Raw genomic sequence first — 57,671 nt, 5'->3', positions numbered from 1 at the left:
CTATTCTTCGTTCATAATTATCGAATAATATGCCAATGGTGATAACTTTGGGTCATATTTTTCTGTGATTACATATAAAATACTCATCAAAGGAGTATTCCCATGTCGCTTGCAGATTTTCGTAGTTCTCTAAAATCCGATAACCTTGTTCGCAACTTGCGCGAAGGCGTAATTGGCGACGGGGCAAGCATCCCGGGCCTGTTTGGCGAGGTATCACTCGTTTACGCAGATTATGTTGCCTCCGGACGGGCTCTTGCTCAGGTTGAGGACTATATCCGAGAATCCGTGCTGCCCTATTATGCCAACAGCCATACCGAAGCATCGTTCTGCGGTTCCTTTATGACCCGTCTGCGCGCCGAAGCCCGGGCTGAAATCTCGCGTCTTACTAATGCCGCAGGGTGCAGCACGATATTTACTGGTTCTGGTGCCACTTCGGGCCTTAACCGGCTTGTCGCGCTATTTGGTATCAACGACGCTGCCAAGGCTGTTGTTTTTATTGGTCCTTACGAGCACCATTCCAATCTGCTGCCTTGGCGTGAATCAAAAGCTGAAGTAGTGGAAATCCCCGAGGCCGCAGAAGGTGGCCCTGATCTGGCGCTGCTTGAAGCAGCATTGAAGGATCATGCTAACGCTGACGTCAAAATCGGCAGCTTTTCGGCAGCGTCCAATGTCACGGGTATTGTCACTCCGACCGATGAGGTCACGCGCTTGCTCAAGTCCCATGGTGCATTGTCGGTCTGGGACTACGCAGGAGCTGGTCCTTATTTGCCGATTGATATGAACCCCGCCGATGATTGCCAAAAAGACGCAGTCGTTGTTTCACCACACAAGTTTCCGGGGGGGCCTGGAGGCAGCGGGGTATTGATAGTGCGCGATGACACTGTTTGTCTGGATATCCCATCGTGGCCAGGAGGTGGGACAGTAACCTTCGTGTCCCCGTGGGATCATCGGTACTCGTCCGATATCGCAGCCCGCGAAGAGGCAGGCACTCCCAATGTTATTGGTGATATTCGCGCCGCGATGGCCTTTATAGTCAAAGACGAAATTGGTCAGGCCTTCATCTCTGCACGCGAAGCAGAGATGAACGAAATGGCATTGAAGGCCTGGTCCAAAAACCCGCAACTGACCCTGTTGGGCGTTGATCATCCGCATCGATTGCCAATCTTTTCATTTAGGGTGAACCGTACTGATGGATCGCGTTTCCACCACCAGCTTTTTACCCGCATGCTAAGCGACGTTTATGGTGTACAGGTACGAGGTGGATGTGCCTGCGCAGGTCCGTATGCGCATCGGCTTCTGGAAATAGGACAACCTGAATCCGAACAGCTATTCAGTGATCTGCGGGATGGAAAAGAGTTGCTTAAACCGGGTTGGGTACGTCTGAATTTCAGTTACCTGATGGATGACGCGAAAGTTCAGTACATCATCGATTGTGTGAACGAACTGACCGGTCGTCTCGACGAGTTGGAAGTGCGTTACATGTCCGATCCAGCAACCGCTCGTTTCGCCATCAATTCCGACGCGCTTGAAGTGGCGTAGTTGGCGATATCGAGAACTTATGGCGGTCGGACCTCCCTCCGTGGGTCTGGCCAATTTTCTTACTGTCTGATTGTGACAACAGTCGGGAACGGGTCGTTTTGCAACGATTGAAATATCGAAGTTCAGTTTCTATCACACACGGGGACTTGAACATTGAACCTGGGATTAGTGCGACTGATTTTCATTTGTACCGTGACTGGGTAGAAGTCGTTGGCCCTTCGAATTCTAAGGCGCGGGTTCGTTCAATGTGAATTGATTACGCTGCTACCAGTTTGTGTGCGATCATTCACCGAGAAAGAGGCCATTTGGCACGGCGCGTCAAATGGTCAGGCTATTTAGTGGTCAATCTGGGTAGATTGGCCATGTCGGGCCGGGGCATGAGGAATCATATGGTCGAATCGCGCAGTGAAATTGCATTTTCCCGACGATGTATCGTGTTGGAGCAGACATGCGCATCAGTGTAGGGATCGCGGTGACTCTGCTGGTTGCGTTGTCGATTGGCGTGTCAACTTTTCTGGTGCATTCGCTTTGGTGGACGACTGCACGCGAGAACAGCCGAATGCTGGCGGCTGAGATCAATAGTCAGATCGCAAATACTGTTCGGATCGAAGTTGGCCTGACCCTGAGATCTGCGGAGGCAGCCTGGGCAGCCGTGCGAACCATCTTTGTTCAGGACGTCATCGCCACGCGACAGGCCGACAAACGCGAGTTTGTCTTTCTGTCGCAACTGCAGGCGCAACCAAACATTTCGTGGATCATGTTTGGTTGGCCGGACGGGAATTACTTTGCCGCTCATCGCTTGGGGGATGGTGGGCTTGAGATGATCGAGATCGACAGCGAAATCCGAGATGGAATGCTGCGGACCGACCGATACATTTTTATTCCGGGTGATATTCAGTTCGAAGAACGGGCTTTCTCGGCGACAACCTTTGATCCGCGTGATCACGCTTGGTATCGGAATTTCATTGGCCGGGGCACTGCCGACTGGATCGAAGCCCGCGATCTGCCCGGTGGTCATAAGACGGTTTATGCGTTTGCAGGCCCCGTCGACGTAAATCGCAAGCGTCAGGGTGTTCTGGCTGTTGTCATCGAAACTGACAGGCTGTCGCGTTTTCTGGGCACACTGCGACCTGGTGAATTTGGCGCTGCATTTATTCTTGACGCTGACGGGAAAGTGATCGCAGTTCCTGATCCCGAGGCGGATGAGATCACACCTGCCCGGATGGGTGAAGGTCAGCTTTACGAAGTTGCCAAGAAGTCCGGGCAGCAACTGCTGGGGAATTCGATTTCGCGCGCGTCCATGAACTCTACAACTAGGATTGTGAACGATGGTGTGCCCTATGCAGTGGCTCTGACACCGTTGGGGTTTTATGGGTGGCGCGTGGCGACGGTTATTCCCGAGTCTGCTTTCTTGTCCGGAATCAATCAGACACTGGTGAACTTGCTCTATATTCTGGTCGGAGTTGTCGTCGTTGCAACGGCACTGGCAATTTGGCTTGTCCGAACGGTTGTCGCAAATCCTTTGGCACGCATCGTCGAAGACCTGAGCCGCGTTGAAAGATTTGATACTGAAAAGATCACCCGCAGACCCTCAAAGCTTCGCGAACTTTCGAATCTTTCAGCGGCAACCGCGAATATGGCGGCAGGCCTATCGGCCTTTCGCAAATATGTACCAACTGATCTTGTTCGGATGTTGGTTGCAGAGGGAATCAAAACGCAGCCGGGCGGAGACCTAAAGCGAATTTCAGTTCTGTTTTGTGATGTGGCTGGTTTTACAGGGCTTTCGGAAAAGCTGGGCCCCGAAATTGTTAAGTTAATGGCGCCGTTCTTCAGCGCTGCATCTTCCGCTATCGCCCGACATGATGGGACGATTGATAAGTTTATGGGTGATGCTGTCATGGCCTTCTGGGGTGCCCCGCGTGCCGACGCCGATCACGCCGAACATGCCTGCAGGGCGTCTTTGGATCTTGTCGAATCCGTTGCCGCAACAGGTATAAAAGATGATGAGGGGCGCCCCCTGAGCATACGTGTGGGACTAAATACAGGCGATGCGCTGGTCGGGAATATCGGTTCAGAAGAGCGATTGAATTATACAGCGATAGGCGACGCTGTTAATATTGCCAGCCGTCTGGAAGGTGCCAACAAGATTTATGGAACTTCGGTTCTGATCGGCCCGGAAACGCGCCGTGCTGCAGGTGATTCAATTGTGGTACGCGAGCTCGACACATTGGCAGTTTATGGTCGAACAGGTGGCCTGGTGATCTATGAGTTAATCGAAATGGCCGACAGTTCTGCGGGATCGCATTCATGGATAAAAGCTTACGAAGAAGGACTTGAGCACTACCGAAACCTCCGCTTCGAAGCGGCGATCCGGGCTTTCGAAGCTGCAGAACGAGGCCGGGGCGGAGATCAGGCTTCAACTATTATGATAGAGCGCTCAAACACCTATCTGGTGTCGCCACCACCGGTGGACTGGAACGGGGTTGCTATAGCGGACTCCAAGTGAATTGACCGGCTCGGGCGATCATCAAGAAATGGTGCTTACACCGCAGTCTCCAGCGCCGCCGAACTATACACCACGGTGCTGACCCCAAGGTTTCAGATGTAACAGATATCCAGCTTGCAAAATGCGACACGAAAGAGATCGTCTCCCGATGTTTCATTTTCAGGTAGGTGAGGGAGAGACGCATTGGCGGAGACCATTCAGACAGACCCTTCAAGTGTCTTGAAAGGGTCGCTAGCCTGTCAAAACTGAATGCCAGTTGCCTGATTTAGGATTCAATCGCCTGAAGGATGGTCACAGCGATAATCTGTGTCACATCCTCGGCACTACAGCCCCGCGAGAGGTCATTGGCTGGTTTGGCTAGGCCCTGAAGAACCGGTCCAATTGCCAGATAACCGCCTAACCGCTGGGTCATCTTATAGCCAATATTCCCGGCATCCAGATTTGGGAAAATCTTGATGTTCGCCTGTCCGGCAACTGTCGATCCGGGTGATTTGCGTTCGCCGATCGATGGAACAAATGCGGCGTCAAATTGCAGTTCTCCATCAACGTTCAATTCCGGGTGTTTCGCGCGGAGTATTTCTGTTGCGTTGACTACTTTGTCGACCGACGGGTGGCGTGCGCTGCCCTTGGTTGAAAAGCTCAGCATCGCGATTTTTGGTTCTTCCCGCAGCAAGGCACGCGCGGAAACCGCCGACGCAGCAGCAATACTCGCCAATTCTTCCGAATTCGGGTCTATTACTAATCCGCAGTCAGAATACAGCATCGCACGTGCACCGGGTTGTGCGTTTTCGGGCGGGTACATCAGAAAAAAGGATGACACCATTCCAGCGCCAGGTTTCATGCCAATGACCTGAATTGCAGTTCTGACAACATCGCCAGTTGTATGTACCGCTCCTCCCACTGTGCCTGATGCGTGTCCGAGTCTCACCAGCATCGCCGCATAGACCAATGGCGTTTCCGCCGCCTGCCGCGCTTTGGCTTCGTCAACACCCTTGTGTTTTCGCAGGTTATAATACTCGGCTGCAAAAGCCTCAGTCAGGGAAGATTGGGCCGGGTCGTGTATCGAGATACCGTCGCCTGCTGATGCGCCCTCGGCGTGCAATGCGGCTTCAACCTCTGTTTTTGGTCCGACCAGAATGATATCGGCGACACCCGCACTATGTGCCGCCAGCGCCCCTGCTACTATCCGCGGGTCTGCTCCTTCGCTCAGCGCTACAACAGGGCGGGTTGTCGGCGCATTCGCCTTCAGCAGCTCGATTGGCGTCAAGGTCATCGGTACCCGTCCTTCTCCACTAGAATTGGCAGCAACGCTCGGTTGAGGACATTGGAGTACACCAATTGGCTTGCCCGTAGTTGCACTGCGCCGGTTCGTCTCACAAACAATGGTTTTGTTCAATGCGTCAAACGGCGCGACGCTGCCAGTAAGCGACCAGAAGTGGGCAAGTTGTTGACTCGTCGCTGTCAAATCTGCGTGAACGGATCAGGAAGAACTCTGATCCCAGATCGGCGTGCAGTCTTCGCGGAAGGCGAAGCGTAAGAGGTGTTGTTCAATAATCTGTTTCCAATGCTCCAGATCACCGCGCGCGCCCGTTGTAGCGACAATCGACAGATAGTCTTGGGTCGCCGACATCTCGACAGATTTGCCATCCGAGAAGTTGATCCGGCCGTGCGTCTCGCTGAATTCAACCTCGGCCTTGTGCGACCAGTGCTTGCAGAGTTGTTGCAGATATTTGCTGCTGTTGGCCGAGGTCATCCGTCCCGATGCTGTCTGGTCAGGAAGCAGGCTCAACGCTTGTTGCGCGCTCGTGCGAATAGCACTAGCAAACCGGGTTACATCAATGTCGGTGGCTACAAAGGTTGCACCCAGATCAAGACATTGGCGTTGCATCTCGGGGTCCGTGGTCAGAATGCCTGCCGCCTTGCCAGCGGCCACTGTGCGTTTTATGGCATCAAGCACGGCGGCTTTGACCTCTGGGTGTCCTGCCTGGCCGATATGGCCCATATCAGCAGCCAGATCTGCTGGTCCAATAAAGACCCCGTCAACCTCGGTCTCCAGTATTCCGTCAAGTGCCGCCATGCCGGCACGGTTTTCAACCTGAACGATCAGACATATCTGGTCATCTGCAGTGGTGAGATAGTCGTCGATTGCGGCGAACATCGACGCCCTAGCTAAAGACGAACCGACACCGCGTGACCCAATAGGCGGATACCGAACCGCCCGAACCAGTTCTTCTGCCTGATCCTTAGTTTCAACCATTGGTACAAGGAGACTTTGAATACCCGCATCCAGATATTGCTTGATCAACCATGTTTCGCCGATTGGTAAGCGGGCGAGTGGTATGCTGTCGGAGGCTTCAATCACGCGCACCTGTTCCAGTATCGAGCGCAGATCATTCGGGGCATGTTCGCCATCTACTAGCAGCCAATCAAATCCGGCGGTTGCCGAGATTTCGGCGGCGTATGGACTTGCCAAGCCAATCCAGCAGCCCAATTGGGGGCGTTTTTCTTTTAGCGCGATCTTAAAGCGGTTTGTTGGGGCAGGCATGGCGAACTCTCTTTTAAGCGAAGCGAATGTCAACGGACCCAAACGCGCCGAAATCAGCATGGATTTCGGTCCCGGAAGGGCATTCGACCGGTCGGATAAAACTACCGGACAGGATAATCTGGCCGGGCTCAATGCTTTGGCCATACGTGGCCATGCGGCGCGCCAGCCAAACAACGCTTTCGATTGGGTCGTTCAGCACACCCGCTCCCAGTCCGGTTTCTTCGATTTCACCGTTGCGAAATGTCAGAGCTCCGACCCATCGCAGATCGGCAGCATCGATCTTATGACGCGCAGCACCCAACACAATGCCAGCATTGGCCGCATTGTCACTGATGGTATCGAACACGGTTCGGGTCTTGCCGGTCTCGGGGTCTACACGCTGGATCCGCGTATCGAGAATTTCGATGGCAGGTGCGACATAGTCAGTGGCGGCAATCACATCTTCTCGGCTCACGTTGGCTCCACCCAACGGAGATTTGGTGACAAAGGCGATCTCAGCTTCGATGCGGGGCTGAATGAATCGGTCGGCAGGCACGGTTGCGCCATTGTCAAAGATCATGTCGTCAAACAGAATACCGCTGTCAGGGATATCGATGTTTAGCGCGTATTGCATCGCTTTCGAGGTTAGGCCGATTTTCCAACCAACCACGCTGCGACCCTCGGCCAACTTGGCGCGGTAGATGGCGTTTTGAACCTCATAGGCATCATCCATCCCCATCTCAGGATGACGCAAAGACAGAAGGCCGATCTGATTGCCGCTGCGTTCGGCGTCAAGCAAGTCTGCAGCGGCTTTTGCATGCTCGGCGGGCGTCATACAATTTCATCCTCGATGCCATTGCGCAAAGTCCCAATGCCTTCGACTTCGATTTCGACCACGTCGCCGGGCTTGAGGTATTTAGGCGGATCAAACCGCGCACCCGCGCCTGTGGGCGTGCCGGTAACGATTATATCCCCAGGCTGCAGGGTCATGAAGGTCGAGATATATTCGATCTCGCGTCGGATCGGAAACATCATGCGGTTCAGCGTATCGTCCTGACGTACCTCTCCGTTGACGCGGGTGACGATACGGGCGTCATCCAGCTGAGAGGCGTTGGTAAATGGCACCAGCCACGGCCCGATGGACCCAGAACGATCCCAGTTCTTGCCTTGCGTGACGTTAAATTTCGCGTGCCGGACCCAATCGCGGATCGTGCCTTCGTTGCACAGTGTCAGCGCTGCAATATGGTCATAGGCCTGATCCTGAGGGATACGTCGCCCCGTTTTGCCGATGACAATCGCAACCTCGCCTTCGTAGTCCAATGTGTGGTTTTCGGGAGGACGAACGAGGTTTTGTTCATGGCCCGTAAATCCACTGGCGAAACGTGGAAACAGCGACATGTATTTCGGTTGCGCGCTGCCATCTTTGTACTCGGCATTCCGATCAGGGAAATTTACTCCAACGCACAGGATGCGCCGCGCATTGGGCATGACCATTTCATACGTGAACTCGGTGTGTGTCACAGATTTTCTGTTGGCAACCGACTCTAGCTGGTCCAATGCACCTGCAGCTATAACATCATACAGAGATGGCCAGTGGGGAAAATCCGGCGAAAGGGCGATCATGCCCTCATCGGTAACAGCCCCGTAGAATAGTTCTTCATTGGCTGTGTAAGTTGCATAGCGCATTGATTTTTGTCCTCGTCAGCGGGGTCCGGTCTCATGCTGAAATTCAACTATTAGCCGCCACACTCAGGTTCTGATTCAGCAATTCGAGGGTTCAAACAGGGAAGATGACATTGGTCTGTCCGGTACCCGAGCTGGGGAAGTACTCAGTCACGACCTCGCACTTCTTGTCATAGGCATCCCATCCAAGTGCGCCATACAGCATCGCCGTATCGTGCATCGAACCTTCACCACAGCAGAAATTGGCATAGTCGCCCAGCATCTTGAGGAATGTGGTGTGGTCGCCGTTCTTCCACATTTCAAGAACGTGCAAGTCCATCTGGCGGTTGAATTCCGAGCTGATGGTAAATGTGCCGTTATTGGCAGCGTAATCCTTGTTGGCCCAGATCTTGTGCGACAGGGAACCGGACGCGACCAGCAGCACCTTCTCATCGCTGGCCTCGACCGCCTCGCGAATGGCTTCACCGATGATCCGACTTTCGTCGTGATCGTGAACCGTGGCCCAAGCAGCGACGGAGACGACCTTCATGTCATGCTCGCGGCTCATGAACCGCATTGGGACCAAAGTGCCATATTCCAGTTCAAGACTGTCCAGATGATGCGCAAGCGTATAGGCGCCCTTATCCGATGCGATTTTGGCAATCGCATCCCCCATTTCCGGGTTGCCCCGATACGAATAAGGCAGGTTTTGAATGAACTGAGGGAATTCGTTTGAGGTGAACAGCCCCTCGAACTTCTCGTTCGCGTTGATGTGGAACCCGGCATTGATCACCCAATGGGTGTCACAAATAACCACTGTGGTTGCACCCAGCTCTTTCGCGCGACGTGCGATTTCGCGGTGACCATCAATGGCTGGCTGACGTTTGCCTTTTATCGGCCCTTCCTGCTCGGACATAAGCAGCGTGGGTACGTGGGTCATCTTTGCAGCAAGAACGATTTCGCCCATGATCTCCTCCTGAATTTTCAGTCTTTCGAGCGGGTTGGCCTATTATAGCTTACCCAATTGTATGATTTTGTGTTGCCCTGTGGCAAACCCGATATGCTTTTGTTCCATATAGAACTCAAAGCTCCAATCGCCGCCATCGCGACCTATGCCGGATGCCTTTACCCCGCCAAACGGTGTGGGTAGGTGTCGAACGTTCTCCGAGTTTACCCATATCATCCCAGCCTCGAGCTTGTCGGTAAAGCGCAGGGCGCGGGTCAGATCGTTGGTCCAGACATAGCCGGTCAGGCCATAGTCGGTGTCGTTCGCCATAGTCAGCGCCTCGTCCTCGGTCGAGAAGGGGATTGAGGTCAGAACGGGCCCAAATATTTCCTCGCGCGCAATCCGCATCTGGTTATTGGCGTTAGTGAACAGGGTGGGGCGGACAAAATAGCCTTCGTCGCCGACCTTTTCGCCACCTGCAGCGATTGTGGCACCGTCAGCCTTGGCGATGTCAAAGTAGCTGGTGACTTTGTTGTAGTGTTCTTCGGTTACAATCGGGCCAATCTCGTTTGCTGGGTCCAGCGGATGCCCGACCTTGATGTTGTTGACACGTTCAATTAAGCGGGCTTCGAATTCCTCTTTGATCGTATCTTGTACCAGCAAACGCGACGATGAAGTACAGCGCTCACCGTTGATCGAATAAATCATGAAGATTACCGCATCCAGCGCACGATCCAGATCGGCGTCATCAAACACGATCACTGGATTTTTTCCGCCTAGTTCAAGATGCATCCGCTTCAGTGTATCTGCCCCTTGCTTGGTGATGATACTTCCGGTGCGGCTTTCACCCACAAAAGCAATTGCTTTGATCGCAGGATGCTCAGTCAAACGTTTACCCACATCATGACCAAAACCGTTTACTGTGTTCAGAACACCTGGCGGAAGCCCGGCCTCTTCAGCAATTTCTACCAGCAGTCTCGCGGTTAGCGGGCTATCTTCGGCCGGTTTGTGAACCACGGTGCAGCCCGCAGCCAACGCAGGAGCAATCTTCCATGTGCTCAGCATGAACGGCGTGTTCCATGGCGTGATCACACCTACAGGGCCGATCGGTACGCGGGTGGTAACATTCATCAAGGTTGGTGATTTCAACTGCTGGCCATCGCGGGCCTGCACCACCTGATCAGCAAAATAGCGAAAGTTCTCGGCCCCGCGCAAAGCTGCCTTGGACATGAACCGCCATGTCTGTCCCGTGTCCCAGCATTCGCATAGGGCAATCTCTTCGGCGCGCGCCTCGATTGCGTCAGCAATGTTGATCAGAATTTTCTTTCGTTCCGTTGCGGGCATGTCCCGCCACGCTGGAAAAGCGTCCTTTGCGGCTTGGGCCGCCGCATCTACATCAGCCTCGGTGCTGCGGGCAACATCACAGATGGTGCTTTTGTCAACTGGTGTCGTGGATTGAAACACACCACCAGAGCCATCGTGGTCTTTCCCATTGATCCGGTTTCTGATTCCAGTTTCCTTGAAACGGGTCAGATAGCCAGCCAGTTTTTCGATATTGCTGTCCAGTGCGCTCATGTATCAGGTCTCCTGACGGGCCGCGCCCATATGGTCGCGGATCGTGCCGGTTTTTGGGGAAAGCTCAGGGTCTATGTCACGCATTTCCAGCGACAATGCGATTGAATGGCGGGCCATAGCCGGGGCCAGATAAGTATTGGCTGCCTCAAAGATGCGCCGGGTGGCGTCTTGTTTCACATCTTCACTGCGACCTGCGCGCAGGCGGATCGAGATATCGATAAACCCGTGGGCCGGGTTTCCATCGGCGATGGCATAGTGATCGACCCGCACCGCGCGAATGCGAATTCCGGGCGTTGGGAAGGTATCAATATCCGCGGCTGTTGCGCGGAGGCATTCGCACAGACCGCTCATGTCCACGATATTTTCGAGGTTTCCCGAGTAGTCGACGTGAAAATGCGGCATAGCCCCTCTCTCTGCGATTATTTGATAAACATGTTAAGTAATATGCCCGCTGAGGTCAAGCGCTTTCCTTAACATATTAACCGTAGGGAAGGTGATATGGGTTTCCTAAATGAAGTGTTTAGTGGCAGTTCCTATGTTCTGGGACTTTACAGGTACTCAGGCGGGGTTAGTCCGGCATGAAACCAGTTTATGAAAGACACGATGGAAAAGACGGGCAGGCCTGTCGCTTTTTGAATATCCGGCGCGTAGGGGCACATATTGGTGCATTCCAACACGATGGCGCCAAGGTCAGGGTTGTCGGACTGAAGGGCAAGCGCTGCTTTGACATTGTCGGTGCGGGCTTTGTCCACATCCAATGTCAGTTTGTTTTCAAGGATTGCCGAGGTAAATTCGATGCCTCCTTCGGTTGTGCCGATAGGTGTGCCCTCGGGAACACGAGCTTTTCTTAGGTGTTCTTTGCTCAGCGTCGATGCGGATATGGTCAGTACTCCGGCGTGTTTTCCGGCAGGCAAAACGCGATTGACCATCTCAACCTGCATCAAAGAGGAGGTTGCTACAGGGACAGATACCGCGTCGGCCAGTTCTTCCTGAAACAGCGAGAGAAAGCCGCAATTGGTGGTGATCCCGTCCACCCCATCTTTGACAAGGTCCCTTGCGGCGTCGATGAACGCGTCCAGCAGCCCTTCTGCCCGTTGCCGGACCACAAGATCAGGTGAAGCGTTGCGAACAATGCGATACAACACCGGGAACGACCATGTCTGCGCATTCCCCATATCGCCGGGAACCCGCGGAAACTGGGCGTCCAGCATGAGAATCCCGACGGATGCACCATAGATAGATTTGCCGCCCTTCGCGATCATGACTGCGCCTCCTGAATGATGCGGGTTGAGATATCTTTGGACCCTTCCATGTAGATACTGGATATCCCATGGCGCACCGCATCCTGCACCTGATCCATCCGCTTGTTGATGTGGGTGCCCAAAACCCGTGCAGCTTCATCGGCATCTCGGTCCATCAGTGCCTGCATGACACGTTTATGCTCGTCTTTCGATCGCTGAACCCGGTCAAGGCTCATGGAAATCCAGCGAATATAGCGAATGCGCTCGTTGATCCGTGTCAGCGTCTGCAGCAACTCTTTGTTTCCGGATAGTTTGGCTATTCCTAGATGGAATGCTTCGTCCCGGGTCACCGCTTCTTCGACCGTCAATCCGGTGATATCGATACCGGTTGCATACAGCTCATCATGGAGCGCCTGCAATTGTTCTGAAGAGGCTTTAGTACACGCCGCTCGAACTGCGGCGGTTTCGATGATTTGGCGCAACTCGAACAAGTCAAAAATGCTTTGGGCATCCAGAGGGCGGCAAAAGAAACCCTGTCCTGGGCGAAAGTCGAACAATCTCTCTGCGACCAACCGGTTCAAAGCCTCACGCAATGGGGTCCGGCTGACACCCAATTCTTTCGATAGTGCGACTTCGTTCAATCGATCGCCGGGACGCAGGCGGAATGAGACCGCCATCGCCTTCACCTGATCGTAGATGTCATCAACGCGTGGACCCGCCATAAGCATTTCTCCTTGATCTACAGGTGCCACACGCCGTTCTTGAAATCAATATACAAAACTGTATACAGTACTGTGTGCAGGAAGAATCGAAAGGGTATCTACCATGACGGGAACGAATTATCTGACCGGAGCCGAAGCAATGGTTCGTATGCTGGAAGCGCATGGTGTTAAGCACATGTTTGGCTTGTGTGGTGATACAACCCTGCCGTTCTATGACGCGCTGGCCCGCATGGATCATGGTATTCAGCACATTCTGACCCGGGACGAGCGTCATGCAGCCTATATGGCAGATGGTTACGCACGGGTGACTGGTAAGCCAGGTGTATGCGAAGGCCCTTCTGGGGGTGGGGCGACCTACATTCTACCCGGTGTGGTCGAGGCCAATGAAAGCTCGGTCCCTATATTGGCAATTACTTCAGATGTGGCAACGACCAGTCGGGGGAAGTATCCGCTCACCGAATTGGACCAGCCCGCGTTGTTCAAACCGCTGGCTAAGTGGAACGCATCACTGGATGATGCCACGCGACTGCCAGCCATGGTGCGTGCTGCTTTTCGAGCGATGACAACTGGAACTCCCGGGGCCACACATCTTGCTCTGCCCTTTGACACTCAGAAAGCGCCGGTCGATGAGGCCGAAATCTGGGCGGATGCCCGGCATCGCAGTTATCCAGCCGAGCGCGCAGGGCCTGATCCGGACGCGATCGAGGCGGCTGCAGAAATACTCGCGGAATCGAAATCCGCAGTGGCGGTCTGCGGGGGAGGACCTGTTTTGTCCGGAGCCACAGACGCCCTGCGCCGTGTCGCGGCGCTGTTGGATATGCCCGTTGCCACGACAGTATCCGGGCAGGGTTCCATCGCCGAAACAGATACTCTTGCCTTGGGTGTCGTCGGGTCGAATGGCGGGGTACCTGCCACCCGTGCAGTGGTGGACGCAGCCGATGTCGTTCTTCTCATCGGCTGTCGTGCAGGATCAGTTACGACTGAACGCTGGAGAAGCCCCGCGCGCAATGCCACTATCATTCATATCGACAGTGATCCGATGGTGATCGGGGCCAATTATCCGACCGAGGTTGCAATTTGTGCCGACGCCCGATTGGCACTTGAGGCTTTGGCCCAAGCGCTGGAAGAACGGAGTGATCTGCCAAAGCTTGGTGGTGCTGCCAAAGCCAGCGCCGCATGGGCGGCCAAGATGGCGGCCTTCAACTCACTCGCTGCTAGCCACAAAACACCGATCCGTCCCGAAGCGGTTATGGCTTCGCTGATGGATATTTTGGATGACGATGCGATTGTGGTCGCTGATCCAGGCACGCCATGTCCTTATTTCAGTGCACATTACCGCTGGCGGAAACCCGGTCGGCATTTCATTACCAATCGGGCCCATGGGGCGCTGGGGTATTCTTTGGGTGCTGCTATGGGCGCACATATCGGGCGGCCTTCGGTCAAAACGCTCTCCGTGATGGGGGACGGCTCTTTTGGATTTACCTGTGGTGAGTTCGAAACCATGGTGCGGCACAACATGCCGATCACATCGATCGTGTTCTCGAATTCAGTCTTTGGCTGGATCAAAGCGGGACAGAACGCGGGGTTTGGCCAGCGCTACTACAACGTCGATTTCAACCGCACCGACCACGCCGCCGTCGCAAGCGCCTTCGGTGTGAAATCCTGGACAGTCAAAGACCCTGAGGATCTACCGAAAGTTCTGAAACAGGCGATTGAGCATGATGGACCGACACTGGTCGACATCCATTCCCAACAGCTTCACGAAGCGGCAGCACCCGTCTCAGAGTGGGTCGCGTAGGAGGCGATCGAAGGGGTTAGTTGGGCCATAAAATCCTGAGCAATCGTTGAAAGAGGGCGTCCTTTGGCGGTGATGATTGCCAGATCCAGCATCACGGCGGGTCGGAAAGGGCGGGTTTGATACCCGCTCTCGCCATCAAAAGTAACGGTAAAGGGGTCGATCATCGCAACCCCCATACCTTGCTTAACGAAGCTCAGCAGATTTTCGGACAGATGGGTGTGGATCTGAGTCCGCCAGGTGCGCCCCGCGGATTGGAAGATGTCCCTGGTCCGCCTGTGTGTTTGATGTTCAGGACCCATCACGATGAACGGTTCGTTTTCGAGTATCTCGGGTGTGAGCACATCATGGGCAGCCAATGGGCTTCCTTCTGGGAAGGTTGCCAGTGTTTCAAACTGAAAGACTTGGTAGTTTAGCGTGTCATGCAGAATGGGCATCTCGACAATGCCGATCTCAAACAAGCCAGAGATTACCCACTCTTGAATCTTCGAGGAATATTGCGATTGAAAACTTACCGATAGGTTCGGGCGGCTTTTGGCGAAGCGAGCAATCTCACGCGGCATGAAGCCGAAGGATAAAAGATGTGGTGCGGCGATCTGCAATTGGCCGGGGTGCTTGTTCTGCAGATCCGTGACGGCCTGCGCCACGTGGTCCAGGCCTCGAACAACCGTGTCAACCTCGCGATACAGCAATTCAGCTTCTGGCGTAGGCAGAAGGCGCCCTTTGTTACGCTCAAATAGAGGTAGCCGCGCTTCTCGTTCGAGTTGGGCCAGAAGGTTACTGATACCCGGCTGTGAAATTCCAAGCACCGAAGCCGCGCCTGTCACGGTTCCGGTCTCCATTATTGCATGAAAGGCTTGCAGCTGACGAAAACGCAGGGACATGTTTTACAGTATCATTTTTTCTTATGATCTCTAGATAATATAGTATTTGAAATGATAGCTCGGTCAAGGCAGGCTCTCGCCATAGGCTGGGGGCGCAATGGGCAATCTGTCACAGAAAATCATAGGCTATGATCTTTGGCACCTTGAGTTGCCGGTTACCTCGCGCCGAGATCACGGTATTGGGTCCGTTGAAGGCGTCTGCGAAGTCGTTGTTCTGCGTCTCAAGTCCGAAGACGGCAACGAAGGGTTTGGTGAAGCGTCCCCTTGGTCCGTTTTCACAGGCACCCCCGAAGCCACCTACGCAGCCCTGGATCGTTATCTGCGCCCACTCGTGGTCGGAGAGGTGGTCGCTAATCGGTCAGCGATCATGGCGCGGGCGGCTTACGCGGTCGCACATTGCACCGAAGCGAAGGCCGCATTGGAGACTGCGTTGCTTGATCTTGCAGGCAGGATCAGCGGAGTTCCGGTTTGGTCCCTTCTGGGTGGGCGGTGTCGTGAGACCATCCCGCTCAGTTGCTCTATCGCGAATCCAGATTTTGTGCAGGATATTGACCTCTTGGCTCGGTTGCAGGCGGATGGTGTTCGCCTTGTGAAGCTCAAAACCGGGTTCAAGGATCACGCCTTTGATATCATGCGACTAGAGTATCTCGCTCAGAATTATCCGGAGCTTTCGGTTCGAGTGGATTATAATCAGGGGCTCAGTATTGAGGATGCTCCCGCTCAGGTACGTGATGTTGCGCAATTCGCTCCGGATTTCATCGAGCAACCCGTCCGGGCCCACCATTTCGGTATGATGGGCAAGCTACGACAAATGATCGACGTACCGCTGCTGGCCGATGAGAGTGTCTTTGGCCCTGAAGATATGGAACGTGCCGCGCGCGAGGGCATTTGTGATGGGGTATCTGTGAAAATCATGAAATCCGGTGGTCTGACCCGGGGGCAGTCTGTGGCCCGCGTTGCTGCAGCACATGGTCTGACAGCCTATGGCGGCGATATGTTCGAGGCTGGACTGGCACATCTGGCAGGAACGCACATGATTGCGGCAACCCCTGAGATCACGTTGGGCTGCGAGTTCTACCAAGCTTCCTATTTCCTGAAAGAAGACATTCTGGAAAGCCCCTTCCAAGTCAGCGGCGGCGAGGTGGTCGTCCCTGACGCTCCTGGTCTCGGCAATAGGCCAGATATAGCCAAACTTGACCATTTTGCAGTGGCAAAGGCGGTGGCGGCGTGAGCGAGAAGAAGACCATAGCGATCATCGGTGCCGGGATCGTCGGCGTGTCTGCAGCGGTATGGCTGCAGAGGGAAGGGCATAAGGTAATCCTGATCGACAAGGCGGGACCGGGGGAGGGGACCTCCCACGGCAATGGGGGCGTGCTGGCGTCCTGCTCGATTGTGCCAGTGACTGTTCCGGGGCTTCTCAGAAAAGCGCCCAAAATGCTGCTCAGCCCGTCGCAGCCATTGTTTTTGAAATGGGGGTACCTGCCAAAGCTGGTCCCTTGGATGACCCGCTATCTGAGTCATGCGAATGCATCAGATGTGGAACACATCGCTGCAGCTCTGACACCAATTGTTGGCGATAGCCTGAACGACCATAAAGCGCTGGCCGAGGGCACTGGCGCTGAAAAGTGGATCGTGCCATCCGACTACCTGTTCCTCTACAAAGACCGGACGCATTACAAGGAAGACGCATTTGGGTGGGACATTCGTCGTCGGAACGGTTTCATATGGGACGAGTTGGAAGGCCCAGCCTTCCACGCCTATGACCCGGTCTATAGTGAAGACATCGGTTTTGCTGCGAAGCTCTCGGACCACGGCCATATCACTGACCCGGGTCGCTATGTCAAAGATCTGGCGGCGTATGTGGAAGCAAATGGAGGGACGATCCTTCGTGCCGCGGTTGATGATGTGGTTCAGGAAAATGGAAAGGTAACCGGCGTTCGTACGGGTGGGGAAACCATCCCGTGCGACACTGCGATCGTAACCGCAGGCGTTTGGTCAGGACCTCTAGCCAAGCGTCTGGGCATTTCTGTTCCCCTTGAGAGCGAACGCGGCTATCATCTTGAATTGGTGGAGCCTTCTGCCATGCCGCGCAGTCCGGTCATGGTGGTTTCTGGCAAATTTGTTGCCACACCGATGGATGGCCGCATTCGTTTGGCTGGCATTGTGGAGTTTGGCGGGCTTGATGCGCCACCCTCGCGCGCGCCGTTTGAATTGATGCGCAAGAATGCCCGGATGGCCTTTCCGGGTTTGACATGGAAGGAGGAAGTGGAATGGATGGGGCACCGCCCAGCACCAACTGACTCGATCCCAATTATTGGTGAGGCTCCGGGGATCAGCGGTGCGTATATGGGCTTTGGGCACCATCACATAGGCCTGACAGGCGGGCCGAAAACGGGGCGACTTTTGGCCCAGATGATTGCGGGCAGAACCCCGAACACAGACATGAGCGTCTATGCACCCTCGCGTTTCGCAATATAGAAATGACTGGCGAAGAACGCCGGCGCGTCAAAACTTAACAGGGAGAAACATGATGAAAAAACTGACAAGCCTTCTGGCGGCAACCGCTCTGACAGCTGCCGCAGCCGCACCTGCAATGGCCGAGAAATGGGATATGCCGATGGCCTATTCGGCATCAAACTTCCACTCGGCCACGGGCGCGGAGTTTGCCAAATGCGTCACCACCGGCACAGGTGGCGAGATTGAGATTGTCACGCACCCTTCTGGCTCGCTGTTTAAAGGTGCCGACATCAAGCGTGCGATCCAGACCGGGCAAGCCCCAATTGGTGAGCGTCTGCTGTCTGGTCACCAGAACGAAAACGCGCTGTTTGGCTTTGACTCGATCCCGTTCCTGGCAACGTCATTTGATGACAGCGCCAAGCTTTGGGACGCTGCTAAACCTTCGATTGAAAAGCTGCTGGCCGAGCAGAACCTGACCCTGCTTTATGCCGTGCCATGGCCACCGCAAGGTCTGTACTTCAAGAACGAAGTGAACTCGGTTGCGGATATGGAAGGGATCAAGTTCCGGTCCTACAACAATGCCACTTCGCGGCTGGCCGAGTTGACCGGGATGCTGCCAGTCACTATCGAGGCGGCTGAGATCAGCCAGGCCTTTGCAACCGGTGTGGCGGATTCCATGGTGTCGTCCGGCTCAACTGGATATGACCGCAAGGTCTGGGAAAGCCTGAACTACTTCTATGAGGTGGATGCCTGGCTGCCGCGCAACTATGTGATGGTCAACTCAGAGGTGTGGTCTGGTGTTTCGGACGCCAATAAGAATGTGATCAAAGGCTGTGCGGAACTGGCCGAGTATGCCGGTAACTGGCGCGCCAAGGAATATACCGGCTTTACGCTTCAGGGTCTGCGCGATGGCGGTATGACCGTTGGTCCTGCGTCCGAGCAGATGACAAATGAGCTGAAAGAAATCGGCGTCACCATGACGAACGAGTGGCTTGAGGCCGCTGGTGACGAAGGCAAAGCCATCGTCGACGCGTTCAACTCTCAGTAACCACTCCAATGCGGGCGGCGGTCCAACCTGCCGCCTGCTCCCAATCTACAAAACACAGCGGGGACAGCATGGCGGCAATGCGAGGGCTCAGGTCCGTACTGGATTTCATCTATCTGGCAGCAGGGGTTCTGGCGGCGCTCAGCCTGATTGCCATTCTGGTGTTGATTGTGGTGCAAATGCTGGCCCGTTGGACCGGCGAAGTTTTTCCCGGCGCGCCGGATTATGCAGGATACGCGATGGCTGCTGCGTCGTTTCTGGCCTTCGCCAACGCCCTAAACCGGGGCAGCCATATTCGGGTTTCCATCCTTTTGAATGCGGTTCCCGATGGCTTTCGCAGAATTCTCGAAATCTGGTGCTTTGCCATCGGCTCTGCCGTCATGTGGTATTTCTGCTGGTACGCCTATCGATTTGTTTACTGGAGTTGGAAGTTCAACGACATAAGCCAGGGGCAGGACAAAACCGCCCTTTGGATACCTCAATCAACCATGCTGATCGGAGCCGTCATTCTCGCCATCGCGCTCACCGATCACCTGTTCCACGTCCTGTTCAAGGGTGATCACCGCATCACCCGTGATCTGGCCGATCAGAGCCACGGAGAGTAAGAGCATGGAGAATATATCCGTCATTATCCTCTTCCTCTTTGTCCTCTTCACCTTGCTGGGCACCGGTGTTTGGGTCGGTCTGGCCCTTATGGGCGTAGCATGGGTCGGGATGGAACTATTCACAACACGCCCTGTGGGCGATGTGATGATCACGACTATCTGGTCGGCGTCGTCATCCTGGACGCTGACCGCCTTGCCGATGTTCATCTGGATGGGCGAAATCCTCTACCGCACGCGACTATCCGAAGACATGTTCAAAGGGCTCTCACCGTGGATGGCACCATTGCCTGGCGGGTTAGTGCATACGAATATCGTAGGCTGTACTGTGTTTGCTGCGGTCTCGGGGTCTTCTGCGGCCACGCTGACTACGGTTGGCAAGATGTCAATCCCGGAACTGCGAAAGCGCAACTACCCCGAACGCATGGTCATCGGCACACTAACCGGAGCGGCAACGCTTGGGCTAATGATCCCACCGTCGCTGACGTTGATCGTCTATGGGGTGACAATCAATGAATCGATTACCAAGCTGTTCTTTGCGGGTATTCTGCCTGGCCTTGTGCTGGCTGCGATGTTCATGGGCTACGTCGCCATCTATTCCAAAGTTGGCAAAGACTGGAACCCCAACGACGAGGGCAAGTTGACCTTTTCTGAAAAGGTCAAGAACTCTCGTTTCCTATTACCGGTGATCTTGCTGATTATGGTGGTAATCGGGTCCATGTATCTGGGATATGCCACCGCGACAGAGGCGGCCGCATTTGGCGTGATCGGAGGTCTGTTGTTGGCCGCAGGGCAGGGGTCTCTGAATTGGAAGACCTTCGCTGAAAGCCTGATGGGCGCGACCCGCACCAGCGCAATGATTGCCCTGATCCTTGCGGGCGCTGCATTCCTGTCTCTGTCGATGGGCTTTACCGGCCTACCGCGTGGGCTGGCGGACCTAATCGCGGGGTGGGAGTTGACACGGTTCGAACTGCTGATGGTCCTGCTGGTATTCTATGTCATTTTGGGTTGTTTTCTCGATGGGATTTCTTCGGTCGTGCTGACCATGGCCGTTGTCGAACCGATGATCCGTGACGCCGGGATTGATCTCATCTGGTTCGGGATTTTCATCGTGGTCGTCGTCGAGATGGCGCAGATCACACCGCCCATCGGGTTCAACCTGTTTGTGATGCAAGGGATGACCAACCACGAGATGAGCTATATCGCGCGTGCTGCTATCCCTATGTTCCTGATCATGGTGCTCATGGTTTTTGTTCTGATCTGGTTCCCTGAACTGGCCACCTGGTTGCCTGAAAACCTGCGCCAAAGTCCGGGCGGGTAGAACGCCTTGAACCCGCTTCACCTCGCGGCACGTCACGGCCCATATGTCTTGGTGTCGGGGCTTGTCGCAGGTCTTTTGGTGCCGGGGCTGGCCGAACCAATGCGGCCGTTCCTTCCACCCTTGGTCATGGTGTTGCTTTTTCTAACGCTGCTGCGGATGAAACCAGGTGCCATTTTGGGTTCGCTGGTTGATCTGAAGCAGGTTGCCGTAACAATCGTTGCCTTTCAGCTGGCCATGCCTCTGTTGGTGGCGGGAGTAGGTATTGTTGGTGGCTGGACTGATACTCCGGTCTTTCTGTCGTTGCTAATCATGGCAGCGGCTCCATCTATTTCGGGCAGCCCCAATATGTGCCTGATGATGGGATATCCCGCAGAATACGCGATGCGGCTGGTCGTGGCGGGGACTGCTGTGCTGCCAATTACCGCCTTACCAATTTTTTGGCTGATGCCTGAATTGGGTGATATGCAGGCTGTGTTAATGACCACCCTTCGTTTGTTTCTTACCATCGTGGTCGCTATCCTCTCTGCCATTGTGTTGCGGAGGACGGTTCTTCGCGAGCCTTCAAACGCCACGCTTCTGAATATGGAAGGCGCGGCAACGATCACGCTTGCCGTATTTGTGGTCGGCCTGATGCCATCATTGAGTGCGGTGGCCATAGTTAACCCAGGTGTGGCGATATTTTGGATTGTGTTTGCTTGTGCTATCAATTTTGGTGCTCAAGTGGTCTCGTTCCGATTGACGCGCACTAGTCTCCCTCCTGCAAAGGCAACAGCGGTTTCCTTGATAGCTGGAAACCGAAACATTGCTATCTTCTTCGTCGCGCTTCCCCCCGAAGTGACTGTGCCCATCATGGTATTTATCGGCGCTTATCAGATCCCGATGTATCTTACGCCGCTGATCATGGGTCGGTTGTATCGGCAGGCAGATTCAGTGGCTTGACTTTCTAAGTTACGGATGCGGCCAGCAAACTCGTCAGAACGCTTATTCAACAATCAAATAAACGAATGTCTAATTCCAACTAAGAAATGTCGCCCATATAGCGACCAGATTTCAACGCATGCCTGATGTGCGCGGTACTTCGAGTGAAGAAGCAAATCGGAAATTTAAGTCGGACAATTTTGGAGCCGATTATTAGGGGTTGTTGCTGGCTTGATCGTTGGACCAATCGATGCGTTCGTGATTTTCTGACAGCCCGTTTAGATAGATCACTGCGCTGCTGACACCGACCTGGTGGATTGGCCCTGAATAACCCAGCTTTCAACAAACTTGAATGGCCTCCAATTGAGCCAGGTGGATTTCAAATATCCTCTTTTGTGCCGATGCTCATCGCTCTGATTTCTTAGGCAGGCTCTCTGGGGAATGGCTCTGTGACCTCAGGCGGCCATTGCAACGGGCTTTCCGTTCGCGATTGTTCTGGCGCTGACTTGCGTGTCGATCTTCATCGGCCTGGCGAATAAACGACGCCGTCGCTAGGGTGTTATAAAAAATTGCCCGGCTAAATGCCGGGCAATTTTCATTGTTAGGTATAAAATTACATCTCGTGGCTGGTCACATCTGTGTGTGATCGCCAACTCCGACGCCGACATAGGTCTCAAACCCTGAGCCTAACACCAACGCGGAAGAGTAGATGTTGCGCAGATCAACCATGCGGGCCGATTTCATAGTTTCTGCCAGGTCATTCAGATTCAAGGCACGGAATTCGTTCCACTCTGTCAGCAAAACAACAACATCAGCTTCTGCGGCCGCAGCATAAGGATCATCCAACCATTCGACACCCGGCAGCAGCGCCTCGCCTTCGGCACGACCTTGCGGATCAACCACGCGCACACGGGCACCGCCACCAATTAGGGCCGGAACGATCGTCAGAGACGGTGCATCGCGCATGTCGTCAGTGTTGGGTTTGAAGGTCACACCCAGCACCGCAACCGTTTTGCCGTTGAAGTTGTCGTCGCAGGCTTCCCGGATCTTTTCGATCATCCGCTTCTTGACCTCGTCATTGACGCGGATGACGGTTTCGGTGATCTGCATTGGATGCGCGTGATCCTGCCCGATCCGTGCAAGTGCAGCGGTATCTTTCGGGAAACAAGAGCCACCATAGCCGGGTCCGGCGTGCAGGAATTTGTTGCCAATCCGTCCATCAAGACCGATGCCACGTGCGACCTCCTTAACATCGCCACCGGCACGTTCACACAGCCCCGCAATTTCGTTGATGAAGGTGATTTTTGTCGCCAGAAATGCGTTTGCGGCGTATTTGATCATCTCGGCACTTTCCAGATCGGTGGTCAGGATCGGGAAATCCCGCAGATAGAGTGGGCGATATATTTCCGCCATAACCTCTGCCGCGCGTTCGCTTTCGACGCCTACAACAACACGGTCAGGGCGCATAAAATCATCGATTGCTGCACCTTCGCGCAAGAATTCTGGGTTCGAAGCTACATCGAAACTCGCCTTGGGATTGGCAGCTGATACGACTGCATGAACCTTGCGATTGGTACCAACCGGGACGGTCGATTTGGTGACTACGACCGTATATTCAGTTATAGCTTGCGCGATCTCTTCGGCGGCAGCCATCACATAAGTCAGGTCAGCATGTCCATCGCCGCGTCGAGTTGGCGTTCCGACTGCGATGAACACAGCGTCTGCTCCATCGACCGCTGACGCTAAGTCAGTGGTGAATGTCAGACGACCCGCAGCCACATTCTTGGCCATAAGTACATCGAGGCCTGGTTCATAAATCGGCACCTCACCGGCCTGAAGCATTTCGATCTTGCGCTCAGATTTATCGACGCAAACAACGTCGTGCCCGAAATCTGAAAAGCAAACTCCGGACACCAGGCCGACATATCCGGTACCAATCATAGCAATACGCATTAATCAAATTCCTTCTTTTTCCCGCCAGCGGTGCGCTTCCGGTTGGAACCACACACTTAACCATTGCTCAGCGTATAGGCGCAGTACCGATATTGGTGTCCGGAACATTTCACCGGGATGCAACTCTTTGCGACGGAATATGCCTTTTAGGGGGGAATGTTCAAGTGAGTTTGTTTACTCTGACGGTCGCGCCTAAACCATTGAATAAGAGCATTGGTTGTTTGTCCGGTGAAGAATGACCGATAAGTGACAATAGGGTTTTTGCTGCTGCCAATATAAGGTTAGGGTGACCGACAACGATACGTGATAGCTCAAAACAATCAGGGCATCGCTCGGATCGCGGTGTTCTTAAATCGCCTCACCCAACCATTTGAATACGAGCTTTGCGCGGTCGGATGAGGTGTTGTGCAGTTTAACGTAAAAATCCAGTTGTGATGAAATGGTCTGCGGCAACATCTTAACGAGTTTGCCGGATGCGATTAGCTCCGAGGTCAAGCCCTCCCATCCCAAAACCGCCCCCATATCATCTTGAGCGGCCTGAAGCGCAATCGTGTAATTGTTGACGCGATGGGCGGAGTTCAAAGGGCCCTCATACCCCAGTTTTTGTGTCCACGCGCGCCAGTCAGTCCATCCGGTATCCGGGGCATCGAGATGAATGAGTGGAAGCCCCGCGATTTCGTCGACCCGCTCAATCGGGTTTTGTTCTGCAAACCGGGGGCTGCACAAGGCCATGATGTTGTCATGAAACAGAGTCTTGAAAATACCTGTTTCACGGCTGGAATCTCCGTAATGGATGCTCAAATCACACTTCGAAGAGTCGACGCCCAGATCTGTTACAACCTGTGTAACGGAAACATGTCCGTGTTGTTTCCAGAATTGGGCAAGGCGTGGCGTGAGCCAGAGTGAGCTTACCGCAGTTGTCGAGCGGATCGTCACTCCTTTTTTGTCGTATTGGCGCCGCAATTGCCCAAGGGCCTCGCTGATCCCTTCTAGGCTGCGTTGCAGTGAGACAAGTAGGTATGCCCCACTTTCAGTCAGTTCAACACCGCGATGATGGCGCACAAACAACCCGCATTGCAGTTCGTTCTCGAGCGCTTTGACCTGATGGCTGATCGCGGCCGGGGTGACGTTGAGTTCTTCAGCCGCCGTCTTGAAGCTGACATGCCGGGCGGCTGCTTCGAAGCTGATCAGCGAACTAAGAGGTGGTAGATCGTAGGGACGGTTGGGCAAGATGTTTTGACCTGTGATGGATCTATTGCCTGATAAATTAAAGGAGATCGTCTGGCTATAGGCTTATTTCATCTAACTCAGAGTGAATCTTTTTGCAATTGTCGGCCAACGGTTCCCGATGAAAATGCTCCCCAACCGGTTTGCAATGCGATCCCTTGTTGGTCGTGCACAGTTTGAAGGAGTTGCGGAATGCAGTCACATGCAAAAGTCGTGGTTGTCGGAGGAGGTTGCGTAGGGGCGTCGATCCTTTACGGGCTGACAGAACATGGCTGCACAGATGCGGTCATGCTGGAACGTACAACACTAACCTCCGGCTCGACTTGGCATGCAGCGGGTCTGTTGGTGACCTTCGTGCGGTCGCATAATGTGTCGAAGATGACGATGGAAACCATCCGCATCTATACTGAGGTTGAAGAAAAGATGGGCAGCTCGGTCGGGTTGCGGAAGGTTGGTCAACTGCGGGTCGCCAATACTGAAAAGCGCTGGGACGAGTTCCAGTCTTATATCTCGATTGCCGAGGCGGCTGGCGTACCTTGCAAGCTACTGACCCCTGAAGAGATTACCGAAGTCCATCCGTTGCTAAACCAGAGCCCGGACATTCGGGGTGGTATCCTGCACACCGAAGACGGGTACGTGAATCCGGCCGATATCACCATGGCTCTGGCCAAGCTGGCACGCGATGCTGGTGCCAAGGTTTACCAGAACACCGAGGCTCAGGCCTATGAAAAGCTGGATAACGGCCATTGGAAAGTGACCACCAACCAGGGTGAGATCACATGTGAGCATCTGATCTTCGCGACTGGCAACTATGCCCGCGAAAACGCACGCCGCGTGGGGTTGGATCTGCCCTGTATTCCGATCGTTCACCAGTATTGGACCACCGAGACCGTACCGCTGCTGAAAGAGCGCCGGGCGGAGGGCCTGCCAGAATTCCCGATCCTGCGGGATGAAGATTACGGCGCTTATCTGCGCGAAGATGTGGGCGGCATCCAGTTCGGGCCCTATGAATTCACCAAAGACCTCAAGCTATTTGCCGAAGACCGCGTGCCACCGGAATTTGGTGCTGATCTACTGCCCGAGGATTTCGACGCCGTGGAAACTCAGTGGGAACGCGCGATTGAAAGGGTGCCCACATTGGGCGAGGTCGGGATCAAAGCCAACACCCGCGGTCCATTTCAGATGACACCGGACGAGCTGCCTTTGGCCGGTCCGGCGCCGGGACATGAAAACCTCTGGCTGGCCGAAGGCATGCCCGGTGGCATTCTGTGGGGCGGGACGGTTGGCAACCGTCTGGCCAAGTGGATCGTCGATGGCGATCCGGGCATGGATATGTCGGAACTCGATCCGCGCAGGTTCTCAGATTATGCCTCCAAGCGCTGGACCATGGATAAGGTGCGCGAGACATGGGGCACCCATATGGATGCGCATGTGCCGGGCGAGGACTTCCCCGATGCGCGTCCTATGAAGACCGTCGGGTCATATGATCTGCTGACCGCACAAGGAGCAGTCTGGACCAGCTTCAATGGCTACGAATTCCCGCGCTGGTTCGCCAAATCACCCGAAGAAGCGATCCCCGAACACAGCTTCCGTCGCACCAATCATATGGAGCGGGTTCAGGAAGAGGTGCGAACTACACGTGAAGAAGCTGGTTTCATCGAAATGTCTCCGATGACCAAATTCACCGTTCGCGGACCGGGGGCTGCACAGTGGTTAGACAGCATCATGGCCAACAAACTGCCAAAAGTGGGCCGCATGACGCTGTCGCTGATGCTGAACGACAAGGGCGGCATGGATGCGGAATACACCATCGTGCGCTATGCCGACGACGATTTCTACCTGATCTCAACACCGAACTGGCGGGCCTATAACTGGGACCAACTACAGCGCGCGCTGCCGCGCGACGGGTCTGTCGTGGTCGAGGATATCTCAGAGCAGCTGGGCGTGATCGCGCTAGCCGGGCCCAAGGCACGCGAAATCTTACAGCCGCTGACGGACAATGATCTGTCAAATGAAGCCTTCCCGTGGCTCTCGGCGCAGATGGGTGAGGTGGGCTATGCCAAAGGTGTGCACCTGCTGCGTGTCTCGTATACCGGAGAGCTTGGATGGGAACTGCATCACCCGGTTGGGTATAATCGCCACCTCGTTGATCTGCTGCTGAAGACCGGCGTGAAACCCTTCGGTCTTGAGGCGCTGGAATCGATGCGACTTGAGAAATCCTATCGCGCCATCAATCGCGAGATTTGCAAGGACCTGACACCCTATGAGGCCGATCTGCGCCGTTTCGTGGCGATGACAGAAAAGATCGGCGGGCAGGTGGCCGAACGTGACTTCATCGGCAAAGCCGCGCTGCAGAAGCAGCAGGCCGATGGCGGATACAACACGCTGGTCACACTGAAGCTGCCGTTCTGCGATACCTCGGTGATGTTCGACGAAGGCGTCTATGCCGATGGTAAGTTGATCGGGCGGGTCACCTCGGGCGGGTTCTCGTATTACTGCAACCACGACATTGCGATGGCACTGGTGCCACAGGACATGACGGCACCCGGCACCAAAATGCAGGTGCTTATCCACAATGAAATGCGCGAGGCCGAAGTGATCGATACCTGCGCCGTTGATCCCACCAGCGCCCGCGCGCGCGCCTGATCCGGAGGAATTGAGATGGCAGAAGTCAAAGCACGCTCGGGCCGTGGCGGCGGACGTGCCGCGCGGGTCAAGGCTCGCACCAACCCGCCCCCCGTCTACCTGTCGACGCTCAACCGCAAGGTGGGACCAATTGATCTGCTTGGCCCCGAAGGCGTTGAGAAGATTCACAACGCCGCAATGACAATCCTTGAGACAACAGGCATTGAATTCCGTGACCCCGTCGCCTTAGCCGACTGGAAGAAGTACGGTGCGGATGTGCAGGGTGAACGGGTGCGTATCGGGCGCGAGATGCTGATGGACCTGATCTCGGCCGTTCCCCCAGAGTGGGGCTATGCCGCGCGCAACCCGGAACGCTCGCTTCGGGTGGGCAATCAGCATTCGGTCTTTGCCAACGCTTATGGCGCGCCGTTTGTCTACGGTCTGGATGGCGTGCGCCGCCCTTCGATGTTGGAGGATGCACATAATTTCTTCAAGCTCAGCCAAATGAGCCAGTCGATGATGGTGCCGGGTATTTTGCCGGTTGAGCCGCAGGATGTGCCCGTCCCGCAACGCCATCTAGAGTTGGTTCATGCCGCACTGACCTTGACGGACAAACCGATCAAAGGTTCGGTGCTGTCGGAACAGGCGGCACTGGATTCGGTTGAGATGACTCGCATCGTGTTTGGTGAGGAATTTGTCGACAACAATGTGGTAATGGCGGCCCTACTGAACTGCAACACACCGCTCGTCTGGGATGAGACCATGTTGCAAAGCTTGCGCGTCTATGCCGCTGCCAACCAGCCCTGCCTGCTGTCGCCCTTTGTCCTTACCGGGGCAAGCACACCTGCCAGCCCGCAGGGAGGTGTCGCGCTGCTGATCGCCGAATCGCTGGCGGGAATGGCTTACAGCCAGATCATTCGGCGCGGAGCACCTATGGTATTGGGCGTCGCGATCATGGGCGTTTCGATGAAGACAGGCGCACCGATGATGGGGTCCCCGGAGCCCGGCTTGATGAACCTTTTGGTGGGTCAGATGGCGCGGTTCTACGGTGTGCCGTGGCGAACCTGCACCATGTGGACCGGATCGAAATCCCCGGATATGCAGGCTGCGTTCGACACCGCAAACACCATGTGGCCGGTACTGCTGGGCGGTGCAAACTACATCGTACACTCCGCGGGCTTTCTTGAGGGCGCGCTTGGGGTCAGCTATTCGAAATGGGTGCAGGACGCATTGCAGTTGGAAAACTTCCACCGTTTCTTCAGCGGCCTGCAAGAGGAAAATCTGGACGCTTTGCTGGGCGATATCGAAAATATCGGACCCGGCGGACATTTCCTAGGCACCGACCACACGCGTGAGAACCCCATGCACATGAACCACTTGCAAAACAATGACAGTTTTGAACAGTGGGAAGCTGAGGGCTCGAAAACCGCCGAAGTCGTTGGTACGGAAGAGGCGCAGCGTATGCTAAACACCTATGTGCGGCCGCCAATGCCGGATGATCAGCGTGGTGCGTTGGATGAGTTCGTCGCCAAAAAGCGGTTGGAATACAGCGCTTGATTAATCTGGAAAGCGGGCGCTAACGTGCCCGGTTCATAACCCAACGACAGGATCGCGCACATGACCGATGACTCGACGACAACGCTCTCACTCGACGAGGTAACGGAGTTGGCCAGATCTGTTCTTGTGGCTGCGGGCATGGATGAACATGGCAGCGCGGTTCTGGCCGATCTTGTGCGGATGAGCGAACGCGATGGACCGCGTAGTCATGGGTTACGAATGTTGCCTGTTTATGCGCAGAGCTTTGCTTCGGGCTACGCCAACCCCGCCGCCAACCCGAGTGTTGAACGTATCGCTCCGGGTGTTTTGCGAGGGGATGGCGACAATGGTTATTACCAGATCGTGGCCGCCAAAGCGCGGAACGAGCTTATTGAGATGGCGCGCGAGAACGGGATTGCGGCATTCAGTTGTGCCAATTGCCACCATCTGGGGGCGTTACGGTTCGATACCGGTCCGTTAGCTGAGGCTGGACTGGTCGCGCTAGGTGTCGTGAACTCGCTTTCCATGGTGGTGCCACAAGGGGGCGTTCGCCCGGTTTTTGGCACCAATCCGATGTCTTTTGCCTGCCCTCGACCTGGGGGCGAGCCGGTCGTCTGGGATCAGGCATCGTCCATGGTGGCACTTATGGATATTCGCATGGCAGCTGCGGAAGGGCATGATTTACCACGTCCTGCAGGGCTTGATCCAGAGGGACAGCCGACACGTGACCCCAACGCCATACTGGAAACCCGCAGTTTGTTGCCATTTGGTGAACACAAGGGAGCAGCGATTGCATTCCTGATCGAGGTCCTCGGTGCAGCACTGGCTGGCGGAACCTTGTCCGTCGATAACGCCAAGCGCGAAGCGCACGGGGCGTTAAATATCAAAGGCGGCAACACGCTGATTGCAATTGATCCGGCGCGGTTTGGCAACGAAGCGTTCGGAGATTATGTCCAGCGCATTTGCGCCGAGATTGAAGGTAATGGCGATGCACGCGTCCCCGGTGATGGAAGGTTGAAGAATCGCGCCGCTGCCGAAGCGGATGGAGTTCGTGTCACTGCCGAATTGATGGCGCAACTGCGCGCACTTCAGTAGAGGCCGCACGAATGTCTCGGGTCGTTGTAATCGGTGGCGGTGTTGTCGGATTTTCCTGTGCTTTAACACTGCAGTCGCAGGGGCACTCTGTTACGGTCGTTGAACCCGGACCGGTGGGTGAGGGGGCAAGCTGGGCATCCTGCGGCTGTATCGCGGTTGGCGAGATCGTACCTTTGTCGCAGCCGGGGATGCTGATGAAAGTGCCGGGTTGGTTGCTGGATTCCGAGGCCCCGCTTTCTTTGAGGCCAGCCTCGGCATTGAAGCTGATGCCTTGGTTTGTGCGGTTCACAGCCAATGCGCGGCGTTCGAAGATGCGGGCGATTACCGCCGATCTGGCAGGTCTCACCTTTGCTGCCACTGATGATTTCAAAGCGCAGCTCGCGGATGTTGGTCACCCAGAGCTTTTGGTCGAGCGACCAGTGATCAAGCTGTTTGATGATGACAATGACCTTGCGACCATGCGCGCTGCCTTTGATCTCGCGCGTGAGTTCGGGTGCACCATCGACCAGGTATCAGGCCATGAAGCACATGAGATGGACCCCGCTATTGCGCCCGATTTCAAATATGCAGCGTTGTTACGGGATTGGAGCTTTGTGACGGATCCAAAACTGTTGGTCGAAATTCTGATGCAGAGCTTTACCCAACGGGGCGGGGAGATTGTCTCGAATGCAGTGATCGACTTTACTCGTGATGATCAACATATTCAAAGCGTGCATACCGGCGACGGTCGCACGCTGAGCGCGGATGAATTTGTAGTTGCTGCAGGCACGCATTCGCGTGTTTTGGCTAAGAAGTTGAATATTTCACTGCGCATGGAGGGTGTCATGGGATACTCTACTGCTTTGCACGACAGTGGAATCGATCTGCGCCACACGGTGTTTTACGCAAAGGGCGGGTTTGGCATCACGCCTTATGAGGATGCGCTGGCCGTGGCAGGCACCGCAGAGTTTGCGGACTTGAATGCGCAGCCCGATTGGAACCGGGCCGATGTACTGGTCAAACGTGCGCAGCGTGTATTGCCGGGGTTGAGGACTGAGAAATTTGAGCGCCGCATGGGTCGTCGCCCTTTTACGCCTGATACACGCCCGATCATTGGCCGCAGCAGGCGTCTGACCAATGTCACTTTTGCTACGGGCCACGGGCAGCTGGGTCTGACATTGGGAGCGACGACGGCGCGACTTGTTGCAGATGTAATCGCTGGCAGGGTACCGAGCATCGATATACAGGCCTTCAGCCCGGATCGGTTCTAAAACTAAGCCAGAGTCCGCCCAATTCCTTATGGGCGACGTAAGATGCCACCAGTAGCACGATCATCCACCCGGTGATCACTGCACAGGCGGTTCCAAACCAGACACCAATTTCGTTGAAGCCGAGAACACCAATAAAAATCCAGACAAAAAAGGCGACGCCAAATCCCTGACGATAAAGGCTGATCCATACTGTCCAGATTGGGCGTTTTAGCGCCTGCAGCAGCGAGTTGATTGAAAACAGCATCATATAGAATGGAAGGATCAGACTATCGACACGTAGATAGCTGAGCCCCACGCGAATAACTTCGGGATCATCAGTAAAGAGACCCAGCAGAGACCGGCCAAATATCCATAGGATAGGGGCCGCAATAGCGGTCATGACTAGCCCGACTTTCCAGCAATAAAACAGGGCTTCGCGCACCCTTTCATAGTCCCGTGCCCCGAAATTCTGAGATGCGATGGGAAGCAGCGCACCAGTGACCCCGAGCACAGGCAATAGTAGAATCTGCTCCAACCTAATAGCGACACCGAAGCCCGCAATCGCGTGCTCGCCGAAGATTTTCAACGCGAACTGCACGACGAAACCTGATAGAAGCATCACGATGAACGATGTGGCCGTTGGAAGGACTTGAACTGAGATTTCCTTGAACTTTTGCAGGCGCGGAATGAAATTTCTTGCCCGCATGCGCCTCATTCTTCGGCGTCTGAGCACCTGGCGGATCATGAACACCATCACACCGGTTTGGCTGATTACCGTAGAAATGGCAAGGCCATCGAACCCGATGCCGGGGATCACGCCAGGGATACCAAAGATCAACAGCGGATTGAGGCCAATATTGGAAAAAAACGCAACGATAAGAGCGCGCTGCATCGAAACCGCGTCCCCATGTGCTTGAAGAATTCCGTTGCATCCAAAGGCCAAAAGGAACCCGGGCAGGGCCAGTAATAGCCAGTAGAAATAGCGTAATCCCGCTTCGCGATATGGTCCCGGTTCCGAAACCAATTGAATAAGTGCCGGGCCGTACCAGAGCCCTGCCAATGCCAAAACTCCGGCTGCGATAAAACCGTAGATCATCCCTTGAGCTGCAAACCGCCGTGCCGCGCGATTATCACCGGCACCCAAGGCATTACCGACGAGCGCGCTCATTGCTGCGCCCAATCCAACTCCGACTGAGATTGCGATGAAGAATGCCTGAAAACCCAATGCCAGGCCTGCTTGCGCACTGGTTGAGAGGAGCCCGGCAAAGAACATATCTACGACGTTGTAGAGCGTGTTGAACAGCATCCCAATTGCCGCTGGGATGGCTAAGGTTCGAAAATGGGCTGAGATCGGCCCGCGTGTCAGATCAATCTCGGTTGGGGCAGCCATCTCAGTAAGCCCCTAAGGGCGCTCGGCTTGAACGGTGAGGAAGACGAACTCGGGTGTCAGAACCTCTTCAAAGCCGTGGTTCAATTCCGCATCAACACTAATACTATCCCCGGCTGAAAGCGTGAACCTTGCTTCGCCATAGCGATAGACTGCCTGCCCTTCGAGGACCTGAACAAACACAACGCCGTGCCCGACATAGGTGGGCGGTTGTCCCTCATCCCGTAACAGCGTTACGCGACGGGCCTGGAATCGCAGGTCTTTCCGAGAGTGCAATGCAAGGTTGACATATTCATGCGAATGTCCACCGGCCAAGCGAGTGGACTTCAACCCTTCGCCATGGCGCACGAGGGTATAGTCGGTGTGATCAGTTCTTGCTTCGCGAAACAGTGAAACGATGGGGACTTCTAGTGCTTCCGCCAATGCCGCAAGAGTGTCAATCGAAGGTGAAACCAGCCCATTTTCGATACGGCTGACCATCGCAGCCGAAATACCCGATTGTTCGGCAAGCCGGCGGGCGGATTGCTTCCTGCTTTGACGCAGCTCCCTCAGAGAGGCGCCAATGGCACGGTCAATCTGTCTTCCCGGCGTGTCAACTTGCATGAAACGTCCCGTCAATCTTCGCCGTAGTAGCCTACGACGTCTCCTTTTGTTGTGACACCCAGACCATTCAGTAACCGATTGGCATAATTGAAATATCCCACGATTTGATTGATTTCGAGGATCTCACCGTCTTCCCAGCCAGCATCTTTCAAGGCGTCTACATCCGATTCTTCCATGGTGCCCGGCGACAGCGTCAGCTTCTCAGCATAGCTCAACGCGGCCAGATGGGCGCCCTCGAACGCATCCTGAGGGCGATGCGCCGTAAGCGCCGCCTCAATTGAGTCGGCGCGTGCGTCGTCACCGATCAGATGACGGGCGTTTGCCCAGTGGTTGGCATAGGAGTAAGGGCACGTGTTCAGCGTGGAAACGTAGGAGCTTATGACTTCCTGAAACCACATAGGCACTGAATTGGCGTCATCATGAAGGCAGGCGCGATACAAAATGACGTGCCCTTTCATGGTGTTGGGACGTAGCGAATGGACACGCATCACGTTGTCCACTGTCCCATGCGGTGTACGCGCTAAATCAAGGGTATTCTTCAAATGTTCGTCGGCATCTTCGTCAGATATCATCCGAATCCAGGCAGACATTCATTCGTCCTTCTATAGTTTATTTTCGTATTTCGAGGCGGCGACAGAGCGCCCGTTGAGTTTTTTTATTGACGAATATTGCACATTAAGCAACCATATTGATTAGCGCGCAACAGATTTGAGGATTCTGAAGCTTTGCCAGATTGCTCCGCTTTGCCAAATTCAAAGCTGCCGATGTCTTGTGCCAACAGGCATGACGACGGATCGCAGTTGATCAAATGCGCGCAAAGTCGAAATGCGCCTGGTTTGTTGACGGGCTATACTCGCAACCTCAAAGGTCAGCTATTGCGTCTGACCCGGATATCGACAGGTTCGGCATGACTCAGCCCTCCCCCATGATAGAAGTGACCAATCTTGATAAGTATTATGGCACTTTCCATGCGCTCAAGAATATCGATCTGACTGTTCATCAGGGTGAAAAGGTTGTGATCTGCGGCCCGTCTGGGTCGGGAAAATCCACGCTGATCCGTTGTTTCAACGGGTTGGAATGGCATAACTCTGGACGTCTCGTGATTGATGGCATCGAAGTTTACAAAGACGCAAAAGAAATACGTGAGTTGCGGCAAGAAGTCGGAATGGTGTTTCAGCAGTTTAATCTGTTTCCGCATTTGACCGTGCTTGAAAACCTGATGATCGGGCCGATGAAGGTGCGAAAGATTTCCAAAGCTCAGGCCGAGGAAACCGCACGCAATTATCTTGATCGTGTTCACATTCCCGAGCAGGCCGACAAGTATCCGGCGCAATTGTCGGGTGGGCAACAACAGCGCGTTGCCATCGCGCGGTCCTTGTGCATGGAAACCCGGATCATGCTGTTTGATGAGCCGACCTCTGCACTTGATCCAGAGATGATTAATGAAGTGCTGGATGTGATGGTGGAACTTGCCGATACCGGTATGACCATGGTTGTTGTCACCCATGAGATGGGGTTTGCCCGTAAGGTCGCTGATACGATGGTCTTCATGGAGGCCGGGCAGATCGTGGAAATTTCACCTCCAGAACAGTTCTTTACCAACCCATCCAGCGAACGCTGTCGCCTGTTCCTGAACCAGATATTGGAGCACTGACGTGACCGATCTGGGCATATCACGGGAAAAAGGGCAGTCGTTGCCGAAACCGCCCTTCTATAAGCGGTTCTTTGGCTCGGTGTTTGTCTCGGTCGCGATTTACGCAATCTTCGTTGGGCTAATTGCCTATGGCTCGTACGTTGGTGCTCAGGGAATGGGGTATAACTGGCAATGGTACCGGGTGCCCCAGTTCCTCTACCGCAACACAGAAATCGGCTTTGAGTGGGGTGAGATACCCATAGGGTTGGTCGCCACGATCAAATTGTCTGTCATTTCTTTCCTGTTGGCCACTGCTATTGGACTGCTGGTCGCGTTGCTGCGTCTATCCGGCCTGGTAATTGGTACGGCTGTAGCAGTTGGCTTCCTTGAACTTATCCGAAACATTCCTCTGCTGGTTCTGCTTTATCTGTTCTACTACGTGCTGGGTCCGATCTTCGGTTTTGACCGGTATACCGCCAGTATTCTGACCTTGGCGGTGTTTCATTCGGCGCTGATATCCGAAATTCTGCGGGCTGGGATTAATGCCATCCCAACTGGTCAGTGGGAGGCGGCTAAATCCATCGGGATGACCCCCTATCAGACCTATCGTTACATCATCCTTCCGCAATCTATTCGGTTTATGTTGCCGCCGATGACGGGCGAGGTTGTTCACCTAATCAAATCCTCGGCCATTGTCAGCGTCATTGCCGTCGCCGAGCTGACCACCTTCGGACGCAACATCATATCCGACACTTACATGAGTTTTGAAATCTGGTTCACCATCGCACTTGTCTATCTGGTGGTGACCCTGATCCTGTCGATCGGCGTAAGTTATCTGGAGAAGAAATATGCCGTCGACCAATAACCACAAGAATTTAACCGGACAACAAGGAGAACCAAGATGAAGCTATCTCGCAGAATGCTCGGGGTTGCCCTGGGCGCGGTCGTGGCAACTGGCATGGCGACCTCAAGCTGGGCGCAAAGCGCAACTCAGGAACTGTCCAGCGAAAGTGTAATTGAAACGATCAAACAGGATGGGGTGATCCGGATTGGCCTATCGCTGTTCGTACCTTGGTCGATGCGTGACAAGAACGGCGATCTGATCGGGTTCGAACTGGATGTCGGCCGAAAATTGGCCGAAGACATGGGCGTTGAGGTCGAATTTGTTCCAACTGCCTGGGATGGCATTATCCCGGCCCTTGTGTCTGGTAATTTCGACGTGATCATCTCGGGCATGTCGGTGACTGCTCAGCGGAACCTGACGATCAACTTCACTGACCCTTATGCCTATTCTGGCTTGGCCATCCTGGCCAACAAAGAGTTGACTGCAGGTATGGCGCGTGAGGACTTGAACTCATCTGAAGTTACCTTTGCTGCGCGTCGCGGCGCAACGCCGGCAACCGTGATTGCCAAGGCATTCCCTGAGGCTAATCTGCTGTTGTTTGATGAAGATGGCGCATCGACTCAAGAAGTTCTGAATGGCAACGCCCACGCTACAATGGCATCGCAACCAACCCCCAACCGCGAGGCGGGGCGCAATCCAGAAACACTGGTTGTGCTTGAAGGTGAGCTGTTTGATCCACGTGGTGAGGCGTTTGGGATGCGCAAAGGAGATCCCGACGCGATGAACTTCTTTAACAACTGGATTGCACAGAATTGGCGGTCCGGCTGGCTGGAAGAGCGCCACAATTACTGGTTTGCCACTGAAGAGTGGGCCGACCAGGTCGCCCAATAACCACTCTGACTGGGGGCGGACCCACCGCCCCTGGTCCTTATGCGGAGCGCTTTGGTGCAGGAATTCCTTAGAAAACTCAGATGGCCTGACTATGTGATCGTGGCAGTTTTGATAACCTTCTTTGGGTATATCTGGCTGTCGATCGAAGGTACGCTGAATTACAAATGGCGTTGGGAACTGATCCCAAGCTATATTGTTGGCTGGCATTCCGGGCGCGAAGAGTATTTTGCAAATCTGCTGCTGCAGGGTTTAGCAGCGACGGTTCGCATCAGCATCTATTCGGGTATTCTAGCGCTCATTCTTGGTACAATACTGGGAATTGCACGCTGTTCGGCCAATCTGACCATACGCATGCTGGCGCGCACATACCTCGAGTTTCTGCGCAATGTGCCGCCTGTCGTCGTTGTTTTCATCTTCTTCTTTTTCCTTTCTCAACAACTGATCGATGCGTTGAATCTTGAACGTTGGGCGCGCGGTATTGCACGGCAGGAAAACAACCAGATCTGGACCTTTTTCTTCGGCGAAATGCGGCGCTTTCCATCGCTTGCTTCAGGCGTGATCGTTCTAGCCCTGTTTGAAAGTGCGTTTGTCGGTGAAATCGTGCGGGCCGGAATTCAGTCAATCCCAAAAGGTCAGCGCGAAGCGGCACGCTCGATCGGGATGAGCCGCATGCAAGAGCTGCGCTACGTTGTGCTGCCGCAGGCGATGAAAAAGGTTGTGCCACCTCTGGCCAACCAGTTCATTTCATTGATCAAGGACAGTTCGATCCTGTCGCTGATCTCGGTGCAGGAACTGACTTACAAAACCGTCGAACTGGTCGCCTCGTCCCGGATGATCTTCGAGGCGTGGATCACAACTGCGGCGTTCTATTTTGTTGTCTGCTTTGGTCTCAGCCGCATCTTTGCGCGGCTCGAGAAGCGATCTGAAAAGCGCTAGGTTCAGGTCACATTCGGACCTGAACCATCCCGTCTTGCACCCGTGTTTCAAATACGCGCATCACGCGGGTTGCCGGTGCTGAAACGGGCTTGCCGTCCCGGACATCGAATGCGCCCTGATGTAATGGGCATTCGATCACGTGGCCGTCAAAATAACCGTCGCATAAATCGGCCCCACCATGGTTACACAATGCCAGCGAGGCGTAGACTCCGCTGGGTGTATCGTACACCGCAATCATACGCGGCCCGATTTCCACGCGCGTGACCCAGTTCTCTTCCAGCTTTGATACTTCGATCACATCGCGCCAGGGTTTTTCTGCTTTCATTACTCAAGCCCTCGTCTTGCGTCGCATGATCTGACGCAGAATGTCGCGATGCGCAGCTAGATAACCGCCTTTTTCGACAAATATGTGATCTTTCAACTTCTCGTGCAGACGGGGCAGGGCGTGGAAAGGGACCGAGGCGACATAGTGATGCTCGGCGTGATAGTTCATGTTCCAGCACAAAAAGGACATAGGTTTTGACACCAGATTGGTGCGGGTGTTTTCTGACATCTGCGCCACGGTGGGCCGCCCAACATGTTCAGTCATGCGCACAAAGCGCATCACTGGCTCACCCAGAAACAGTGGTATGATCCAGTACCAGATCAAGCCCCACCAACCGGTGACCGCCATGGCCAGCAATATCGTTGCGTAGATGGCCAACATCCGGCGCGCGTCCCAATAGACCGATTGATGTTCTTCTTTGGGAATAAATCGCAGTTCAACGTCGCTGAGTTTGCCAAAGGCATGCCGGAACAGTTCAGTGAATTTGCCGCGCCAGTAGGGTAGGGCAGATAAATACAGAAAATATTGACCAAGTGTTTTCGGAAGCGGGATCAATTCGGGATCTTCTTCGGTCAGTTGGGTATAGGTGTGATGGTCACAATGCTCGTACCGAAAGAACCGGTGTGGCAGGATGATAATCAGGCCGCAAATCTGCCCGACCAGATCGTTCAGCCAGCGGGTACGAAACACCGTGTAGTGGACACACTCATGTTGCAGTGAGAAATGGTGAACCAGGACGACGCCCTGCAGAAACATCGCTGGCCAGATCAGCCAACTGTTCCAAGCCAGGGTGATCATAGTTGTGGTGCAGGTCAGTACCAAAATCCAAAGTGCAAGATGACGCAATCCAGGCGCGTTCGAGCGTTGCATGAATCCTTTGAGTTCTTCGCGCGTCAGTTTTCCTTCGGCCAGTGCCTGAGTCAGCGGCGTGACGATAGCTTTTGACATGTGATTTCCATGAGTTTGCCGGAGCGGGGGTCTTGCCCTCTACGCATATACCGGCACCGGAGGCGGGAGTGCTCCGCACCATAGGACCAACTCGATCAGGTCCTATTAACAAGATTATTTCGACAGGTGATGATTCGATCAAGCCGCGATTGATCAGCTCGCGACCCTTATTCCGATATCAGGGTCGGGATATTCAAACAGACCTGCGGCACAAGGGTATTGATCCAGAATGGTCTGCCCGTTGGGCAACCGATCCGCATGGAAAACACCGTTGTTCCAGTAGGTCACGCCGTCAATCTCGATCGTCGGGTCGATGACATTCCAGCTGATTTCACCGGGTGCGTAGGCCCCGCAGGAGTGGAAGTGCAGGATGCGCGGGTTGCCAAAGGCAGACCCGCCCCAGCGCTCGTAGTTGTCGCGCATGTCCCAAGGATAACCACAGCCTGGGTGAATGCCTGCATGCCAGGAATGAACGAAGCTACGGTCGATACCTAAATCTCCTGCGACCCGGTCATAATGTGCTTCGGCTTTGAACGCATTGGCAGGGTCGCCTTCGAAACGCAGCAACCGCCCGTTCTCCATTATTGCAAAGACCGGGCGGTCGAATTCAATCGTATAGTCGTCATAGTATTTCGAACCTGTTCCCGTCAGAAAACTGATAGCTACGCGACCTGAGAAACTGTAAGCCGGAACAGGGGTAAAGACGGACATTGGAAAGCGCAGGATCGAGGTGTCACCTGTTGGTTTCAGGTTCATAATCGGTCGGCCACGAACATCAGTGCCCAGCGGGCAGGTCAGGCGCACCTCAGTCGATGAGTCCAGCACCGCGTTGATATCGGCCTTAAGCTCCATGAACGCATCGTGGTGGCCATTAGAAAAGCCCGAGCCCAGCATCTCTTTGGACAATGCAAAGCTGACTATAATCTTTTTGCCCTGCGGCATATCCGAAAACCGCAACTGATCCCCAAGCCGGGCAAGGAACAGAATAATGTCTGCTTCTTCGAACCGGGCCATAAGATCAGGTGTCAGATGCGGATTGTCGGGGTTAAAGCCGACATCGACGGTATCGACGGTCATTCCCAGCTTATGGGCTACTCGGCTCACGACATCTACGCATTCGGCATCGAAGTACCCAAACTCGGGCGGTTCATATGCAATCAACAACTTGTCGCCCGTAGATGCGCGGGCGCAGTTGATCAGCAGATTTAGAGCACCCCGCTCCGGCGTCATATCAGACATCGACACATCCTGATTGCTTAGTATCTCAAATTTACGATCCGATGCGGGAGCTAATCCATTTGAAAGTATTAATGGCTCACATTAGGGTCACTAATATGATCCTGAACCTGCCCTATTCTGCATTGCGCGCCTTTGAGGCGGTCGTGCGCCATTCTGGATTTTCTCCTGCTGCCGACGAGTTGGGGGTCAGTCAGAGCGCGGTTAGTCAGCATGTCAGGACACTGGAAGAGTGGTTGGGCAGGGATTTACTCGTGCGAGGTGCGCGGCAATCGCGTCCAACCCGGGAAGGCGAACAACTAGCGCTGGCTATTGCAGAAGGATTGGGACGCATATCAGAAGTGTGCGCCCAATTGCGGGACCGCACCCGCTCGGATCGAACAATAGTCATCTCATGCCTGCCTGGATTTGCTTTTAACTGGTTGTTTCCAAGGCTACTGCACTTCGATCTGGCGCATCCTGACCTTTCAATATCAATTGCGACTGACACCGGTTACCACCCGTTCTCCGGAGCGGATTCAGATATCGGCATCCGATACGGGCTTGGAGAATATCCGGGGTTGGAAGTTGATTTGCTGATGCGGGAAAGGCTGTTTCCGGTTTGCGCCCCTTCACTTGCCTCATCGCTGACAAGCATACAGGATTTGGCGCAACACACGTTGCTTGTTGATGAAAACCTCCATCACGGCACATCCAGCCCTACTTGGGAATTCTGGGCACGGCAGAGTGGCTTGACCATGCCTTCATCGCCGCGGACACGCCGATTGGGGCAGTCAAACATGGTCATTCAGGCCGCTATCGAAGGGTTGGGCGTAGCGTTAGGCCGCGAGCCATTGGTCATTGATGCACTATGTGATGGCAGGCTGGTTCGTCCGTTTTCGGAAATGACCTTGTCGCCTTTATCATATTGGCTTGTGCGACGCCCAGAGACAAAGGATAGCCAGAAGGTCAACGAGTTTCTGAACTGGATAAAAGCCGAAGCAGCAGCCCAGCCAGACTTGCCACCGCTTGCGCCAAATTTGAATTAGCCCACCTTATATCTTTTATTACCAATCCGGCATGGCGTATTGCCAATCGAATGCCATAATGCCCCTAGCTACCGGATCGATAAGGAGAGCAGCCCATGTATCTCAGGAATTGTTGGTATGTCGCCGCCTGGAGCAAGGATATCGGCCGTGAGCTGAAAGCGGAAACCTATCTGGGTGAAAATGTTGTGCTTTATCGACAGCAAGATGGCACTCCGGTCGCGTTGGAAGATGCTTGCCCACACCGTAAGCTGCCATTGTCGAAAGGGAATCTGATAGGAGACACCGTAGAATGCGGCTATCACGGGTTGACCTTCGATTGCTCGGGGAAATGCACGGATAGCCCGACACAGCGCGGGATGACGCCCCGTCGCGCGGTCGTGAAATCCTATCCGGTTGTTGATCGCTATCGCCTGCTTTGGATTTGGATGGGCGATCCCGAGTTGGCCAACCCTGATCTGATTTTCCCTATCGAGAACTTTGACAACCCAACCTGGGGCATGACCGATGGCGGCGTGATGGACATCGATTGCCACTACCTTTGGGTCTGTGACAACCTGCTTGATCCCAGCCACGTGGCCTGGGTTCACGTCTCTTCATTTGCAGGGGCCGGAACGGATGAAGAGCCCCTGAATGTTGAAAAAACCGATCGAGGCGTGATCGTTTCTCGCTGGATCGAGAATAAGCCGCCGTCGCCTTACTACTCCAAGCTGGTCGCATTTGAAGGCGAATGTGATCGCCTGCAGCATTATGAGATGTGCCTCCCGGCGATCGGATTGAACAAATCCATCTATACGCCGGTCGGCACCGGCGGCTATGACAAAGATCCGGTCGAGCAGACCTTTATCAATATTTCGTACAATTTCATGACACCGATAAACGAAGATGAAACCAGATATTTCTGGTTCCAGCATCGTAATTCTGACCCTGACAATGCAGAGGTTTCGAAATTCATGAACGATGGTGCCCGGATGGCATTTATTGAGGATAAAGAAGTATTGGAAGAGGTGCACAAGGGCATGAAGAACGCAAAGACGCCTCATATCGATCTGGGCCTGGATGCCGGAGCAAAGATTTATCGGCGCGTTTTGGATCGGGCGATTGAAGCTGAAACAACGGTAACCGAAAGCGCGCTAAAGCAAGCTTGATTTCTGGTTCGGGGCCGGATCGCGGGCCCCGTATCTTAGGCAGTTTCATAGATGATTGGATACCGGCCCCCTGCAAAGGGTGCGCCGGGTTTCAAACTATCGTCATGTAGCCATTCTGTAACCGAATCCCGAGGTTCATAGGTCGCACCTTCGACAGCAAATCGAATTGCGTATCCGCGCCTGCGACGTGTCGAAGTCCGATTGCCCATAGCCGAATGTACGGTCATTCCGTCAAAGGCGAGTGCGTCGCCTGGTTTCATGTTTTCAAAGTGGAAGATGTCATATTGGGCACGGTCGGCCTCAAAATCCGGCATGTCTATGTAATCCGGATTATCTTCTTCCAGATAGTGCAGGAAACCGCCTTGCTGATCGGTTTTGAAAGGCCGGTATTTTGCGCCCCATGCATGTGATCCACGCACAAATTCCAGTGCTCCATTGTCGGGGTCAACCGGGTCAAGTGCGATCCACATTGTCATGATCGGTCCTGCCACGGGCCAATAGGGCTGATCCGTGTGCCATCCGGTTTGAGTCCGCGTTCCCGGCTCTTTTACGAAAATCTGGTCATAGATTAACGATGTCCACGGACTGCCTGATACCTCAGCTACGCGTTGTCCGATATCCGATGTCAGGCAATAGTCCTGAAAAGTGCCGGGGTTTTCGCGCATATTTTTATACGCAAAGTAACGGTCTCCTTTTGTGACTTCGGTATCAACTGCATCCTGTAATTTGCTTAGCCAGTCGTCTGACAGGATGTTCTTTAACAATACGACGCCGTCGCGCGCATAAGATTCCTGTGTGTCCTTAAGTTCATTTGGCTTGGTCATCCGATCCATCCATTTAGTTTCCACTCCGTTTCCGGGCGGGTTCGTAAATTGGCGCGAAGCGCCGCGATCCACGTGGTGTCAGTAAGATGGTGAACTGCGGCAATTGATGATGAAACAAGGCCACCGCGACCGGGCAGACCATTTGCCAGCGAGGTTCCGGTGAAACAGTTTAATGCGGAAGTTCATGACTCACCGTACAACAATTTGGTCAAACGGCCAATAGTTTTGCGTGATGGTAAAATAATTTATTGACCGTACATTGCTTGTGGTCAATATTGGGATCACCATGCAAAAATATTCTGTGTTCTCGCTCGCCCGGAATGCACTTTCAGGGCACCGAAACTGGTCGCGGGCTTGGCGTTCCCCCCCGCTCAAAGACCAGTACGAGGTTGTTGTGATAGGTGCTGGGGGGCACGGTCTTGCGACCGCCTATTATCTCGCCAAAGAATTCGACATTACAGACGTCGCTGTGGTTGAAAAAGGTTGGCTAGGTGGTGGCAATATCGCTCGTAATACGGTGACCATCCGATCCAATTACATGCGGGACGAGTCGATCCCCTTCTACGTCAAATCCGTCGCCATGTATGAGGGTCTGACGCACGAACTGAACTTCAACATGATGCATTCGAAGCGCACCATGGTGGATGTTGTGCAAACTTGGCCCAAGTTGCGCGAGCTCAGGCGACGGCAACTGGCGATGGATATTTATGGATCGACTTACGAACAGATATCGGAGATCGAACTGCGTAGAAGAATACCCGCGCTGACCGGGGGCGGCCCGGATGCGCGTTTGCCTGTAATTTGCGGCATGGTGCATACGGATGCTGGCGTGAACAGACATGATGCAGTGGCGTGGGGATATGCGCGCGCGGCTGATGCGCTTGGGGTCGAGATACACCAGCAAACCGCAGTTCAATCTCTGATCCGCGGGGCTGATGGCCATATCAGCGGTGTCGAAACCAATCGCGGTAGGATTCGTGCCAAAAAAGTTGTTGTCGCCGTCTCAGGCCATACCACAACGTTGACCGAAACCGTCGGGCTGAAGCTTCCTTTGCGCACGATGAACCTGACGGCATTTGTGTCCGAGCCGGTGAAACCATTAGTGGACGTCATAGTGAACTGCCCTGACAGCGGGTTCTATTTCAGCCAATCCGACAAGGGAGAAATGGTGATCGGTGGTGCACCGGATATGGGTCAGAGTTTCCGACGCGATATTAAGCAGAACGTGTTTGAAGACACGGTAACCGCGATGCTTTCCCTGTTCCCGTCGTTCAAGAAACTCAAACTTATGCGTCAATGGGCCGGGCATCTGGACATTGCTCACGATGCCTCACCCATTATGGATCAGACAGACTTGGCGGGTTTGTTTGTAACAGCCGGTTGGTGGGGCGGATACAAGGCTATCCCCGCCGGTGGGTTGACGCTTGCCCATCTGGTGGCCAAGGGCGAGCCTCATCCACTGATGTCTTCGTTTACGCTCAACAGGTTTCGCCATCTGGATTTTGTGATGGAAGCCGGGACAACCACGGCGCGTTAGGAGGGTAAGGTTCATGATGCTAATTCCCTGCCCATTCTGCGGCAAACGTAATGAAAGCGAATTTATCTTTGGAGGCGCGGTCGGTGCAGACCGCCCCGACCCGAACAGCGTTAGCGACGCGGAATGGGTCGAGTATCTGACCGTGGTGCCAAACCCCTTAGGCCCGGTTCAGGAACGGTGGTGGCATGCGCGAGGTTGTGGCGAGTGGGTCACGATTTGGCGTGATACCCGGACCCATGACATCGTGGAGGCCCCAGATGACTCAGAATAACCGCTGTGCATCTGGTGGGCGGATTGATCGAAGCCGAACTCTGCGATTTACCTTCAATGGCAAATCCTATGAGGGGTTTGAAGGCGATACTCTGGCCTCGGCCTTATTGGCCAACGGTGTTCGTGTTACGGCGCGCAGTTTCAAGTATCACCGCCCTCGTGGCATTGTTGGCCATGGTCCCGAAGAACCCGCGACACTGGTGGAGCTGGATGGTGAGGATGCCTCGGGAAACCGCCCGGCAACCACCGTCCCTTTGCGCGACGGGCTAAGCGCGCGTTCGGTGAATTGCTGGCCATCGCCCGAGTTTGATCTTGGCAGTGTTAATCAACTGTTCAGCCGTTTCATACCGGCCGGTTTTTATTACAAGACGTTCAAATGGCCCAATTGGCATCTTTTTGAGCCTTCAATTCGCAAAGCTGCCGGGTTGGCTGCTGCACCGGCTCAGCCGCCATCCTCGGGGCATTTCGAAGCGCGCCACGCCCATGCTGATGTCTTGGTCGCTGGCGCAGGCCCCGCCGGATTGAAGGCAGCGCTTAAGGCAGGACGGGCGGGTAAGCGCGTATTCCTAGCCGACGAAGGCTCAGAGGCAGGCGGCAGCCTGTTGAACCGCGATCTTTCCATCGATGGGCAACCTGCAATGGGTTGGGTGGAGGCTGCCGTTCAGGAGCTGCGCAAGATGGCCAATGTCACCCATCTGCAGAATGCGACTGTCTGGGCATATCGCGAACACAATTTGCTGATTGTAAATGAGCGTAATCCTGTACAGGGAAGCATCATTGAGCGTTCTTGGCGCGTGAGGGCGGGGGAAGTGGTTATCGCCACAGGCGCAACCGAACGTGCCATGGTATTCAGCAACAACGACCGGCCCGGGGTTATGTTGGCATCGTCGGTACAGGCTTACTGCAACCGATGGGGGGTTACCCCCGGAAAAAGAGTGGTCCTGTTTACCAACAACAACAGTGTATATGCGGTCGCCTCTGATCTGATCGCGGCAGGGGTGCGGATTGAGGCTATACTCGACAGTCGCTCAAGCGTACCTCAGTCTGCGCTGGATTTGGTGCCCGAAATCACTGTGCAATCTTCAACCGTTGTTGGAGATGTGCGCGGTCATAAACGGGTCAAAGCAGTAAAAGCCGTTTCCTCATCGAGTTCTGTAAACTGGATTGAATGCGATTTGCTTGCGCATTCAGGGGGATGGAACCCGACTGTACATTTGTGGTCTCAATCTCGCAGCACGCTAAGGTTTGACGAAGATTTGGCTGCCTTTCTTCCTTATCAACCAGTGCAGAACTGCACAGCGGTTGGCGCAGCGGCTGGGCAACTGACACTTGATCAGATTATCGATGGGGGTGAGGAACTTCCATATGAGATCGAACCTCTTTGGCGGGTAGACCTACCTGACCAGCGCGGAAAGGCGTTTCTGGATATTCAGAATGACGTGTCCGTCAGTGATGTGCATCTGGCTTTGCGCGAGGGCTATGACAATGTCGAACACGTCAAACGCTATACCACCGGCGGCATGGGTATTGATCAGGGTAAGACCGGGAACATCAACATCATCGGCACTGTTGCGATGCAAAAAGGTGTGCCGTTGCAAGAGGTCGGAACAACCACTTTCCGCTCTCCCTATACGCCTGTGTCCTTCGGTGCGATCGGCGGGCTACGCGAGGATTCGGTTCTGTTCCCCTATCGGCACACGCCAGTCACCCAGTGGAACAAAGACAATGGCGCGGTCATGTATGAGGCCGGTGCGCGTTGGCGGCGACCGGGTTATTTCCCTCAACAGGGTGAAGGCCTGCAAGACGCAGTGAACCGTGAATGCCGTGCCGTTCGGGAAGGCGTTGGAGTCTATGATGGCTCACCGTTAGGGACATTCGAGTTGAAAGGCCGCGATGTCCCGCAATTCCTGGATTTTATCTATGCGAACGTGATGTCTTCGCTGACGCCTAGCAATGGTCGTTACGGGCTGATGCTATCGGATGATGGGCTGATCCTGGATGATGGCGTTGTGTTCCGGCTTGATGAACACAGATGGCTTGTTTCCACCTCTACCGGTCATGCGGATTCAATAAATCAGCATATGGAAAAGCTGCTTCAGACAGAATTCCCGGATTGGCAGGTGATGATCACAACAGTGACAAGCCAATGGAACAACGCCACGATTTGCGGCCCGCGCGCGCGCGATGTGATGCAGGCTCTTGACACAGACATCGACCTGTCGCCCGAGGCGTTTCCATTCATGTCTTTCAGGGATGGGACCGTCGCAGGTTTTCCCGCGCGCATCGTTCGCGTCAGTTTCACGGGTGAACTTTCCTTTGAAGTCAATGTTGCCCCACGCCACATGGCGGCGTTATGGGCCAAGGTGATGGAAGCAGGCGCCCCCTTTGGGATCCTCCCGGTGGGCTCGGAATCGAGCCACGTGCTGCGTGTCGAAAAGGGTTTCCTGTCGCTGGGACACGAAGTCGACGGCACAGTGGATGCCCTTGACCTTGGGATGGGTTGGGCAATGTCGAAGAAAAAGACCGACTATCTTGGCAAACGCTCGATACAGCTGCGTCGCGATGGAAAAGCAATTCGGCGGGAGTTGGTGGGCATTCTACCCGAAGATTACAACAAGCAAGTGCCAGAAGGCGCGCCGCTAACCCCCGGAGGCCTTAAAGAGGCCACCGAAGGCCTTGTAACTGCCTGCGTCTGGAGTGTTGTGAACGATCGCTGGGTCGGGTTGGCATTGCTGAAGAATGGTCATAGCCGACACGGGGAAACTGCTCATGTCCGCCTAAAAGATGAAGTGATCCCGGTCAAAATCACCAAGCCGGTGTTCCACGATCCCGACGGCAAACTCTTGAGGTCCTGAGATGACTTATGACGTCGCAATAGTGCGCCAACCCCTAAACGCGCTGTTTGATCTCAAAGGGAGTCCAGCTGCCATTCAAAACTGGGCAGCTGATGTTCTGTCGACACTGCCAGAGCGACCAAACTCTCGGACAGGTCAAGCTTCAGTCGAATTGTATCATGTCGGGCGAAACCACTGGATCGCGCGCGCTCCGCTGGAGCAGGAAGCCGAACTGGAGAAACGTCTCAGCCCAACCAATTGCCCGGCGGAAATCAGCATCGTGCGGATTTCGGATACGCTGACATTTTTTCGAGTGACCGGTCCGCAAGCGGATGAAGTGATGTCCATTGCGTGTGCGTTGGATATACATGAAACTGAGTTCGGCGAAGAAACCGTAACCTATACTGAATTGTTTGGCCTCAAAGCACTAATTGTGCGGTGTGAAGATGGTTTTGAATTTGCCGTAGAGCAGAGCTTTGGCGATATGGTCGAGGATTATCTTTCCCGTGCCGTCGCCTAGAGGGAAAAAAGCGAATGGCACGAACACATATTCACAAATATCAAACCCGCTATCACGCTCAGGCGACCTATTCCAAGGCGATCCGGGCGCGGGGCGATTTTGTCTTCATGCAGGGCCAAGTTGGAACTTTGCTGGATGGGACACTCGTCGGCGAAGGTGATCCTGGTGCCCAGGCGGATCAGGCCTGCCGCAATATTCAACGCTGGATGGAAGAGGCCGGAGGTAGCCTTGCCGATGTTTGCAAGCTGACGGTCTATGTCACTGATATTTCCTACCGGCCCGCCGTTTACGAGGCGATCAACCGCTGGTTCGAGGGCGTGCATCACTGTTCGACCGGGGTTGTCGTGCAAGGCTTGGCCGATCCTTCACTGTTGGTTGAAATTGATGCAATGGCTGTGATCGACGAAGACACGGACGGAAGCGCTTGAATGGGTGGCGGTCGAGTTGTGTAGAATATCACTGTATGACAGTATATCGAAGTGCAGCCCAGATTTATTATTGATTTGAGATGCTTACAATTCTGACTTCGATATTACCGATCTTTTTGATTATCGCGTTGGGTCTGGCCCTTCGTAAAGGCGGAATTCCCAGCACCGATTTCTGGAACCTGAATGACAAGCTGGTTTATTGGGTTTTGATGCCCTGCCTGTTATTCACGAAGATCTCGTTATCGCCGTTAGATAAATCTGCGCTTGGCCTTTATTCGATGACCATATTGGGTGGGTTTTTGGCGGCGCTGGTATTTGCAGTCATCAGTGCCCGTCTGATGGGATATGCGGCACCGCAGGCGACGTCGATCTTGCAGGGAAGTGCGCGACATAACTCATTCATAGGCCTTGCGCTTGCAGCCAATCTTTACGGTCCAGTGGGGTTTGACATCGCTATTCTGGCGACAGCCATACTGGTGCCTATCACCAACATCGTCATGGTGGTCATGATGGTGGGGGCATTGAAACAGGATTCTGCGACCCGATTGCCGATCGCTATCCTGCGTGAGCTTGGGCGAAATCCCTATGTCATCTCGATCCTATTGGCGATTGGGGCCAACCAGATGATCGGTGACCGCATTCCTGTTGTCCACGAGGTGGCTGACATTCTTGGGGCGGGCGCATTGCCCATTACTCTGCTGGCTGTTGGCGCAAACCTCCGTGTCCGGGCGATGGCGGCGAGTGCGCTGCCTCTAATGCTGGCTATTGTCGGCAAGATGATGGTGTTTCCGGTTGCTGCGCTCGGTATCGGAATACTTGTCGGGTTACCTCAGGATGTTTTGCAGATTGCAGTGGTCTATTCCGTGGTGCCTACGGGGGCTTCATCGTACACTTTGTCCAAGCAACTAGGCGGGGACGCGCCTTTGATGGCCGCAATCGTCACGCTTCAGACCTTGATAGCAGCCGTTAGTATACCAATTTCGTTGGCGATATTGTTGCCGTTAATCGGTTAGACGAACCGAAAAATTCAACCCAATGGGTTTAGGATGTTACTGACCCATTGCGCAATATCCAGTAGCCGGGCGTCATAGCCCTTTGGCGCGACAAGCTGTATCCCTAGTGGCAATCCATTTTGGTCGGTCCCAAATGGGATGGCGATCGAAGGAACCTGCAAAAGGTTCCACATGCGCGAGAACAAAGGATCTCCGGTCGCTTCCAGGCCCACCGGGGCCGAACCTGGCGCAGACGGCACGAGAAGGGCATCGGTATCCCCAAAAATCTGTTCCAATACTAATCCAGCACGATCACGGAGGATCAGAGCATGCTGGTAGTCCACCTCGCTGATCTTTACCCCGGCTTCGATCAGCGCGTGAAATTGAGGACTGATCGCGGGCAATCCCATTTCGAATTCATCGCGGCGTAATCGTGCGGTCTCATATGCCATTACAGTGTGATGTGCCGAGGTGAGTTCAGAAAAAATAGCAGAGTGGGCAATTTCGCCAGATTCTGATCCTGCGGCTGCAATGGCGGACATAGCACGGGTGCAGGTGTCACGCATCTCAATCGAGCCATCCATCCAGTGTGGTCCGCGCATCAGGCTGATCCGCGGCAAACTTTCCTCAAAACGCGCTCGTTGAGGCGGCTCGATGCCGCGTAGAACCGCATCGGTAAGTGCAAGATCATATGGATGACGGGCGAGTACCCCAAGCGTATCAAGGCTTGGTGACAACCCCATCACACCGGAAAGCGGGTAGCCATGGATCGTAGGGCGAAATCCATAAACTCCGCAATATGCAGCCGGTCGGATCAATGATGCCGCCGTCTGTGATCCAAAGGCCAGCGGAGCCATGAAATCAGCGACAGCAGCAGCAGAACCCGATGATGAGCCGCCCGGAGTATGGCCTGGATTGTGCGGGTTCGCAGTTTTGCCGGGCCGGAAATAGGCGAACTCGGTCGTAACTGTTTTGCCGATAGGAATGGCGCCCACATCGAGAAGCATTTGAACGCAGGCCGCGTTCATTACCGGTTGTCGATTAGAATACAGGTCACTGCCCCAACCGGTCGGCATGTCATCGGTATCGATGATATCCTTGATTACGAATGGGACACCATGGAGCGGCCCGTCAGATTGCCGATTATCGGCAGCCAGTGCCCGATCCATGGCGCGATCTGCATCAAGGTGCTGAAATGCCCCAAGCACAGGTTCGCGAAGTGCGATCCGTTCGAGATGTGCCTGCATGACCTCCGATGGCTTGACTTCTCTTATCCAGATCAGTCGGGCCAGTTCGTGCGCGCTGCGGCGACATAAATCACTCATGCCTTGAGTGCTTTAACAGCAGCTGAAAATGGATCGACCGGCATGTCATATATGCCACCTCCCAACCGACCAGCCTGACCCAACCTATCAAGTATGCCAAGCCCAACTGCTGGACCAGAACCTTGCGCCACCGCTCCGCGCGCAGTTGAGCCAAGCCGAATATCCAGAGAACGAAAATAGGGATGAGAACCTGCTGACAGACCTGTCACCCGTGCGTTGGAATTGTCAGGTAGATAAGCGCCGAGAACCTTTTTCTGCTCGGGGCTAAGTTCGATGGCCATGGCACCAAGGCCAAAGGCCTCGACCACGGCGCTGTCTCCGATGGCACCCAAGGCGCGGTCTTCGGGTAAGTCGGTATCGAGGCGACCCTTGGGCGGTGCTGCGGGAACAGTAAACCACCATCCCGGCAGGCCCGAGATCTGAATGCCAACCTCGCGCCCATTTCCACCTGCTGCCGTCACAAAACTGGAGCCTTCGACACCTTCGGCAAGCTTCATCATTAGCTTGGTCGCCGCCATCCAGAGGTTCAGGAACAGCGAAGGAGAGTTCGCCATGAACTCCAGAACATCTTCGTCATTGATGCCACCGGATGTGCGATCCTTAAGTTCATCAACCAATGCTTCTGTTGCGACGGGTGTGCGCCCGTGGCAATCATCGCCACCTACCAACCCCGTAACCGCCAATGGAACCAACGCAATCCCTTCGGCCAGACCGTTTTGCAGCACATCCAGAAAGCGCGTGTTCAGCCAGCGGATATGTTCGAGGACAGCGTCCGAGCGCAGACCCAATCGCAGCGACGGGCGTGCACCTCCATTGATCGGGGAGAAAACCCGTGTCTGACCGCGCCATGCGTCGTAGACCGAATGCAACGGCATGGTGGCGGACACCACGGCTGCCAGCGGTGTGACGACGTCGTGATCCTGTGCCGGGCGTAACGCGATCTCACCTGCCATGATCATCGCTTCGGCCTGATCAAAGTCGCGGGACAGACCTTCCCAAACTGCAGCAACACAAGCTGAATTGAGGATCGGAGCGGTGATATCTGTGGGGCGCGAAAAGGCTGGACCTGCGTGCAACAGTACATTTTCTGGCAGGTCAAGCGCGTCAGCTGCGGTGTTGAATCGATTCCAGACCGGTTGCGTGACCATCGCCCGATCAAAGGCCAACTGGTCCGACGAGTGCAGGGTCATGATCCCTCCGGAGGAATGATCCAAGTTTCCGAGAAATAGAGAAATGCGGTTGTGGTCTCGTACCCGGCCTGCACGCGCGTACCCAACTTGCCCGGCAACACGTGGCCATTGACGATGATCTGGGCCGCATGGGCAGGAACCAGTAGCGAGAACATGTTTTGCTCACCCGATGCGACCTCATGCGGGGACAGTTCCAATGCACGAGGTGCTTCGAAGCCTTCCCAAATCAGCTCAACCGTCAAAGGGCCGCCTGCAATTGTTTCGGTATACCGATGGCTCATCGGGTCGCCCGAACTGCGCACGGCATGTGCCCCAATTTCAGGCAGGGTTGCGAACGAAGGCGCATTGGCAAAGGCAGCCAGTTTACTGATAAAGTTCTTTTTCAGGAACGCGGTTAATTCGGGATTGTCGCTGAGGATGACATTTGGGGCATTCGGTGGACCCTCAACCTGATCAGGCGATCCCAGAAGCAACAGCACCTGCCCCTGACCGACCGGAGACCAAGCCACACGAAAGAATAGCGCCATGGCGCTAAAATTGCCATTCTCGTCTTTAAGCAGGATGCCCGGGTTTTCGCCTGTCCAGTCAACAACGCCGGGGGTGATGGGCTCGTTCAGGGGCATCAGGTGTCCTCCGCAGGGGTAACCCAGGTTTCCGAGAAGGCCAGAAAGGCCGTGCTCATCGTGCGTCCAAAGAATTGGCGATCTGCCACCTGACCGCGCAGGGCGGTGCCGTTGATCCTGACCTGAGCCTGTTTGGCCTCAAGAAATACGGAATACATCTCGTGTTCTTTGGTCGCCGAGTTCTCTTGCGTGACTTCCACCGGCAGCGGTGGCCCCATATCCCGCCAGATCATGTCCAATGTCACACCCGAACCACGCAGGGTTTCGGAATAGCGTGTCTTGAGGTCACCGGGCCGCTTTTCAACGCTGTCACAATCCAGCCAGGTCATGGCCTGCAAGCCCGGTTTGCCAACAAATGTTGGCATCTTGGATACCCAGCCTTCAACGATCCAACGCATCATACGCTGGTTGTCTGTCATGATCAGGTTTGGGACCTTCGGCCAGCCGCTGGCCTCGTCCGGAGCGCCCAAAACAATTGCTGCATGACCACGCCCATATGGCGACAGAACAACGCGAAAGAACAACGCCAGCGTATCGTAATGGGCCTGATCGGGCTGCTGTTTCAGATAGATGCCCGGGTTCTCGCCCGACCAATCAACCCGGCCGGGGTTGTGAGGGATTCGAGTGCTCATGACCAGCTTGCCTCGTATTCTTTCAAAGCGTTTTCAATGAAAGTGCGGCGCTCGAACCCCTGCAGATGATCGCCGGACCTCAGAATATCAGCAACCTTGAACGAGACTTCTTTCTGCAGGGCGCCATCATCACGACCTTCCTGCAACGGGATTTTCAACACGGTATCCCCGGCATAAGTCGGGATTATACCCTTGAAATTGTCAGTTGGCTGTGCAGGTGGAGTTCCATTTCCCAGGGCCCGGATTGCGTTGCGCAACATCCGGCGCGCCTTGGCCACGCCCCGATCTGTGAATGACAGGTTCTCTCGGGCATGGATGTTGATCGGGCCCTGGCTGACCCAAGCATCATAATCACCGGGATCGCGTTGCCGCATTTCATAGGGGCGATCCGGACCCTGGCCGTAGAAATCGGTTTTGCCAAAGCCCACTTCGTCCCGATTGGTCATGCCGCGCGGGTCGTCGTTGAACCGCTCTTCCCGAAAGTGACGCCAGGCGATGACCATGGTGTTGGTGTCATCAATCGGAGTGATCCATCGTGACAGCCCACCGCGTCCAAAGTACCTTGATCGATCCGGAATTGGGAAATGCCCGCCATTTTGAGTGAACGATGGCAACATGTGGTCATGTACTCGCACCCAGATGAAATCACCATCCCGACGCACATTGGTATAGAAATCGCCGGTCTGACTATCGTGAAACTCAATCATCGGCATATGCGCGAATGCTTCGTGGAACTGCACCCGCGCAGCCTTGGTGTGCAGATAGACCACATGAAACGGGTCCCACGCGTTCTCCATCACCTGTAGCCAGTTGCAGGGTGACTTGATGAGATACGGTACCAGTTCATCACCTTCATCATCGAAGGTATCCATAACCGGGAAAGGCGGTGTCTTATCTGCCGGACCCATATAGGCAAAAGCCAACCCTTTGTATTCGATGATCGGATACGCACCGAGACAGGCCTTTTTCTTGACCTGAGACGCAGGGGGTTCGCATGGTGTTTCCAGAACTGTCCCATCCAAGCCATACTTCCAGCCATGGTAAGAGCAGCGAATGCCGCCTTCTTCCACGATGCCGAATTCCAGGCTCATGTTTCGGTGGCAGCAATGCAGATGGGTGCATCCCAGCCTGCCATTTTTCTTTTCGCGAAACAGGATCAGATCCTCGCCCAGAATTCGGAGGCGATAAGGAAGATCTCCAATTTGATCAGTCATGGCGACGGGCATCCAAAACCGGCGCAGATACTCGCCGCAGGGTGTTCCCGGACCAACCTCGGTCAATTCCGGGTCGTAGTTTTCTGACCAGACACCTTGCTGATCGTGACCGCGAAAATTCCCTTTTGGAACCGTGAATGGGCTGTTGTCAGTTGGGGTGTTCATTTTTGGCCTTCCAGTCGTCGTGGCTTACGCACCCAGCGATTGGCTTCTGCATATCTCGAGCTTCCACTCGGGAATGACCTGCCGATGTCTCATGCCGGATATGGCTGGACGCTGCAGTGCGCGAATGTTCTGCAAATCTAGCGCCCTCTAATACATTATATTTTTTTATTGATAGTGCCATCCATATGTCAATTAGTTATTTCTTTGCAGTTATGCGTCCTGCCATTATTTCGGCCAACACAATTAAAGGAACGGGTTGGATACAGGTGTTGTTCCGGTCCAGATTGACTTGACCTGCAGGAAATCGGTGATTGCGCCCGGTCCCAGTTCCCGCCCATATCCCGACAGTTTGACGCCACCGATCGGGCTACCTGGATCAACGCTGCGGTAGTGGTTGATGTAAACGGTGCCCGCACATATCGCTTCGGCAACTCGGACGGCTTTCGCTGCATCTGTGGTCCAAACCCCGGCGGACAGTCCATAGTCGCTGTCATTAGCGAGCGCGATGGCTTCGTCCTCGGATTCAAAGGTGGTGATTGAAAGCACAGGGCCGAAAACCTCTTCTCGCCAGATCTGCATGTCCGGAGAGACCTGATCAAAGATCGTTGGCCCGACATAGTAGCCGCCAATCCCTTTCACTGTTTGGGTGCCGTCCAGCAGGCAAATGGCGCCGTCTGCCTTTGCTTGTTCGATCATCGCAGTAACCTTTCTCAGATGCGGCTCATTGGCGAGCGGTGCAATCTGAGTGTTCGGGTCAAATGGGTCGCCAGGTATCAGTGAACGGGATCGTTCCAGCAGTCGCGAGATCATTGCGTCTTTGATCCGGGCTTCGACAATTAGCCTAGAACCTGCGACACAAGTCTGGCCATTTGACAGGAAAATGCCTGACATCACCCCGTTGATCGCCGAATCCAGATCACAATCGGCGAACACAACCTGAGGCGACTTGCCGCCCAGTTCGAGCGTTGTGGGCACGACTTGACCCGCGGCAGCCTGAGCGACCTTGCGGCCACCGATATCTGAGCCGGTGAAACTTACTTTGCGTGTCAACGGATGCCGAACAAGTGCCTCACCAACTTCGTGGCCCCATCCCGTCACCACGTTCAACACACCCGGTGGAAGACCCGCCTCGCAAACAAGTCGGGCGAATTCCAGGGTTGAGGCTGACGCCATTTCCGACGGTTTAACCACAACCGTGTTTCCCGCGGCCAGAGCCGGGGCCAGCTTCCATGCCAGGATCATCAGGGGCGAGTTCCAAGGTGTAATTGCGACTACCACACCGTAGGGTGACCAGTGTCCTTCGCTGGTGACCCCAGGCGTGGAATTACTCTGTAGAACAGGGGCTAGTTTGCGCGCTTCGGCAGCAAAATGACGATACCAGGTATGTAATCCAGAAAATTGACCACGTACCTCGGTAATGCGCTTGCCATTATCCAGAATCTCCGGGTCAACAAGTCCTTCCCAACGCTCCTCAAGCACATCAGCCATAGCATCAAGCATGTCGGCGCGCCCTGATGCATCTAACTGAGCCCATGGGCCTGTGCGGAATGCAAGGTCGGCATCTCGTATCGCTACATCTGCCTCGGATGTGTCGCACCTGGCGATATGGCTCCAGACCTGTCCGGTTGCAGGGTTGATACTGGGTATGGTGTCCCCTTGCCAATCTATGAACTTGCCTGAAATGAATGGAGTGTAGGATCGCATTCAGTCTGCTTTCGATGCGTTCTGAGCTACCAGCGCCAGCAGGTCGCCCCGGCACACCATCCCGCGATTGCCATGCGCGAGCACAAATCCGCTGTTGGGAAAATTTAGTTTCAGAGCGGGACGGCCAGGATTATCGGGAAAACGCAGATGCCCCGCCAAATCACACGCCTGAACCTCTTGCCCAGCACAGACATATCGGTCGAATAAGCCATTTTCGGGGGCATAGAGTGAGTCATGCGGGGAGGCGATCTCAACCTGCCGCGGCGGCGTTCCAATTCCAGAGCTGCCGTCTAGAAGCCCGAGTTCGGTTAGGCAGCGCATCAAACCTGTTTCTGCGGCATCTACAATTTCGGGTGTGATATTGCCTCCACCGCCTAGCTCGGTTGCGATCATAGGAACACCCGCGCGCTCTGCTGCTGCGTTGACTGAACGATTGTCATTATGTGCGCCCAATACCCAGATCAGCGGCAATCCGAACGTGCTGGCCAGATCAAGGTTCGCTTTGGTCAGCTTGGGGTCAGCACAGCGCGACGCCAGTGCGCAGGGTGCAAAGACCGAAGCCTTGCCGCCGGAATGCAGATCAATCACTGCATCAACACGTGGCAGCAGCACGGTTTCCACATAATGTGCTAACATTGCTGTCGGCCCGCCATCAGGATCACCCGGAAAGGCGCGGTTCAGGTTTTGTCCGTCCAGCGGAGATACGCGTGAGGAGCTGGCGACTGCCGGAGCGTTCAGGGCTGGTATCGTGATGATCTGCCCGGCAATCTGTGAGGGGTCCAGCCGCTCGGCTAGCCGCAATATTGCAGCGGGGCCTTCGAATTCATCACCATGAGTTCCACCTAGCAGCAGAACCGTCGGGCCGTCAGATCCGCGAAGACTGGCGATCGCAATGGGGTGATATCCCAGTGGCACGGTGTTGTCTGACCACTTCAGCATTAAATCCCCGGTCTGTTTGCCCGGAGAATCCAGATTGATGGTTGCATGCACTCTGCTGGGTTGCGTTTGTTTCGCCTCTGCCATGGCAGGTCCTTT

Annotated in this window: 51 protein-coding genes; 25 read left to right on the top strand and 26 right to left on the bottom strand. The window is 54.6% G+C overall.

The window, feature by feature from the left end; translation table 11 throughout:
* The first annotated feature begins 102 nt into the window (after positions 1-102).
* Positions 103-1,539: an aminotransferase class V-fold PLP-dependent enzyme gene (locus tag ACR0MQ_RS10910; protein WP_480608077.1), complete on the top strand. Its 1,437-nt coding sequence runs from the start codon at positions 103-105 to the stop codon at positions 1,537-1,539.
* A 448-nt stretch (positions 1,540-1,987) separates the two neighbouring features.
* Complete coding sequence (locus ACR0MQ_RS10905; RefSeq protein WP_480608074.1) at positions 1,988-4,045, top strand: adenylate/guanylate cyclase domain-containing protein; 2,058 nt, start codon at positions 1,988-1,990, stop codon at positions 4,043-4,045.
* A 265-nt stretch (positions 4,046-4,310) separates the two neighbouring features.
* On the opposite strand, the gene pta is transcribed toward ACR0MQ_RS10905, so the two are convergent.
* From pta to ACR0MQ_RS10860, 9 genes are all read right to left on the bottom strand, one after another.
* Complete coding sequence (pta, locus tag ACR0MQ_RS10900; RefSeq protein WP_170774431.1) at positions 4,311-5,318, bottom strand: phosphate acetyltransferase; 1,008 nt, start codon at positions 5,316-5,318, stop codon at positions 4,311-4,313.
* Between the two features lie 207 nt (positions 5,319-5,525).
* Positions 5,526-6,590, bottom strand: a complete 1,065-nt coding sequence (locus ACR0MQ_RS10895) for an aldolase/citrate lyase family protein (protein WP_170774428.1) — start codon at positions 6,588-6,590, stop codon at positions 5,526-5,528.
* Between the two features lie 13 nt (positions 6,591-6,603).
* Positions 6,604-7,404, bottom strand: coding sequence for a 2-oxo-hept-4-ene-1,7-dioate hydratase (hpaH, locus tag ACR0MQ_RS10890; RefSeq protein ID WP_170774427.1), 801 nt, complete (start codon positions 7,402-7,404; stop codon positions 6,604-6,606).
* A complete protein-coding gene (locus ACR0MQ_RS10885) occupies positions 7,401-8,255 on the bottom strand; it encodes a fumarylacetoacetate hydrolase family protein (protein WP_170774425.1) in 855 nt (284 codons plus the stop codon). Before ACR0MQ_RS10885 ends, hpaH begins: the two co-directional genes overlap by 4 nt.
* Before the next feature lie 91 nt (positions 8,256-8,346).
* Complete coding sequence (gene hpaD / locus ACR0MQ_RS10880) at positions 8,347-9,198, bottom strand: 3,4-dihydroxyphenylacetate 2,3-dioxygenase (protein ID WP_170777039.1); 852 nt, start codon at positions 9,196-9,198, stop codon at positions 8,347-8,349.
* A gap of 42 nt (positions 9,199-9,240) precedes the next feature.
* Positions 9,241-10,752: a 5-carboxymethyl-2-hydroxymuconate semialdehyde dehydrogenase gene (hpaE, locus tag ACR0MQ_RS10875; RefSeq protein ID WP_480608070.1), complete on the bottom strand. Its 1,512-nt coding sequence runs from the start codon at positions 10,750-10,752 to the stop codon at positions 9,241-9,243.
* A gap of 3 nt (positions 10,753-10,755) precedes the next feature.
* Positions 10,756-11,154, bottom strand: a complete 399-nt coding sequence (locus ACR0MQ_RS10870) for a 5-carboxymethyl-2-hydroxymuconate isomerase (protein WP_170475290.1) — start codon at positions 11,152-11,154, stop codon at positions 10,756-10,758.
* Between the two features lie 146 nt (positions 11,155-11,300).
* Entirely contained in the window at positions 11,301-12,014 is a 714-nt protein-coding gene (locus ACR0MQ_RS10865) for an aspartate/glutamate racemase family protein (protein WP_170543985.1), read from the bottom strand.
* On the bottom strand, positions 12,011-12,715 hold the full coding sequence (locus ACR0MQ_RS10860) for a GntR family transcriptional regulator (protein WP_170475285.1): 705 nt from the start codon (positions 12,713-12,715) through the stop codon (positions 12,011-12,013). Before ACR0MQ_RS10860 ends, ACR0MQ_RS10865 begins: the two co-directional genes overlap by 4 nt.
* Before the next feature lie 103 nt (positions 12,716-12,818).
* Here ACR0MQ_RS10860 and ACR0MQ_RS10855 point away from each other — a divergent pair, with 103 nt between their 5' ends.
* Entirely contained in the window at positions 12,819-14,513 is a 1,695-nt protein-coding gene (locus ACR0MQ_RS10855) for a thiamine pyrophosphate-binding protein (RefSeq protein ID WP_480608067.1), read from the top strand.
* Here ACR0MQ_RS10855 and ACR0MQ_RS10850 read toward each other — a convergent pair.
* The gene (locus ACR0MQ_RS10850) at positions 14,474-15,394 is read right to left on the bottom strand and encodes a LysR family transcriptional regulator (RefSeq protein WP_170774415.1); all 921 of its coding nucleotides are present in this window, start codon (positions 15,392-15,394) and stop codon (positions 14,474-14,476) included. The two genes, ACR0MQ_RS10855 and ACR0MQ_RS10850, sit on opposite strands and share 40 nt — an antisense overlap.
* A 97-nt stretch (positions 15,395-15,491) precedes the next feature.
* On the opposite strand from ACR0MQ_RS10850, the gene ACR0MQ_RS10845 reads away from it, so the two are divergent.
* From ACR0MQ_RS10845 to ACR0MQ_RS10820, 6 genes are all read left to right on the top strand, one after another.
* Positions 15,492-16,625: an enolase C-terminal domain-like protein gene (locus tag ACR0MQ_RS10845; protein ID WP_170774413.1), complete on the top strand. Its 1,134-nt coding sequence runs from the start codon at positions 15,492-15,494 to the stop codon at positions 16,623-16,625.
* Positions 16,622-17,872, top strand: coding sequence for an NAD(P)/FAD-dependent oxidoreductase (locus tag ACR0MQ_RS10840; protein WP_480608063.1), 1,251 nt, complete (start codon positions 16,622-16,624; stop codon positions 17,870-17,872). The genes ACR0MQ_RS10845 and ACR0MQ_RS10840 overlap by 4 nt, the downstream gene beginning before the upstream one ends.
* A 52-nt stretch (positions 17,873-17,924) precedes the next feature.
* A complete protein-coding gene (locus ACR0MQ_RS10835) occupies positions 17,925-18,899 on the top strand; it encodes a TRAP transporter substrate-binding protein (protein WP_170543997.1) in 975 nt (324 codons plus the stop codon).
* A 68-nt stretch (positions 18,900-18,967) separates the two neighbouring features.
* Positions 18,968-19,501: a TRAP transporter small permease gene (locus tag ACR0MQ_RS10830; RefSeq protein ID WP_170406962.1), complete on the top strand. Its 534-nt coding sequence runs from the start codon at positions 18,968-18,970 to the stop codon at positions 19,499-19,501.
* A gap of 4 nt (positions 19,502-19,505) precedes the next feature.
* On the top strand, positions 19,506-20,819 hold the full coding sequence (locus ACR0MQ_RS10825; RefSeq protein ID WP_170774409.1) for a TRAP transporter large permease subunit: 1,314 nt from the start codon (positions 19,506-19,508) through the stop codon (positions 20,817-20,819).
* A 78-nt stretch (positions 20,820-20,897) separates the two neighbouring features.
* Positions 20,898-21,758 (top strand): hypothetical protein, encoded by an 861-nt coding sequence (locus ACR0MQ_RS10820; protein ID WP_480608060.1) that lies wholly within the window; start codon positions 20,898-20,900, stop codon positions 21,756-21,758.
* Positions 21,759-22,367: 609 nt separating this feature from the next.
* Here ACR0MQ_RS10820 and ACR0MQ_RS10815 read toward each other — a convergent pair.
* Positions 22,368-23,690, bottom strand: coding sequence for a UDP-glucose dehydrogenase family protein (locus tag ACR0MQ_RS10815; RefSeq protein ID WP_170774405.1), 1,323 nt, complete (start codon positions 23,688-23,690; stop codon positions 22,368-22,370).
* A gap of 348 nt (positions 23,691-24,038) precedes the next feature.
* Positions 24,039-24,920, bottom strand: coding sequence for a LysR substrate-binding domain-containing protein (locus tag ACR0MQ_RS10810; protein WP_170774403.1), 882 nt, complete (start codon positions 24,918-24,920; stop codon positions 24,039-24,041).
* A gap of 189 nt (positions 24,921-25,109) precedes the next feature.
* On the opposite strand from ACR0MQ_RS10810, the gene ACR0MQ_RS10805 reads away from it, so the two are divergent.
* Genes ACR0MQ_RS10805 through ACR0MQ_RS10790 form a run of 4 tightly spaced genes read left to right on the top strand, consistent with a single transcriptional unit; the run spans position 25,110 to position 31,423 of the window.
* The gene (locus tag ACR0MQ_RS10805; RefSeq protein WP_480608057.1) at positions 25,110-27,563 is read left to right on the top strand and encodes a GcvT family protein; all 2,454 of its coding nucleotides are present in this window, start codon (positions 25,110-25,112) and stop codon (positions 27,561-27,563) included.
* 15 nt (positions 27,564-27,578) lie between these two features.
* A complete protein-coding gene (locus tag ACR0MQ_RS10800; protein WP_480608054.1) occupies positions 27,579-29,099 on the top strand; it encodes a trimethylamine methyltransferase family protein in 1,521 nt (506 codons plus the stop codon).
* A 60-nt stretch (positions 29,100-29,159) separates the two neighbouring features.
* On the top strand, positions 29,160-30,173 hold the full coding sequence (locus tag ACR0MQ_RS10795) for an Ldh family oxidoreductase (RefSeq protein ID WP_170774399.1): 1,014 nt from the start codon (positions 29,160-29,162) through the stop codon (positions 30,171-30,173).
* A gap of 11 nt (positions 30,174-30,184) precedes the next feature.
* Positions 30,185-31,423, top strand: a complete 1,239-nt coding sequence (locus ACR0MQ_RS10790) for an NAD(P)/FAD-dependent oxidoreductase (protein ID WP_170774397.1) — start codon at positions 30,185-30,187, stop codon at positions 31,421-31,423.
* Here the strand turns inward: ACR0MQ_RS10790 and ACR0MQ_RS10785 are convergent.
* Genes ACR0MQ_RS10785 through ACR0MQ_RS10775 form a run of 3 tightly spaced genes read right to left on the bottom strand, consistent with a single transcriptional unit; the run spans position 31,404 to position 33,982 of the window.
* Positions 31,404-32,792: an MATE family efflux transporter gene (locus ACR0MQ_RS10785; RefSeq protein ID WP_480608051.1), complete on the bottom strand. Its 1,389-nt coding sequence runs from the start codon at positions 32,790-32,792 to the stop codon at positions 31,404-31,406. The two genes, ACR0MQ_RS10790 and ACR0MQ_RS10785, sit on opposite strands and share 20 nt — an antisense overlap.
* A gap of 12 nt (positions 32,793-32,804) precedes the next feature.
* A complete protein-coding gene (locus ACR0MQ_RS10780) occupies positions 32,805-33,392 on the bottom strand; it encodes a helix-turn-helix domain-containing protein (protein WP_010441577.1) in 588 nt (195 codons plus the stop codon).
* A gap of 11 nt (positions 33,393-33,403) precedes the next feature.
* The gene (locus ACR0MQ_RS10775) at positions 33,404-33,982 is read right to left on the bottom strand and encodes a peroxidase-related enzyme (RefSeq protein ID WP_170774393.1); all 579 of its coding nucleotides are present in this window, start codon (positions 33,980-33,982) and stop codon (positions 33,404-33,406) included.
* Between the two features lie 317 nt (positions 33,983-34,299).
* Between ACR0MQ_RS10775 and ACR0MQ_RS10770 the strand changes: the two genes are divergently transcribed.
* The 4 genes from ACR0MQ_RS10770 to ACR0MQ_RS10755 are packed head-to-tail and all read left to right on the top strand — an operon-like array spanning position 34,300 to position 37,696.
* The gene (locus ACR0MQ_RS10770) at positions 34,300-35,046 is read left to right on the top strand and encodes an amino acid ABC transporter ATP-binding protein (protein WP_311201795.1); all 747 of its coding nucleotides are present in this window, start codon (positions 34,300-34,302) and stop codon (positions 35,044-35,046) included.
* A 1-nt stretch (position 35,047) separates the two neighbouring features.
* Positions 35,048-35,890 (top strand): amino acid ABC transporter permease, encoded by an 843-nt coding sequence (locus ACR0MQ_RS10765; RefSeq protein ID WP_170774391.1) that lies wholly within the window; start codon positions 35,048-35,050, stop codon positions 35,888-35,890.
* Between the two features lie 36 nt (positions 35,891-35,926).
* A complete protein-coding gene (locus ACR0MQ_RS10760) occupies positions 35,927-36,760 on the top strand; it encodes a transporter substrate-binding domain-containing protein (protein WP_170774389.1) in 834 nt (277 codons plus the stop codon).
* Positions 36,761-36,814: 54 nt separating this feature from the next.
* Positions 36,815-37,696 carry an amino acid ABC transporter permease gene (locus tag ACR0MQ_RS10755; RefSeq protein WP_480608047.1) on the top strand — a complete coding sequence of 294 codons (882 nt, stop codon included), beginning with the start codon at positions 36,815-36,817 and terminating at the stop codon, positions 37,694-37,696.
* 7 nt (positions 37,697-37,703) lie between these two features.
* Here the strand turns inward: ACR0MQ_RS10755 and ACR0MQ_RS10750 are convergent, their stop codons facing one another.
* From ACR0MQ_RS10750 to ACR0MQ_RS10740, 3 genes are all read right to left on the bottom strand, one after another.
* A complete protein-coding gene (locus ACR0MQ_RS10750) occupies positions 37,704-38,021 on the bottom strand; it encodes a non-heme iron oxygenase ferredoxin subunit (protein WP_170774387.1) in 318 nt (105 codons plus the stop codon).
* A 3-nt stretch (positions 38,022-38,024) separates the two neighbouring features.
* Positions 38,025-38,969 (bottom strand): fatty acid desaturase family protein, encoded by a 945-nt coding sequence (locus tag ACR0MQ_RS10745; RefSeq protein ID WP_480608044.1) that lies wholly within the window; start codon positions 38,967-38,969, stop codon positions 38,025-38,027.
* Positions 38,970-39,122: 153 nt separating this feature from the next.
* Positions 39,123-40,208, bottom strand: a complete 1,086-nt coding sequence (locus ACR0MQ_RS10740) for a hypothetical protein (protein ID WP_480608041.1) — start codon at positions 40,206-40,208, stop codon at positions 39,123-39,125.
* 95 nt (positions 40,209-40,303) lie between these two features.
* On the opposite strand from ACR0MQ_RS10740, the gene ACR0MQ_RS10735 reads away from it, so the two are divergent.
* Both ACR0MQ_RS10735 and ACR0MQ_RS10730 read left to right on the top strand, forming a co-directional pair.
* Positions 40,304-41,233: a LysR substrate-binding domain-containing protein gene (locus tag ACR0MQ_RS10735; RefSeq protein WP_480608038.1), complete on the top strand. Its 930-nt coding sequence runs from the start codon at positions 40,304-40,306 to the stop codon at positions 41,231-41,233.
* Positions 41,234-41,328: 95 nt separating this feature from the next.
* Positions 41,329-42,378: an aromatic ring-hydroxylating dioxygenase subunit alpha gene (locus ACR0MQ_RS10730; RefSeq protein ID WP_319544534.1), complete on the top strand. Its 1,050-nt coding sequence runs from the start codon at positions 41,329-41,331 to the stop codon at positions 42,376-42,378.
* A gap of 35 nt (positions 42,379-42,413) precedes the next feature.
* Here ACR0MQ_RS10730 and ACR0MQ_RS10725 read toward each other — a convergent pair whose 3' ends face one another.
* On the bottom strand, positions 42,414-43,202 hold the full coding sequence (locus ACR0MQ_RS10725; protein WP_480608035.1) for a phytanoyl-CoA dioxygenase family protein: 789 nt from the start codon (positions 43,200-43,202) through the stop codon (positions 42,414-42,416).
* Between the two features lie 286 nt (positions 43,203-43,488).
* Between ACR0MQ_RS10725 and ACR0MQ_RS10720 the strand changes: the two genes are divergently transcribed.
* The 6 genes from ACR0MQ_RS10720 to ACR0MQ_RS10695 all read left to right on the top strand — a co-directional run bounded on the left by ACR0MQ_RS10720 (position 43,489) and on the right by ACR0MQ_RS10695 (position 49,804).
* Entirely contained in the window at positions 43,489-44,739 is a 1,251-nt protein-coding gene (locus ACR0MQ_RS10720; RefSeq protein ID WP_480608033.1) for an FAD-dependent oxidoreductase, read from the top strand.
* 13 nt (positions 44,740-44,752) lie between these two features.
* The gene (locus tag ACR0MQ_RS10715; RefSeq protein ID WP_480608030.1) at positions 44,753-45,010 is read left to right on the top strand and encodes a sarcosine oxidase subunit delta; all 258 of its coding nucleotides are present in this window, start codon (positions 44,753-44,755) and stop codon (positions 45,008-45,010) included.
* Positions 44,997-47,864, top strand: coding sequence for a 2Fe-2S iron-sulfur cluster-binding protein (locus ACR0MQ_RS10710; protein WP_480608027.1), 2,868 nt, complete (start codon positions 44,997-44,999; stop codon positions 47,862-47,864). The genes ACR0MQ_RS10715 and ACR0MQ_RS10710 overlap by 14 nt, the downstream gene beginning before the upstream one ends.
* A 1-nt stretch (position 47,865) precedes the next feature.
* Positions 47,866-48,363, top strand: coding sequence for an aminomethyltransferase family protein (locus ACR0MQ_RS10705; protein WP_170774373.1), 498 nt, complete (start codon positions 47,866-47,868; stop codon positions 48,361-48,363).
* 14 nt (positions 48,364-48,377) lie between these two features.
* The gene (locus ACR0MQ_RS10700) at positions 48,378-48,791 is read left to right on the top strand and encodes a RidA family protein (RefSeq protein ID WP_170774371.1); all 414 of its coding nucleotides are present in this window, start codon (positions 48,378-48,380) and stop codon (positions 48,789-48,791) included.
* Between the two features lie 80 nt (positions 48,792-48,871).
* The gene (locus ACR0MQ_RS10695) at positions 48,872-49,804 is read left to right on the top strand and encodes an AEC family transporter (protein ID WP_480608024.1); all 933 of its coding nucleotides are present in this window, start codon (positions 48,872-48,874) and stop codon (positions 49,802-49,804) included.
* Between the two features lie 14 nt (positions 49,805-49,818).
* Here the strand turns inward: ACR0MQ_RS10695 and ACR0MQ_RS10690 are convergent, their stop codons facing one another.
* From ACR0MQ_RS10690 to ACR0MQ_RS10660, 7 genes are all read right to left on the bottom strand, one after another.
* Positions 49,819-51,108, bottom strand: a complete 1,290-nt coding sequence (locus tag ACR0MQ_RS10690) for an amidase (RefSeq protein WP_170774367.1) — start codon at positions 51,106-51,108, stop codon at positions 49,819-49,821.
* Positions 51,105-52,298 carry a YlbE family protein gene (locus tag ACR0MQ_RS10685; protein ID WP_170774365.1) on the bottom strand — a complete coding sequence of 398 codons (1,194 nt, stop codon included), beginning with the start codon at positions 52,296-52,298 and terminating at the stop codon, positions 51,105-51,107. The genes ACR0MQ_RS10690 and ACR0MQ_RS10685 overlap by 4 nt, the downstream gene beginning before the upstream one ends.
* Positions 52,295-52,921 carry a hypothetical protein gene (locus ACR0MQ_RS10680; RefSeq protein ID WP_170544036.1) on the bottom strand — a complete coding sequence of 209 codons (627 nt, stop codon included), beginning with the start codon at positions 52,919-52,921 and terminating at the stop codon, positions 52,295-52,297. Before ACR0MQ_RS10680 ends, ACR0MQ_RS10685 begins: the two co-directional genes overlap by 4 nt.
* Positions 52,921-53,553, bottom strand: coding sequence for a hypothetical protein (locus ACR0MQ_RS10675; RefSeq protein ID WP_170774363.1), 633 nt, complete (start codon positions 53,551-53,553; stop codon positions 52,921-52,923). The genes ACR0MQ_RS10680 and ACR0MQ_RS10675 overlap by 1 nt, the downstream gene beginning before the upstream one ends.
* Complete coding sequence (locus ACR0MQ_RS10670; RefSeq protein WP_170774361.1) at positions 53,550-54,932, bottom strand: Rieske 2Fe-2S domain-containing protein; 1,383 nt, start codon at positions 54,930-54,932, stop codon at positions 53,550-53,552. Before ACR0MQ_RS10670 ends, ACR0MQ_RS10675 begins: the two co-directional genes overlap by 4 nt.
* 243 nt (positions 54,933-55,175) lie before the next feature.
* Positions 55,176-56,636: an aldehyde dehydrogenase gene (locus ACR0MQ_RS10665; RefSeq protein ID WP_480608017.1), complete on the bottom strand. Its 1,461-nt coding sequence runs from the start codon at positions 56,634-56,636 to the stop codon at positions 55,176-55,178.
* Positions 56,637-57,659, bottom strand: coding sequence for a succinylglutamate desuccinylase/aspartoacylase family protein (locus ACR0MQ_RS10660; RefSeq protein WP_480608014.1), 1,023 nt, complete (start codon positions 57,657-57,659; stop codon positions 56,637-56,639). It abuts the gene before it with no gap.
* Positions 57,660-57,671: the final 12 nt, after the last annotated feature.

Source organism: Ruegeria sp. AN6 (genome assembly GCF_056540425.1).
Note: the sequence above shows the minus strand (reverse complement) of the source record. Positions and strands in the feature narration are given on the sequence as shown.

Coding starts and splice junctions, on each gene's coding strand:
- ACR0MQ_RS10910 (WP_480608077.1), top strand. CDS start 103: ATGTCGCTTGCAGATTTTCGTAGTTCTCTAAAATCCGATAACCTTGTT.
- ACR0MQ_RS10905 (WP_480608074.1), top strand. CDS start 1,988: ATGCGCATCAGTGTAGGGATCGCGGTGACTCTGCTGGTTGCGTTGTCG.
- pta (WP_170774431.1), bottom strand. CDS start 5,318: ATGACCTTGACGCCAATCGAGCTGCTGAAGGCGAATGCGCCGACAACC.
- ACR0MQ_RS10895 (WP_170774428.1), bottom strand. CDS start 6,590: ATGCCTGCCCCAACAAACCGCTTTAAGATCGCGCTAAAAGAAAAACGC.
- hpaH (WP_170774427.1), bottom strand. CDS start 7,404: ATGACGCCCGCCGAGCATGCAAAAGCCGCTGCAGACTTGCTTGACGCC.
- ACR0MQ_RS10885 (WP_170774425.1), bottom strand. CDS start 8,255: ATGCGCTATGCAACTTACACAGCCAATGAAGAACTATTCTACGGGGCT.
- hpaD (WP_170777039.1), bottom strand. CDS start 9,198: ATGGGCGAAATCGTTCTTGCTGCAAAGATGACCCACGTACCCACGCTG.
- hpaE (WP_480608070.1), bottom strand. CDS start 10,752: ATGAGCGCACTGGACAGCAATATCGAAAAACTGGCTGGCTATCTGACC.
- ACR0MQ_RS10870 (WP_170475290.1), bottom strand. CDS start 11,154: ATGCCGCATTTTCACGTCGACTACTCGGGAAACCTCGAAAATATCGTG.
- ACR0MQ_RS10865 (WP_170543985.1), bottom strand. CDS start 12,014: ATGATCGCGAAGGGCGGCAAATCTATCTATGGTGCATCCGTCGGGATT.
- ACR0MQ_RS10860 (WP_170475285.1), bottom strand. CDS start 12,715: ATGGCGGGTCCACGCGTTGATGACATCTACGATCAGGTGAAGGCGATG.
- ACR0MQ_RS10855 (WP_480608067.1), top strand. CDS start 12,819: ATGACGGGAACGAATTATCTGACCGGAGCCGAAGCAATGGTTCGTATG.
- ACR0MQ_RS10850 (WP_170774415.1), bottom strand. CDS start 15,394: ATGTCCCTGCGTTTTCGTCAGCTGCAAGCCTTTCATGCAATAATGGAG.
- ACR0MQ_RS10845 (WP_170774413.1), top strand. CDS start 15,492: ATGGGCAATCTGTCACAGAAAATCATAGGCTATGATCTTTGGCACCTT.
- ACR0MQ_RS10835 (WP_170543997.1), top strand. CDS start 17,925: ATGAAAAAACTGACAAGCCTTCTGGCGGCAACCGCTCTGACAGCTGCC.
- ACR0MQ_RS10830 (WP_170406962.1), top strand. CDS start 18,968: ATGGCGGCAATGCGAGGGCTCAGGTCCGTACTGGATTTCATCTATCTG.
- ACR0MQ_RS10825 (WP_170774409.1), top strand. CDS start 19,506: ATGGAGAATATATCCGTCATTATCCTCTTCCTCTTTGTCCTCTTCACC.
- ACR0MQ_RS10815 (WP_170774405.1), bottom strand. CDS start 23,690: ATGCGTATTGCTATGATTGGTACCGGATATGTCGGCCTGGTGTCCGGA.
- ACR0MQ_RS10805 (WP_480608057.1), top strand. CDS start 25,110: ATGCAGTCACATGCAAAAGTCGTGGTTGTCGGAGGAGGTTGCGTAGGG.
- ACR0MQ_RS10800 (WP_480608054.1), top strand. CDS start 27,579: ATGGCAGAAGTCAAAGCACGCTCGGGCCGTGGCGGCGGACGTGCCGCG.
- ACR0MQ_RS10795 (WP_170774399.1), top strand. CDS start 29,160: ATGACCGATGACTCGACGACAACGCTCTCACTCGACGAGGTAACGGAG.
- ACR0MQ_RS10790 (WP_170774397.1), top strand. CDS start 30,185: ATGTCTCGGGTCGTTGTAATCGGTGGCGGTGTTGTCGGATTTTCCTGT.
- ACR0MQ_RS10785 (WP_480608051.1), bottom strand. CDS start 32,792: ATGGCTGCCCCAACCGAGATTGATCTGACACGCGGGCCGATCTCAGCC.
- ACR0MQ_RS10780 (WP_010441577.1), bottom strand. CDS start 33,392: ATGCAAGTTGACACGCCGGGAAGACAGATTGACCGTGCCATTGGCGCC.
- ACR0MQ_RS10775 (WP_170774393.1), bottom strand. CDS start 33,982: ATGTCTGCCTGGATTCGGATGATATCTGACGAAGATGCCGACGAACAT.
- ACR0MQ_RS10770 (WP_311201795.1), top strand. CDS start 34,300: ATGACTCAGCCCTCCCCCATGATAGAAGTGACCAATCTTGATAAGTAT.
- ACR0MQ_RS10760 (WP_170774389.1), top strand. CDS start 35,927: ATGAAGCTATCTCGCAGAATGCTCGGGGTTGCCCTGGGCGCGGTCGTG.
- ACR0MQ_RS10750 (WP_170774387.1), bottom strand. CDS start 38,021: ATGAAAGCAGAAAAACCCTGGCGCGATGTGATCGAAGTATCAAAGCTG.
- ACR0MQ_RS10745 (WP_480608044.1), bottom strand. CDS start 38,969: ATGTCAAAAGCTATCGTCACGCCGCTGACTCAGGCACTGGCCGAAGGA.
- ACR0MQ_RS10740 (WP_480608041.1), bottom strand. CDS start 40,208: ATGTCTGATATGACGCCGGAGCGGGGTGCTCTAAATCTGCTGATCAAC.
- ACR0MQ_RS10735 (WP_480608038.1), top strand. CDS start 40,304: ATGATCCTGAACCTGCCCTATTCTGCATTGCGCGCCTTTGAGGCGGTC.
- ACR0MQ_RS10730 (WP_319544534.1), top strand. CDS start 41,329: ATGTATCTCAGGAATTGTTGGTATGTCGCCGCCTGGAGCAAGGATATC.
- ACR0MQ_RS10725 (WP_480608035.1), bottom strand. CDS start 43,202: ATGACCAAGCCAAATGAACTTAAGGACACACAGGAATCTTATGCGCGC.
- ACR0MQ_RS10720 (WP_480608033.1), top strand. CDS start 43,489: ATGCAAAAATATTCTGTGTTCTCGCTCGCCCGGAATGCACTTTCAGGG.
- ACR0MQ_RS10715 (WP_480608030.1), top strand. CDS start 44,753: ATGATGCTAATTCCCTGCCCATTCTGCGGCAAACGTAATGAAAGCGAA.
- ACR0MQ_RS10710 (WP_480608027.1), top strand. CDS start 44,997: ATGACTCAGAATAACCGCTGTGCATCTGGTGGGCGGATTGATCGAAGC.
- ACR0MQ_RS10705 (WP_170774373.1), top strand. CDS start 47,866: ATGACTTATGACGTCGCAATAGTGCGCCAACCCCTAAACGCGCTGTTT.
- ACR0MQ_RS10700 (WP_170774371.1), top strand. CDS start 48,378: ATGGCACGAACACATATTCACAAATATCAAACCCGCTATCACGCTCAG.
- ACR0MQ_RS10695 (WP_480608024.1), top strand. CDS start 48,872: ATGCTTACAATTCTGACTTCGATATTACCGATCTTTTTGATTATCGCG.
- ACR0MQ_RS10690 (WP_170774367.1), bottom strand. CDS start 51,108: ATGAGTGATTTATGTCGCCGCAGCGCGCACGAACTGGCCCGACTGATC.
- ACR0MQ_RS10685 (WP_170774365.1), bottom strand. CDS start 52,298: ATGACCCTGCACTCGTCGGACCAGTTGGCCTTTGATCGGGCGATGGTC.
- ACR0MQ_RS10680 (WP_170544036.1), bottom strand. CDS start 52,921: ATGCCCCTGAACGAGCCCATCACCCCCGGCGTTGTTGACTGGACAGGC.
- ACR0MQ_RS10675 (WP_170774363.1), bottom strand. CDS start 53,553: ATGAGCACTCGAATCCCTCACAACCCCGGCCGGGTTGATTGGTCGGGC.
- ACR0MQ_RS10670 (WP_170774361.1), bottom strand. CDS start 54,932: ATGAACACCCCAACTGACAACAGCCCATTCACGGTTCCAAAAGGGAAT.
- ACR0MQ_RS10665 (WP_480608017.1), bottom strand. CDS start 56,636: ATGCGATCCTACACTCCATTCATTTCAGGCAAGTTCATAGATTGGCAA.
- ACR0MQ_RS10660 (WP_480608014.1), bottom strand. CDS start 57,659: ATGGCAGAGGCGAAACAAACGCAACCCAGCAGAGTGCATGCAACCATC.